This is a genomic window from Acidocella sp. MX-AZ03, from assembly GCF_027626035.1.
In the GTDB taxonomy this organism is placed as follows: Bacteria; Pseudomonadota; Alphaproteobacteria; order Acetobacterales; family Acetobacteraceae; genus Acidocella; species Acidocella facilis.
Map to the genome: position 1 here is coordinate 1,387,248 of NZ_CP110774.1, position 56,293 is coordinate 1,443,540.

Annotated in this window: 52 protein-coding genes and 11 pseudogenes (1 of these 63 running past the window's edge); 22 read left to right on the forward strand and 41 right to left on the reverse strand. The window is 65.9% G+C overall.

Going from position 1 to position 56,293, the window contains the following annotated elements; translation table 11 throughout:
- From GT370_RS20805 to GT370_RS07915, 6 genes and pseudogenes are all read right to left on the reverse strand, one after another.
- Positions 1-267 carry the 5' portion of a 2Fe-2S iron-sulfur cluster-binding protein gene (locus GT370_RS20805; protein WP_333490035.1) on the reverse strand. Its footprint begins 1,479 nt before the window's first position, so 267 of the gene's 1,746 nt are visible here — the first part of the coding sequence; it begins with the start codon at positions 265-267; its stop codon lies beyond the left edge, outside the window.
- On the reverse strand, positions 264-515 hold the full coding sequence (locus GT370_RS07895; protein WP_008492334.1) for a sarcosine oxidase subunit delta: 252 nt from the start codon (positions 513-515) through the stop codon (positions 264-266). The genes GT370_RS20805 and GT370_RS07895 overlap by 4 nt, the downstream gene beginning before the upstream one ends.
- Positions 515-1,768: a sarcosine oxidase subunit beta family protein gene (locus tag GT370_RS07900; protein WP_008492333.1), complete on the reverse strand. Its 1,254-nt coding sequence runs from the start codon at positions 1,766-1,768 to the stop codon at positions 515-517. Before GT370_RS07900 ends, GT370_RS07895 begins: the two co-directional genes overlap by 1 nt.
- Positions 1,769-1,846: 78 nt before the next feature.
- Positions 1,847-2,680, reverse strand: a complete 834-nt coding sequence (locus GT370_RS07905; protein WP_008492332.1) for a metallophosphoesterase — start codon at positions 2,678-2,680, stop codon at positions 1,847-1,849.
- Positions 2,677-4,368 carry a bifunctional protein-serine/threonine kinase/phosphatase gene (locus GT370_RS07910; protein ID WP_008492331.1) on the reverse strand — a complete coding sequence of 564 codons (1,692 nt, stop codon included), beginning with the start codon at positions 4,366-4,368 and terminating at the stop codon, positions 2,677-2,679. Before GT370_RS07910 ends, GT370_RS07905 begins: the two co-directional genes overlap by 4 nt.
- Positions 4,361-4,936, reverse strand: a pseudogene (locus tag GT370_RS07915) (cob(I)yrinic acid a,c-diamide adenosyltransferase). Before GT370_RS07915 ends, GT370_RS07910 begins: the two are co-directional and overlap by 8 nt.
- Positions 4,937-5,384: 448 nt before the next feature.
- Here GT370_RS07915 and GT370_RS07920 point away from each other — a divergent pair.
- Positions 5,385-7,760: a beta strand repeat-containing protein gene (locus GT370_RS07920; RefSeq protein WP_144052613.1), complete on the forward strand. Its 2,376-nt coding sequence runs from the start codon at positions 5,385-5,387 to the stop codon at positions 7,758-7,760.
- Between the two features lie 316 nt (positions 7,761-8,076).
- Here the strand turns inward: GT370_RS07920 and GT370_RS07925 are convergent, their stop codons facing one another.
- Together GT370_RS07925 and GT370_RS07930 are read right to left on the reverse strand one after the other, a co-directional pair.
- A complete protein-coding gene (locus tag GT370_RS07925) occupies positions 8,077-8,454 on the reverse strand; it encodes a hypothetical protein (protein ID WP_270184182.1) in 378 nt (125 codons plus the stop codon).
- The gene (locus GT370_RS07930) at positions 8,418-9,770 is read right to left on the reverse strand and encodes a hypothetical protein (protein WP_270184183.1); all 1,353 of its coding nucleotides are present in this window, start codon (positions 9,768-9,770) and stop codon (positions 8,418-8,420) included. The genes GT370_RS07925 and GT370_RS07930 overlap by 37 nt, the downstream gene beginning before the upstream one ends.
- Before the next feature lie 313 nt (positions 9,771-10,083).
- On the opposite strand from GT370_RS07930, the gene GT370_RS07935 reads away from it, so the two are divergent.
- Both GT370_RS07935 and GT370_RS07940 read left to right on the forward strand, forming a co-directional pair.
- Entirely contained in the window at positions 10,084-10,422 is a 339-nt protein-coding gene (locus tag GT370_RS07935; protein WP_008492327.1) for a P-II family nitrogen regulator, read from the forward strand.
- 120 nt (positions 10,423-10,542) lie between these two features.
- Positions 10,543-11,316, forward strand: a complete 774-nt coding sequence (locus GT370_RS07940; protein WP_008492326.1) for a ferredoxin--NADP reductase — start codon at positions 10,543-10,545, stop codon at positions 11,314-11,316.
- Positions 11,317-11,461: 145 nt separating this feature from the next.
- Here the strand turns inward: GT370_RS07940 and GT370_RS07945 are convergent, their stop codons facing one another.
- From GT370_RS07945 to GT370_RS07955, 3 genes and pseudogenes are all read right to left on the reverse strand, one after another.
- Positions 11,462-13,051, reverse strand: coding sequence for a glycosyltransferase family 39 protein (locus GT370_RS07945; protein WP_008492323.1), 1,590 nt, complete (start codon positions 13,049-13,051; stop codon positions 11,462-11,464).
- Positions 13,048-14,088, reverse strand: a complete 1,041-nt coding sequence (locus GT370_RS07950) for an alpha-E domain-containing protein (protein ID WP_008492322.1) — start codon at positions 14,086-14,088, stop codon at positions 13,048-13,050. Before GT370_RS07950 ends, GT370_RS07945 begins: the two co-directional genes overlap by 4 nt.
- Positions 14,085-15,574 (reverse strand): annotated as a pseudogene (locus tag GT370_RS07955) (circularly permuted type 2 ATP-grasp protein). Before GT370_RS07955 ends, GT370_RS07950 begins: the two are co-directional and overlap by 4 nt.
- Before the next feature lie 392 nt (positions 15,575-15,966).
- On the opposite strand from GT370_RS07955, the gene GT370_RS07960 reads away from it, so the two are divergent.
- The 3 genes from GT370_RS07960 to GT370_RS07970 are packed head-to-tail and all read left to right on the forward strand — an operon-like array spanning position 15,967 to position 19,040.
- Positions 15,967-17,820: a circularly permuted type 2 ATP-grasp protein gene (locus GT370_RS07960; RefSeq protein ID WP_270184184.1), complete on the forward strand. Its 1,854-nt coding sequence runs from the start codon at positions 15,967-15,969 to the stop codon at positions 17,818-17,820.
- Positions 17,814-18,155, forward strand: a complete 342-nt coding sequence (locus tag GT370_RS07965) for an alpha-E domain-containing protein (protein ID WP_270184185.1) — start codon at positions 17,814-17,816, stop codon at positions 18,153-18,155. Before GT370_RS07960 ends, GT370_RS07965 begins: the two co-directional genes overlap by 7 nt.
- 21 nt (positions 18,156-18,176) lie before the next feature.
- Positions 18,177-19,040 carry a transglutaminase family protein gene (locus GT370_RS07970; protein WP_008492319.1) on the forward strand — a complete coding sequence of 288 codons (864 nt, stop codon included), beginning with the start codon at positions 18,177-18,179 and terminating at the stop codon, positions 19,038-19,040.
- Between the two features lie 184 nt (positions 19,041-19,224).
- Here the strand turns inward: GT370_RS07970 and GT370_RS07975 are convergent, their stop codons facing one another.
- Positions 19,225-19,470: a hypothetical protein gene (locus GT370_RS07975; protein WP_270184186.1), complete on the reverse strand. Its 246-nt coding sequence runs from the start codon at positions 19,468-19,470 to the stop codon at positions 19,225-19,227.
- Between the two features lie 80 nt (positions 19,471-19,550).
- Here GT370_RS07975 and GT370_RS07980 point away from each other — a divergent pair, with 80 nt between their 5' ends.
- From GT370_RS07980 to GT370_RS08000, 5 genes and pseudogenes are all read left to right on the forward strand, one after another.
- Complete coding sequence (locus tag GT370_RS07980; protein WP_371137069.1) at positions 19,551-20,867, forward strand: replication-associated recombination protein A; 1,317 nt, start codon at positions 19,551-19,553, stop codon at positions 20,865-20,867.
- The gene (locus GT370_RS07985) at positions 20,864-21,847 is read left to right on the forward strand and encodes an RluA family pseudouridine synthase (RefSeq protein WP_008492315.1); all 984 of its coding nucleotides are present in this window, start codon (positions 20,864-20,866) and stop codon (positions 21,845-21,847) included. Before GT370_RS07980 ends, GT370_RS07985 begins: the two co-directional genes overlap by 4 nt.
- A gap of 390 nt (positions 21,848-22,237) precedes the next feature.
- Positions 22,238-23,772, forward strand: a pseudogene (locus GT370_RS07990) (autotransporter assembly complex protein TamA).
- A gap of 3 nt (positions 23,773-23,775) precedes the next feature.
- On the forward strand, positions 23,776-26,541 hold the full coding sequence (locus GT370_RS07995; protein WP_270184188.1) for a translocation/assembly module TamB domain-containing protein: 2,766 nt from the start codon (positions 23,776-23,778) through the stop codon (positions 26,539-26,541).
- Positions 26,538-27,610, forward strand: a pseudogene (locus GT370_RS08000) (translocation/assembly module TamB domain-containing protein). The gene GT370_RS07995 and the pseudogene GT370_RS08000 overlap by 4 nt, the downstream one beginning before the upstream one ends.
- A 27-nt stretch (positions 27,611-27,637) precedes the next feature.
- On the opposite strand, the gene GT370_RS08010 reads toward GT370_RS08000, so the two are convergent.
- The 6 genes and pseudogenes from GT370_RS08010 to GT370_RS08035 form a co-directional block, all read right to left on the reverse strand.
- A complete protein-coding gene (locus tag GT370_RS08010; RefSeq protein WP_270184190.1) occupies positions 27,638-27,931 on the reverse strand; it encodes a hypothetical protein in 294 nt (97 codons plus the stop codon).
- Positions 27,928-28,482 carry a hypothetical protein gene (locus tag GT370_RS08015; protein WP_270184191.1) on the reverse strand — a complete coding sequence of 185 codons (555 nt, stop codon included), beginning with the start codon at positions 28,480-28,482 and terminating at the stop codon, positions 27,928-27,930. Before GT370_RS08015 ends, GT370_RS08010 begins: the two co-directional genes overlap by 4 nt.
- Positions 28,483-28,517: 35 nt before the next feature.
- Entirely contained in the window at positions 28,518-28,811 is a 294-nt protein-coding gene (locus GT370_RS08020) for a hypothetical protein (protein ID WP_270184192.1), read from the reverse strand.
- Positions 28,812-28,940: 129 nt separating this feature from the next.
- The gene (locus GT370_RS08025) at positions 28,941-29,126 is read right to left on the reverse strand and encodes a hypothetical protein (protein WP_270184193.1); all 186 of its coding nucleotides are present in this window, start codon (positions 29,124-29,126) and stop codon (positions 28,941-28,943) included.
- A pseudogene (locus tag GT370_RS08030) lies at positions 29,113-30,680 on the reverse strand (peptide chain release factor 3). Before GT370_RS08030 ends, GT370_RS08025 begins: the two are co-directional and overlap by 14 nt.
- A gap of 47 nt (positions 30,681-30,727) precedes the next feature.
- On the reverse strand, positions 30,728-31,549 hold the full coding sequence (locus tag GT370_RS08035) for an SDR family oxidoreductase (protein ID WP_270184194.1): 822 nt from the start codon (positions 31,547-31,549) through the stop codon (positions 30,728-30,730).
- 175 nt (positions 31,550-31,724) lie between these two features.
- Here GT370_RS08035 and GT370_RS08040 point away from each other — a divergent pair, with 175 nt between their 5' ends.
- The 3 genes from GT370_RS08040 to GT370_RS08050 are packed head-to-tail and all read left to right on the forward strand — an operon-like array spanning position 31,725 to position 33,211.
- Positions 31,725-31,913, forward strand: a complete 189-nt coding sequence (locus GT370_RS08040) for a hypothetical protein (RefSeq protein WP_008492308.1) — start codon at positions 31,725-31,727, stop codon at positions 31,911-31,913.
- On the forward strand, positions 31,910-32,938 hold the full coding sequence (locus GT370_RS08045; protein WP_270184195.1) for a GNAT family N-acetyltransferase: 1,029 nt from the start codon (positions 31,910-31,912) through the stop codon (positions 32,936-32,938). The genes GT370_RS08040 and GT370_RS08045 overlap by 4 nt, the downstream gene beginning before the upstream one ends.
- 33 nt (positions 32,939-32,971) lie before the next feature.
- Complete coding sequence (locus tag GT370_RS08050; RefSeq protein ID WP_008492304.1) at positions 32,972-33,211, forward strand: DUF2188 domain-containing protein; 240 nt, start codon at positions 32,972-32,974, stop codon at positions 33,209-33,211.
- On the opposite strand, the gene GT370_RS08055 is transcribed toward GT370_RS08050, so the two are convergent.
- Positions 33,212-34,411, reverse strand: coding sequence for a Hint domain-containing protein (locus GT370_RS08055; RefSeq protein WP_270184196.1), 1,200 nt, complete (start codon positions 34,409-34,411; stop codon positions 33,212-33,214).
- Entirely contained in the window at positions 34,408-34,716 is a 309-nt protein-coding gene (locus GT370_RS08060; RefSeq protein ID WP_270184197.1) for a hypothetical protein, read from the reverse strand. Before GT370_RS08060 ends, GT370_RS08055 begins: the two co-directional genes overlap by 4 nt.
- A 51-nt stretch (positions 34,717-34,767) precedes the next feature.
- Between GT370_RS08060 and GT370_RS08065 the strand changes: the two genes are divergently transcribed.
- The 3 genes from GT370_RS08065 (at position 34,768) to GT370_RS08075 (ending at position 35,846) form a co-directional block, all read left to right on the forward strand.
- Positions 34,768-34,905, forward strand: coding sequence for a hypothetical protein (locus GT370_RS08065; RefSeq protein ID WP_270184198.1), 138 nt, complete (start codon positions 34,768-34,770; stop codon positions 34,903-34,905).
- A 36-nt stretch (positions 34,906-34,941) separates the two neighbouring features.
- Positions 34,942-35,181, forward strand: coding sequence for a hypothetical protein (locus tag GT370_RS08070; protein ID WP_270184199.1), 240 nt, complete (start codon positions 34,942-34,944; stop codon positions 35,179-35,181).
- A 179-nt stretch (positions 35,182-35,360) separates the two neighbouring features.
- Positions 35,361-35,846 carry a hypothetical protein gene (locus GT370_RS08075; RefSeq protein ID WP_270184200.1) on the forward strand — a complete coding sequence of 162 codons (486 nt, stop codon included), beginning with the start codon at positions 35,361-35,363 and terminating at the stop codon, positions 35,844-35,846.
- 211 nt (positions 35,847-36,057) lie between these two features.
- Here the strand turns inward: GT370_RS08075 and GT370_RS08080 are convergent.
- The 3 genes and pseudogenes from GT370_RS08080 to GT370_RS21350 all read right to left on the reverse strand — a co-directional run bounded on the left by GT370_RS08080 (position 36,058) and on the right by GT370_RS21350 (position 38,320).
- Positions 36,058-36,902: pseudogene (locus GT370_RS08080) on the reverse strand (CDP-alcohol phosphatidyltransferase family protein).
- The gene (locus GT370_RS08085) at positions 36,902-37,591 is read right to left on the reverse strand and encodes a phosphatidylserine decarboxylase (RefSeq protein WP_008492299.1); all 690 of its coding nucleotides are present in this window, start codon (positions 37,589-37,591) and stop codon (positions 36,902-36,904) included. Before GT370_RS08085 ends, GT370_RS08080 begins: the two are co-directional and overlap by 1 nt.
- Positions 37,592-37,960: 369 nt before the next feature.
- Entirely contained in the window at positions 37,961-38,320 is a 360-nt protein-coding gene (locus tag GT370_RS21350; RefSeq protein ID WP_442865537.1) for a hypothetical protein, read from the reverse strand.
- On the opposite strand from GT370_RS21350, the gene GT370_RS08095 reads away from it, so the two are divergent.
- Positions 38,205-38,468 (forward strand): hypothetical protein, encoded by a 264-nt coding sequence (locus tag GT370_RS08095; protein ID WP_270184202.1) that lies wholly within the window; start codon positions 38,205-38,207, stop codon positions 38,466-38,468. The genes GT370_RS21350 and GT370_RS08095 overlap by 116 nt on opposite strands.
- Here GT370_RS08095 and GT370_RS21355 read toward each other — a convergent pair.
- The gene (locus GT370_RS21355) at positions 38,428-38,586 is read right to left on the reverse strand and encodes a hypothetical protein (RefSeq protein ID WP_442865507.1); all 159 of its coding nucleotides are present in this window, start codon (positions 38,584-38,586) and stop codon (positions 38,428-38,430) included. The genes GT370_RS08095 and GT370_RS21355 overlap by 41 nt on opposite strands.
- A gap of 53 nt (positions 38,587-38,639) precedes the next feature.
- Between GT370_RS21355 and GT370_RS08100 the strand changes: the two are divergent.
- Positions 38,640-39,190, forward strand: a pseudogene (locus GT370_RS08100) (TIGR00730 family Rossman fold protein).
- Between the two features lie 136 nt (positions 39,191-39,326).
- Here GT370_RS08100 and GT370_RS08105 read toward each other — a convergent pair.
- From GT370_RS08105 to hslO, 9 genes and pseudogenes are all read right to left on the reverse strand, one after another.
- On the reverse strand, positions 39,327-39,719 hold the full coding sequence (locus tag GT370_RS08105) for a flagellar FlbT (RefSeq protein ID WP_008492296.1): 393 nt from the start codon (positions 39,717-39,719) through the stop codon (positions 39,327-39,329).
- Positions 39,720-39,794: 75 nt separating this feature from the next.
- Positions 39,795-40,609, reverse strand: a pseudogene (locus GT370_RS08110) (TIGR00282 family metallophosphoesterase).
- 40 nt (positions 40,610-40,649) lie between these two features.
- Positions 40,650-41,642 carry an SDR family oxidoreductase gene (locus GT370_RS08115; protein ID WP_008492292.1) on the reverse strand — a complete coding sequence of 331 codons (993 nt, stop codon included), beginning with the start codon at positions 41,640-41,642 and terminating at the stop codon, positions 40,650-40,652.
- A 159-nt stretch (positions 41,643-41,801) separates the two neighbouring features.
- Positions 41,802-42,916, reverse strand: a pseudogene (recF, locus tag GT370_RS08120) (DNA replication/repair protein RecF).
- A gap of 207 nt (positions 42,917-43,123) precedes the next feature.
- Positions 43,124-44,251, reverse strand: a complete 1,128-nt coding sequence (dnaN, locus tag GT370_RS08125) for a DNA polymerase III subunit beta (protein ID WP_008492289.1) — start codon at positions 44,249-44,251, stop codon at positions 43,124-43,126.
- Between the two features lie 149 nt (positions 44,252-44,400).
- Entirely contained in the window at positions 44,401-45,786 is a 1,386-nt protein-coding gene (gene dnaA / locus GT370_RS08130) for a chromosomal replication initiator protein DnaA (protein ID WP_051622366.1), read from the reverse strand.
- Positions 45,787-46,227: 441 nt separating this feature from the next.
- Positions 46,228-46,497 carry a 30S ribosomal protein S20 gene (rpsT, locus tag GT370_RS08135; protein ID WP_008492286.1) on the reverse strand — a complete coding sequence of 90 codons (270 nt, stop codon included), beginning with the start codon at positions 46,495-46,497 and terminating at the stop codon, positions 46,228-46,230.
- 86 nt (positions 46,498-46,583) lie between these two features.
- Positions 46,584-46,928 carry a cupin domain-containing protein gene (locus GT370_RS08140; protein WP_039884654.1) on the reverse strand — a complete coding sequence of 115 codons (345 nt, stop codon included), beginning with the start codon at positions 46,926-46,928 and terminating at the stop codon, positions 46,584-46,586.
- An 803-nt stretch (positions 46,929-47,731) separates the two neighbouring features.
- Positions 47,732-48,654: pseudogene (gene hslO / locus GT370_RS08145) on the reverse strand (Hsp33 family molecular chaperone HslO); the annotation flags it as partial.
- Between the two features lie 67 nt (positions 48,655-48,721).
- Here hslO and rfaE1 point away from each other — a divergent pair.
- Positions 48,722-50,196, forward strand: a pseudogene (rfaE1, locus tag GT370_RS08150) (D-glycero-beta-D-manno-heptose-7-phosphate kinase).
- 89 nt (positions 50,197-50,285) lie between these two features.
- Positions 50,286-50,876: a GNAT family N-acetyltransferase gene (locus tag GT370_RS08155; protein WP_270184368.1), complete on the forward strand. Its 591-nt coding sequence runs from the start codon at positions 50,286-50,288 to the stop codon at positions 50,874-50,876.
- A gap of 109 nt (positions 50,877-50,985) precedes the next feature.
- Here GT370_RS08155 and GT370_RS08160 read toward each other — a convergent pair whose 3' ends face one another.
- The 7 genes from GT370_RS08160 to GT370_RS21360 form a co-directional block, all read right to left on the reverse strand.
- Entirely contained in the window at positions 50,986-51,300 is a 315-nt protein-coding gene (locus GT370_RS08160) for a DUF4396 domain-containing protein (RefSeq protein ID WP_270184203.1), read from the reverse strand.
- Between the two features lie 456 nt (positions 51,301-51,756).
- Positions 51,757-52,242, reverse strand: coding sequence for a uracil-DNA glycosylase family protein (locus GT370_RS08165; RefSeq protein WP_333490038.1), 486 nt, complete (start codon positions 52,240-52,242; stop codon positions 51,757-51,759).
- Positions 52,243-52,309: 67 nt separating this feature from the next.
- Complete coding sequence (locus tag GT370_RS08170) at positions 52,310-53,002, reverse strand: cytochrome c1 (RefSeq protein WP_008492276.1); 693 nt, start codon at positions 53,000-53,002, stop codon at positions 52,310-52,312.
- Positions 53,002-53,541 (reverse strand): hypothetical protein, encoded by a 540-nt coding sequence (locus GT370_RS08175; protein WP_270184204.1) that lies wholly within the window; start codon positions 53,539-53,541, stop codon positions 53,002-53,004. Before GT370_RS08175 ends, GT370_RS08170 begins: the two co-directional genes overlap by 1 nt.
- Complete coding sequence (locus GT370_RS08180; protein WP_270184205.1) at positions 53,502-54,059, reverse strand: cytochrome b N-terminal domain-containing protein; 558 nt, start codon at positions 54,057-54,059, stop codon at positions 53,502-53,504. The genes GT370_RS08175 and GT370_RS08180 overlap by 40 nt, the downstream gene beginning before the upstream one ends.
- 9 nt (positions 54,060-54,068) lie before the next feature.
- Positions 54,069-54,530, reverse strand: a complete 462-nt coding sequence (petA, locus tag GT370_RS08185; RefSeq protein ID WP_270184206.1) for a ubiquinol-cytochrome c reductase iron-sulfur subunit — start codon at positions 54,528-54,530, stop codon at positions 54,069-54,071.
- Entirely contained in the window at positions 54,506-54,718 is a 213-nt protein-coding gene (locus GT370_RS21360) for a twin-arginine translocation signal domain-containing protein (protein WP_442865508.1), read from the reverse strand. The genes petA and GT370_RS21360 overlap by 25 nt, the downstream gene beginning before the upstream one ends.
- On the opposite strand from GT370_RS21360, the gene hemF reads away from it, so the two are divergent.
- Positions 54,707-55,585 carry an oxygen-dependent coproporphyrinogen oxidase gene (gene hemF / locus GT370_RS08190; protein ID WP_270184207.1) on the forward strand — a complete coding sequence of 293 codons (879 nt, stop codon included), beginning with the start codon at positions 54,707-54,709 and terminating at the stop codon, positions 55,583-55,585. The two genes, GT370_RS21360 and hemF, sit on opposite strands and share 12 nt — an antisense overlap.
- Before the next feature lie 49 nt (positions 55,586-55,634).
- Here the strand turns inward: hemF and GT370_RS08195 are convergent, their stop codons facing one another.
- Entirely contained in the window at positions 55,635-55,877 is a 243-nt protein-coding gene (locus GT370_RS08195) for a hypothetical protein (RefSeq protein ID WP_270184208.1), read from the reverse strand.
- Between the last annotated feature and the right edge of the window lie 416 nt (positions 55,878-56,293).

A 56,293-nucleotide genomic window follows, 5' to 3' on the forward strand; every position in this document is an offset into this window, starting at 1 on the left:
CTCCGCCATGGTGGCGCGGGTGTTGGGCTCGCGCCAGGCGCCGGCGCGCAGCTCCACCAGCGCGTTCGGCTCCTCGGAGCCCGAAGCGAACACGCCGCGCGGGCGGTGATATTTGAAGGACCGGCCAACGAGCTTCACGCCCGACGCCAGCAGCGCCGAGGCCAGCGTATCACCGGCAAACCCGGTATAGGCTTTGCCATCGAAGCGGAACTTCACGGGGCTGGCGCGATCCACCAGCCCGCCTTGCGCCAATCTAAAGCCGGTCATGGCAGGCGCATCGAGAGGATTTCATGGGTTGAGACATCGCGTTCCACGATTAGCCAGGCATGGCACCCGGCGCTGTGATACCAATATTCCTTGCGCGGGCCTTTGAGATTATCGCGCAGATAGATGTAGTCCGCCCATTCCGGCGTCGGCGTGGCGCCGCCATCGGTCGGTCGGGTGCGTTCGGCGTCCTGGGTGTAGGTGAATTCCTCCAGGCCACGATTGCCGCAATGCGGGCAGGTGATGCGCATTAATGCAGATTCGGCTGCGCGCCGACTCCCTTTTCGTCGATCAATTTGCCCTCGGCGAAGCGCGCCAGCCGGTAGGCGCCAGCGACCTCATGCGGCGCCCCGCGCGCGATCAGATGCGCGAAGCAGAAGCCCGAGGCCGGTGTCGCCTTGAAGCCGCCATAACACCAGCCGGCATTGATGAAGAGATTCTCCACCGGGGTTTTATCGATGATCGGTGAGCCATCCATGCTCATATCCATCAGCCCGCCCCAGCTGCGCAAAAGCCGCGCGCGGCCGATCATCGGCATCAGCGCCATGCCGCCCTCGCACACATCCTCGATCACCGGCAGATTGCCGCGCTGGGCGTAGGAATTATAGCCGTCAACATCCCCGCCAAACACCAAACCACCTTTGTCTGACTGGGAAATATAGAAATGCCCGGCGCCGAAGGTGATCACCGTATCGATCAACGGCTTCAGCCCCTCGCTCACGAACGCCTGCAAGGCGTGGCTCTCGATCGGCAGACGCAGCCCCGCCTTCGCCGCCAGCAGCGAGGAAGCACCCGCCACCGCCATGCCGATCTTGCCCGCCCGGATGCTGCCACGCGTCGTCTCGACTCCGACAGCCTTGCCATATTCCTGCAAAATGCCGAGAACTTCGCAATTCTCGATAATGTCCACGCCGCGCTGGTCAGCGCCACGCGCATAGCCCCAGGCCACCGCATCATGGCGCGCCGTGCCGGCCCGGCGCTGCACCAGCGCCCCTTGCACCGGAAACCGCGCATTGTCGTAATTCAGGTAGGGCAGCTCGCGGCGCAGCTGCGCCCGGTCCAGAAGCTGCGCATCCGCGCCATGCAGCAGCATGGAATTGCCGCGCCGCGCATAGGCATCGCGCTGCGCGTCGGAATGGTAGAGATTATAGATGCCGCGCTGGCTGACCATCGCGTTATAGTTGAAATCCTGCTCCAGCCCTTCCCAGAGCTTCATCGAGAATTCGTAGAAGGGCTCATTGCCCGGCAGCATGTAGTTGGAGCGGATGATGGTGGTGTTGCGGCCAATATTGCCGCCGCCCAGCCAGCCTTTCTCCAGCAGCGCGATCCGCCCGACCTCCGGGTGGTTCTTCGCCAGATAATAGGCCGTGGCCAGCCCGCCGCCGCCGCCGCCAATGACGATGACATCATAGGACGGCGCCGGCGCGGCCTTGCGCCAAGCTGGTTTCCAGCCGGTATGGCCACGCAGCGCCTGGGTGAGGACAGAGAAAGCGGAGTATCTCATCGGGGCAAATAAATTTCCTGCCAGTTAAACAGAGTGATGCACAAGAATTATTTTGCTGTCAAACCCTGATGACGCGGATCAGATCTCCAAAATTCCCGGCTCATAGGACGCCACCGCCTCCGGCTCCTCCTTGGCATAGCCGCGCGGCGCGGAGACCACCCAGAAACCGTGGCTGAAGGTCTCGTGCCGATGATGGGTATGGCCATGCACCCAGAAGCCCGGGCTGTAGGGGGCGAATTCCGCCAGCAGATCGGACCCATAGGCCGGGCCGATCGCCCCGCCCCGCCGGCCAAGGAACGCCGCCCCGGGCGCGTGGTGGGTGACGATCATCCGCACCGTCTGCGGATCATCCTTCTGCAGCCGCGCCAGCTGGGTATGCAGCCAGGCGCGGGCGGCGAAATGCAGCTCCATCGTCTGTTTCGGCCGCAGGCGTTTGCTGCCGGCATTGATCAGCCGGTAATCATTCATCCGCTCGCCGGCATGGGCGCTGGAGAGGGCGGGGTCGTGATTGAGATTGAAATCCGTCCAGAGCGTGCTGCCCAGCACATGCAGGCGCTGGTCCTGTTTCTCGAAGGTAAACAGCGCATTGTCCAGCAGCCGCACCCGCCCCTGCGTGGCCGCCGCGGCCTTGGCCATCTGCGCGCCCAGCGGCTCCAGATTATGGAAGTAATATTCGTGATTGCCGGCCACCAGCACCACCGGCACCTCAAACCGCTTGGCCAGGCTGTCGGCATAGGCGACGCTGAGCAGACCGTTATGAATGTCGCCCGCCAGTACGATCAGATCCGGCGCCGGCACGTCCTTCAGCGCCGGGCGGGCCTGCAGAGCCGGGCGGCGCAGCATCACGTCCAGCAGATGCCGGCGATGCTCCATCTCCAGATGCAGATCGCTCATATACAGCACCCGGATCATGTCAGCGTCCGCACCAGCAGGACGGCACTGAGCAGGGCGAAAAACAAAGTCAGCCCCTGCCAGAGATGCAAGGAGCTGAAGGCGAAGCGGCGCAAGCGCGGGGGCTCGTCGCGCCCTTCGGCCAGGCCCAGCTGCAGCAGCTGCGCCAGCGCCCCGGCATCGGCCAGCCGGTCCTCCGGGCGCACCGCCAGCCCTTGCGCCAGCGCCTCGCCCAGCCAGGAGGGCAGATCCGGGCGCAAACGCTGCAGCGGGCGCTTCTCATGCTGGCCATAGGGAAAGGCACCGCCGGCGAACATGCGGTAAAGGGTCACCGCCAGGGCGTAGAGTTCCGTGCGCGGATTGGCCTGGGTGCCTTTCAGCAGCTCCGGCGCCATGTAGCGGATGGTGCCGCCCGGCCGGGCGGCGTTGGCGGCGTCGATCCCCGGCAGATAAGCGAGGCCGAGATCCAGCAGCTTCACCTCCCCGGTTTCCAGCAGCATCACATTCTCGGGCTTGAGATCGCGATGCACCACGTCGATCGCCGCCAGATCCTGCACCGCCTCGCAGAGCCGGAAGGCAATGCCCATCCCCTCGGGCAGGCTCATCAAGGGGGCGCGATTCAGGCGCTTTTCCAGCGTTTCGCCGTGATAGAGTGGCATCACCAGATAGAGCGCGCTGCGCCGGCTGGCCGGTATGTCGATATATTGCACCACGCTCGGGCTGCGCACGGCGGTGCCGATCCAGGCCTCGCGCATGAAGCCGGCGGCGAAAACCTCGTCCTGCAACATCGAGGGCAGCGGCAGTTTCAGCGCCACATCCTGGCCGGAGAGCGTATCGCGCGCCGCCACCAGCATGGTGTAGCGGCCACGAAACAAAGTCTCGCCGATGGCAAAGCCGTCCCAGTTATCGCCTGGGCGCGGGGCGGGGCGGATGGGCAGTTGCGCCAGGGCGGCGCGGGCGGCCTCGTCCTGCCCGGCGGCCGGCACGGCATGAACCCGCAGCGCCATCACCGCCTTGTCGTGAGCCGGCAGATGCGCCAGCGCCGCCAGCGCCGCCTCGGCCAGAGCTTCGGGCTTGTGCTGGGCCAGCGGCGCCAGCGCGGCATAGACGCCCTCCAGCGCCGCCAGCCCGGCGATGAGCAGATAGGCATCGCCCGGCTGCGCCTCCTCCTCCGCCAGATCCAGCGCCAGCTCCGCTTCCAGCCCCAGCGCCCGGGTGGGCATGAAGGGCGCGGCCTCGGGCGGGCGGATATGGGGATGCAACAGCGGGCTCAGCACCTGGCCGCGCAGCCGGTAGATCTGGCAGGCGCCGAGCTGGGCGACGAAAATCCTTGCATCCTGCAGCAGCAAGGCCGAGAGCGAAACCGGGGTAAGCCCGCTCTCCCCCTGCAACTGCCCCGCCAGCCAGCGATTGACCGCGGCCAGCGCGCCGGAGGCCGCCTTGCGCGGGGAAAAGGTGCGCTTGGCGCCGAAATAGCCTTCCGCGAAGCTGGCCACGGCGGTCTGCACCGCATCGCGCCCGCCGCTGGGTTTGGCCCGCTTATCCGCATGGGCGCGGGCGATCACCGCCAGCGCCCCGCGCCCCGGCACGCCGAAAGCCGCGCCCTCATACAGCGCATAGAAATTCCGCGACGACGCCCCTGCCCCTTGCAGGCTGGCGGCAAATTCCGTGCCCAGCGACCAGCCAGAGGCTGGCGGCGGTTCAGCCATGCCGGCTGGCCGCCGGCACCCACAGCGTATCCGCCCCGCCAATGCCATTGGCGGCGCGCGCCAGCACGAACAGCAGGTCCGACAGCCGGTTGAGATAAGCCAGCACCAGCCGGTTCACCGGTTCATCCGGGATCTCCAGCAGCGCCACCACCGCGCGCTCCGCCCGGCGGGCGACGGTACGGGCGAAATGCAGCCGCGCCGCGCCGGCGCTGCCGGCGGGCAGAATGAAGGAGGTCAGCGGCGCCAGCTCCGCGGTGACGGCGTCGATCCGCGCCTCCAGCCAGGCGACCTGCGCGGGCACGATGCGCAGCGCCGCCCCGGCGCTTCATCCTCGCGGATCGGCGTGCACAGATCGGCGCCGAGATCGAACAGATCATTCTGGATGCGCGCCAGGATCGCATCGATCGGCCCCGCCCCTCCAGCCGGGCCAGGCCGATGGCGGCATTGGCCTCGTCCACCTCCCCAGTGCGGCGATCCGCGCCGAGGATTTCGCCACCCGGGCGCCATTGCCGAGCGAGGTCTCGCCCTGATCCCCGCCTCTTGTATAAATCTTGTCCAGCTTCACCATGGCCGGACTGCACCATGCCGCGCGCCTGACTTCAAGGGCCCGAATCGGCCGAAAAATCTGGGATAAAGCGTAGGCGCCGCAAAATAATGGATAAAATTTAATACATTACGCGTAGAGAATATTATGGTTTTGGAAATACTATAAAAATAGTCCCTTATCGATTTGTTCATAAATTTTTTGCCGAATCTATTTTTTGCGTCAAACCTCCCGACACTCCCCAGCGCATTTAAAGGGTTTGGGACATGCTCCTCCGGGCTGTCTCCAAATTTTAGGCATTTTTCAATAGCCTACCTCACATATTCGTGTGCGGGAAATGTCCGCGAAATCGCTGCTGACGGATTTTCCTCAGCACGCTAACCTTCAAGAGATGATAGGGCCACTGCTCATCGCGACGAAATCTTTCGTCATGGAAGCAATCCTCTTTCTGCAGCGTGTGAGGGATTCTACCTTGTCTAACACCGTTACGGTCTCCGGTAACTCGACCAGCACCTTCAATGGGCAGAGCCTTAACGTGGTCTCGGGCAATCCCACCATTTATGGCAGCTCGAACTCGGTCGTCAGTTCGGCAAATGGTGTCGGCATCTATCTCGCCGACAATCAAAATGCCGTGACCCTGTTCGGCGCGCATGACACGCTCTCCGCCGGGCTGTATCAGTCAGGCGGCTCCAACGGCGACAGCCTGCTGCTGGTTGGCAACAACAACACCATCATGGATGGTGGCTTCGGCAATGGCGGCGTCACCATCAATGGCAGCTACAATAATTTCGTCTCGCAGCAACGCATCGAAACGACCAACGTTCTCGTGAACGGCTCGAACGATACCGTTTCGGCGATGTATGTGTCCGGCAATTTCGTCATCAATGGCGATAATGCCCTTATCATCGCGAATAATGGCAATTTCACCATCAACGGCGCCAACGATACCGTGCGGGTCGCCAATGCCACCAGCATCATCGTTGCCGGCAGCAACGATACCGTGATCGACCAGGCGCAGGTAGGCTCGTCCCTCCCGATCAATCTCATCTCCGGCGCCGCTGCCGCCGCGTCCGATACCACCGCCGGCTCCGCCATCACCGTCACCGGCGCGAATGACAGCGTGACGGCGCTGAACAACAACAACAGCATTACCGCCACCGGCGACAGCGTCAGCGTCTCGCTGCAGAGCTACGGCAACAGCGCCACCGTTTCGGGAAACAGCAGCAACGTCACCGCGCAGACCTCTTCGGAGAGCATCAGCATCTCCGGCGCCAACAGCACCGTCAGCACCGCCGTGCCGATCACCGCGAGCAGCGGCTCCACCAGTATTGCCGCCACCACCGTATCGATCGCCAGCAGCGTCGCCGCCTCCACGACCTATAATAACGGCTCGTCGAGTATCGTTGACACCACGCCGGGCTCCGGCGCCAGCACCGTCAATGTCACCAGCGGCAGCGGCAGCGTCGTCGCGACCGCCGGCGGCACCTATAATGACAGCGTTGGCGGCAATGCCTATACAATCGGTGGAGGAACACTGGTTAACCTCACCGCCGGCGGCGACACGATCCGGGTCACGGATGGCGAGCAGATCACCCGGGACACGCTGGCGGGCACGGCCTCGGTGGCCAACACCGTGATTCTCGGCTCGGCCGTGAATATCGACCTGACCGCCAACGGCACCATCGGGCGCTATGATGTCGTCAGCGTCACCGGCAGTGGCAGCTCCGGCATGCTCTATGGCAATATGAACGACACGCTCTATGCCGGCGGCAGCAACAATCTTTTCGCGGTCACCGCCGATGCCAGCGTCACCGGCAATGGCGGTAGCCTGCTGGTGGCGACGGGCAACAATACATTGTCAGTCTGGACCGGCAGCAACACCATCGAAGCCTCGGGTGGCGCGAGCCTCTATGTCACCTCCAGCGACAACACGATCAGCGGCAGCGCGATGAATCTTGCCCTGCAGGGCGGCGGCAATAGCGTCAACCTCACCGGCAACGCCACCGTCTCGGATGCCAACCCCTGGGCTTATGGCATCGCCAGCGGCGCCGAAACCGTGCAAAACCAGTTCACCGTGCAGAGCGGGCAGTTCAATCTGGGCGGCCAGGACCAGCTGCTGCAGACCGGCGGCAGCGCCGCCGTCACCCTCGCCGGCGGCGGCAATGCCACGCTGAGCGGCAGCCAGGACAGCATCACCGCCACGGACCAGGCCTATGGCGGCAACAATATCGTGCTGACCGGCGCCAATGACAGCGTCAGCCTGATCAATGTCGCGGGCAGCGCCGCCACCGTCTCCGCCGCCCTCGGCGCCTTCGTGAAGGCCAGCGACGATACCGGCAGCAAGATCGGCGCGGTTAATGATAACAGCAATGAATCGCTGGTCTTCATCGGTGGCAGCGGCTCGTCCAGCACCGTGCTGGCGGCCGGCAGCAACACCGCCGTCACCCTGTTCGGCGGCCAGAGCAACCACAACATCGTCTCCGGTGGCAATGCGGGGAATAACAGCCTGAATGGCGGCGGCGGCACGGGCGATCTGTTCAGCGCCGGCGGCAATAACGACGTGCTGATCGGCGGCGGCGGCGGCTATAACACGCTGGTCTCGGCGGCGGGCAATGAAACCCTGACCGGGGCGGGGCTCGGCAATGATCTGTTCTCCATCACCGGCGGCGGCGGCACCGATCTCATCGGCAATTTCAGCGGCCAGATGGTGCTGGGTGCGGGCCTCTCGGTCAGCAGCGAGACGGTCTCCGGCGGTTCGATGAACCTGGTCCTGAATGACGGCACGCATCTGATCCTCTCCGGGATCGGCGCGATCCATCAGAGCGGCAGCGTCATCACCGCCGCTTAAGGATCAAAAGTTTTTTGGTGCCGCTTTTTTTCAAAAAAGCGGCGAAAACGTCTGGGGTGGTGGCAGAGACGTTGCCACCACCCCAAACGTTTGTGGGAACTTTTTGGAAAAAGTTCCCACACCCTCAAAAACTTTTGCTCATTTTTAGGCTTTTACGCGTCAGCCGCCGCGATAGCTGGGGTGGGATTGGCGGCGCAGAGGCGCTGCCAGTTTTCCAGGATCAGCCGGATCTTGGCGAAGACGATGCCGACATCCGCAAATTCCCGCCGCAGCCGCGCCCCCGGCGCCAGGCTGCGATGCGAGGGCTCGCCCGAGATCAGCCGCGCCCCGGCGGAGACGCGCAGCGCCCCATCTGCCCCGCCCCTTCAGGCTGCGCCAGCGGCACTGGCTGGCCGATATGGCAGATCCTTGCCGCGACTTCTCCCGCCTGCGGCAACACGCCGGAGAGATCCGTGTTCAGCCAGACATAGACCTGCCGGGCCTCGGCCGGGGTCAAACAGCGCCCGGGGGCGTGCGGGGCGGGCAGCGAGAAGGTGAAGATGCTGGGCAGGCGCTCCCAGGGCTCGTCCGCCGCGGTGCGGGCAATCGGCGGGGCGGGCAGCAGCGCCAGGCCGGGTGTGGCGTCGATGCCCTGGCGCACCGCCGCGCCGAACGCCTCTATAATGTCAGCGCGACGCTTCGGAGCAACACGCAACAGCGCCCGCATCTCCGCCAATGCCGCGTGCCAGCGCAGCGCCAGCCCGTAATTGCCGCCCGCCGGCAAGCCCTGCGCGGCAAAGGCGCCGGGCGGGAATTCACCCTGGTTGAAATAGGCGGCCAGCCCGGCTGGCAGCCGCGCCGTGCCCAGCCGTGCCGCCACCGAAGCCGGCAGCAACGCCGCCCCGGCGAAAGGCGGGCCGGTGAAGAATTTCGAGCCGGTGACCAGCACCACCGCCTCCAGCGCCAGATAGGCGCGCACCGAAGACGGGGAGAGCCGCGCCTGGCAGGCATCGACGACAATATCGAACCCCGCCCGTACCGCGCCCGCAGATCCGCCAGGAAAGCCGGCGATGGCGCCAGCAGGCCGGTCTTGGACAGGTCCAGCCCGTGCAGGATCACGCGCCGCCCTTGCGCCAGCGCGGCGTCCAGCACGGCCTCGATTTCAGCTTCGACCTCGCTCTGCGGGCGCACCGCGCCGGAGGCGCTGCGCAGCGCGATATTGGCCAGGGCGGTATCGGGGCGAAAACCTTCGATCGGCGCCTCGAAGGTGACATCATGGCCCAAGGCGGTGTCCACGGCGAAATGCTGGCCCCGCGCCGCCATCGGCACGCCGCGCCCGGTTTCCTCCGGGGCGATCAGGATGTTGAGGATCGGCTGGCCGGTGCCGGCGAGATGGGTCAAGGCGAGGGCCAGCAGCTCGGTATCGGTGCCCGAGGCGGCGAGCACGATCTCCTCGCCAGGGCGCAGCCCATAAGCCCGCCCCAGCCCGCGCCGGACCGCGCCGATGCAGCTGGCCAGGGCCCGCTGCGGCGCCATGCCGCGCAGCAGCGCCGCGCTCACCTGCAGCCGCGCCTTGTCCGCCGCGATATAGCCGCGCTCGGAGGAAGAGGAGGCGGTGGAGGACGCAAAGGTGATCGCCCAGGGGCGCGGCCGGTGGCTGCAGCCATAGCCGTTGAGGGCGGTTTTCGGGTCGCGCGCCAGGCGGATATCGCCGCCGGTCTCCATCAGCGCATCGGCGGTGCCGAGCCAGGACCAGAGCCCGTGCAGCCGCCCGGCCTCTTCGGCGGAGAGATCGAAAAGCTCGGCCAGGCGCGTCGGGCCGGGGGAAATGTCGCTGGCCATCGGCGCCAGCCAGCCGGGCAGCAGCGCCTGCGCCTGCGGCGGCAGCGCGGCGCGCTCGGCCTCGCCGAACAAGGCGGCGGCGCGGGCGGCGGCGGCGCGGGCCAGGCGCGGCGGCACCTGATGGGTGGACAGCCACAGCGTCTCCGCCTCATGCCGGTGGGCCAGCGGCAGCAGCGCCGGATGGGCCACGGAAAAGGCCGGAAGCGAGGTGGGCAAAGCGGCGAATTCGGCTGTGCTGAACGCTCCGGGGCGGCGCGCGGGGCCGGCAAGGTCGCGAGGGTCATATCGTCTCCGCCAGTAAACGCCACTGGCCATAGCGCACCTGCACCCGCGCCGCCAAGTTTCGAGCAAAAATCGGCGCCAGCCGGACCATTTCGGCCCCAAGACCATTGTGCCACGGAATGGCGCATGACAGGATGAGGTGGCTTGTTTCCCAGGCCGCCGGGCAGTCCGGCCCCGCAACCGGTTCAGGAGCGCCCGCCAAAAAAGGCGGCGAGACGCGATGAAGAAGATCGAAGCCATCATCAAACCCTTCAAGCTCGATGAGGTGAAGGATTCGCTGGGCGAAGTGGGGCTGCAAGGCATCACCGTCACCGAGGCGAAGGGCTATGGGCGCCAGAAGGGCCATTCCGAGACCTATCGCGGCGCCGAGTATGTCGTTGATTTTCTTCCGAAAGTGAAAATCGAGATCGTCTGCGACGACGATCTGGTCGAGCGCGCGGTGGAGGCGATCATGAACGCGGCGCGCACCGGGAGGATCGGCGACGGCAAGATCTTCGTCTCCGAGATCGAGGAGGCGATCCGCATCCGCACCAACGACAAGGGCAGCGCGGCGCTGTAAGGAAGGGCTGGCCGGAGGAGTTTTTTGCTTTTCCGGCCCCTGCTTTGTCAAAATAGAGGTTAACATTTTCCGCCGGAGCGTCTAAGGACGGGTCCGATTTTTTGTGCGGAGCAAGAGACCTTGGCGACGATGTATACCGAGACGGTGAAAACCGTCCGGCACTGGACGGACCGGCTGTTCAGCTTCACGACGACGCGCAATCCGGGCCTGCGCTTTCTCAATGGACAATTCGTGATGATCGGCCTGCCCATCAATGGGCGGCCGCTGCTGCGCGCTTATTCGCTGTGCAGCGCCAATCATGAGGACCAGCTGGAGTTTTTCTCCATCAAGGTGCCGAACGGCCCGCTGACCCAGCATCTGCAGAAGCTGCAGCCGGGCGATGAGATCATCGTCGGCGGCAAGCCCACCGGCACGCTGGTGCAGGACAGCCTGACCCCGGGCAAGTATCTCACCATGCTCGCCACCGGCACCGGGCTGGCGCCGTTCGTCTCGGTGATCAAGGATCCCGAGGCCTATGACCGTTATGAGAAGCTGGTGCTGGTGCATGGCTGCCGCGAGGTGGCGGAGCTGGCCTATGGCGAGAAGGTCGTCGCGGATCTGCTGGAGGACGAGTTCTTCGGCGAGCTGGCGCGCGAAAAGCTGCTTTATTACCCGACCGTGACCCGCGAGCCCTTCCGCAACCAGGGCCGCATCACCGACCTGCTGGAGCAGGGCAAGCTGGAGGCGGATCTCGGCCTGCCGGCGTTCAACAAGGAAGATTACCGGGTGATGCTGTGCGGCAGCCCGGAGATGCTGGCGCAGCTGCAGGCGATGATGGAGGCCCGCGGCTTTGCGGAGGGCAGCCATTCGGTGCCGGGCCAGTATGTGATCGAGAAGGCGTTCGTGGAGAAATAACCTCCGCGCTGCTGAAACACCCCGCCCGGGTACAGCCCAGGCGGGGTTTTTGTTGGAAAAATTGCAAAAGTTTTTTGGTGCCGCTTTTTTCAAAAAAGCGGCGAAAGACGCCCGGGCCTATGCACCGCCGGCGCCCCCAGAATGCTCAGCTACAAATCCCGTCCTTCATCCCGAGCTGGGTGCAGAAAGCCAGATGCGACGCCGGATCATAGAGCACGATGGCGATCCGCCGCCCCGCCCCTTCCACCACGCTCGGCTCGCCCAGCGTCTTGGTCTTGGCAAAGAATTCTTTCGCGGTGCCAGTATTCTGCCCGGCATGACCATAGACCACCCAGACCCGCTTGCCCGAAGCCACCGCCTGCTGGGCCTGGGCAAGGTCGCCGCCGGCATGGGCCAGCACCGTCGCCCTCGCGTCGGCCGGCAGATAATGCTGCAGGATCGGCAACGCCCCGTCATCGGAGAGATAGAGCATATCTCCTGGGGCTACGTCATTGGCCAGAATCTGCGCGGCCACGTCCCAGCGCGGCTTGGTCTCTGCGGCGTAGTAAGGCAGCGCGTTGACGAGTAGCAGCGCGCCCGCCCCCACCACCGCGGCCCAGGCCACGCCCGGCGCGCGCCGGTCCAGCAGCGCCGCGCCACCAATCCCGGCCAGGATCGCGAAAGGCGCCGCGCTCCAGAGCAGATAGCGCGGCAGGAAAATCGGGTGCTTCAGGGAAATCAGCACGAACAGCACCGGCAGGAACAGCAACGCCACCGCCAGCATCGCCATCACCGCCGGGCGGCGGCGCAGCTTCCAAGCGGCGACGCAGAGTGTGGCGAGCAGCGCCGCATCGATCAGCCAGATCACGCCCGGCGTCGCATCGCGGGAGATGAAGCGGAAGGAAACCCAATCCGCCACATGCATGAAATAGACGCTGCCCAGGCTGTACCAGAGGCGCGCCGCGTCCAGCGGCGGAATCCAGCCCAGCGCGTTGGTCACGCTCTCGGTCTGGAAATGCAGCATGACCAGATAGAATGGCGCGGTGAGGGCCAGGATGGCGGCATCCGCCAGGGCGAGATTGCGCAACAGCCCCCGCCGATGATCGCTGAACCCCAGCAGGCAAAGGAAGATCAGATTGGCGGCCAGCCACCAGGGCAGCGCATCACCCAGCACATCCAGCGCCGCGACGGTCCCCAGTACGAAGCAGAGCCAGCCCGCCTTGGCCTGGCGCCAGTTGCGGCTGGCCGCCGGCAGATCCAGCGTCAGCCGGGTGACGCCGTAGAGCGCCACCAGGATCAGCGTCATTTCCATGGTGTAGGAGCGCGCTTCCTGGGCGAAGGCCAGCGCCATCGGCGAGAAGCCCAGCACCAGGGCCGCCAGCACCCCAGCCAGCCGCCCGGCGATGCGCGCCGCGATCAGATAAACCAGCATCACCGCCGCCGCGCCGAAGAGGGCCGAGGGCAGGCGCAGCCAGAATTGCGGATCGCCGAAATGGGTCAGCGGCGCCAGCATCAGGAAGAAGCTCGGCATGTGATGATTCTGGAAGGAATTCACCATCAAGGCGCCCGGCTGCAGCGAGGCGCGTTGCAGGGTGAACATCTCATCCAGCCAGAAGGGCCGGCGCCCGAGATCGATCACCCGCGGCAGCAGCGCCAGCAGGAAGATCCCGGCCGGCCAGGCGAAGCGCGCGAGCGATGCCGCGCGGTTCGCCTGGCTGGAGCCGGTCTTGATCTCGGGTTTGACAGTAATGCTCACGCGCTGACCTGTGTTTGAGACTGTGACGGGGACGACGGCCCCTGCAATTGCGACTCAGGCGTCGGCTCGGGCCGCCAATCGCGGAAAAAGGCGCGACCAATGGCCCCTGCGAGCTCCTGCAGGTATATTTGTACGAGGTCCAAATAATCGTGCAGACCCGTGGCTAAAATATGGCTGAGCTTGACCTCCAACAAGAGCTCGCGCAGCATCTCCACCCGCTCCAGCGCCTCCGCCCCGCGTGACAGGCCGAAATGCCGGCGCAGATCATCGAGATGCGATTCAATCCGCCGCACGCAGAGCAGCGGCGAGCGCGGGTTGGAGGGATCACGCAGCAGGAACTGCACCACATCCTCCGGCGCGAATTGCGCCCGGGCCTGGCGCTTGAAGGCGTGATAGCCGGCGGCGGCGCGCAAAATCGCGTTCCATTGCGTCAGCTCCGCCACCCGCTTCTCCTCCCCGCCGCGCGGCAGCAGGGCGGTGAATTTGATGTCCAGCATGCGGGTGGTCTGGTCGGCCCGCTCGATATAGCGGCCCAGCTCGTAGAAATACCAACCCTGGTCCCGGTAGATGGTGCCCTGGGTGATGCCGGTATGGGCCTGCACCCCCTCCTTGATCCGGGTGCAGAGGCGCGAGAGCGCGTCCCCCTCCAGATCCTCCGGCGTGATCCGGCTGACAAAGCGGTGAAACACGTTGAGCTGCTTCCACATCTCCGTGCTCATCAGCGGCCGCAAGGTGCGGGCATTGGTGCGCGCATCCTCCAGGCTGGCGGGGATGGAGGTGCTGTTGCCTTTATCCAGCAGATAGAAGCGCTTCACATGCGTCGCATCCGCCGAGAAGCCGCGCTCCAGGAAATTCTTCTCATCGGCATTGATGCGGATGAGCCCGAACCAGGCCTCGGTCTCGAAGCCAGGGCTCTCGAAGCTCTGCGTCACATCGATCAGCCGCGCCATGTTCTCGACGCGCTCCAGATAGCGCGCCATCCAGAACAGCCCCTCGGCGTCGCGGGCGAGCAGCCCGGGGTCGCGCATATGGGTCATGGCGTGTCTCCCTTCGTGGGGTCGTCCTTGCTGAAATCCTCGGCCAGCACCCAGGTATCCTTGGAGCCGCCGCCCTGGCTCGAATTCACGATAAGCGACCCCCTTTTCATTGCGACTCGTGATAACCCGCCGGGCAGCACCCAGCTTTCCTTGCCGGTGACGATGAAGGGCCGCAGATCCAGATGGCGCGGGCCGATGCCCTCTTCCGCCAAAGTCGGGCCAACGGAGAGGCCGATCATCGGCTGGCTGATCCAGTTATCCGGGTCGGCCGAGATGGTCTCGCGCACTTTCTCCAGCTCCTCCTTTGAGGCGCGCGGGCCGATGGTGATGCCGTAGCCGCCGGATTCACCCACCGGCTTGGTCACCAGCTTGTCGAGATTCTCCAGCGTATATTTCAGCCCTTCCGGCTCACGGCAGATATGGGTCTCGACATTCTGGATCAGCGGCTCCTCATCCAGATAATATTTGATGATGCGCGGCATATAGGCATAGACCGCCTTGTCATCCGCCACCCCGGTGCCGACAGCATTGGCGATGGCGACATTGCCGGCCTTCCAGGCGCGGATCAGCCCGGGCACGCCCAGCATGGAATCCGGCCGGAACACTTCCGGGTCCAGGAAGTCGTCATTCAGCCGGCGATAGATCGTGTGCACCGGCTTCAGCCCGGAGATGGTGCGCATGAAGACGCGGTCATTCTCGACCGTCAGATCCGCCCCCACCACCAGCGGCACGCCCATCTCGCGGGCCAGGAACACATGCTCGAAATAGGCGGAGTTATAGATGCCCGGCGAGAGCAGCACCACCTGCGGGTCCGCATTGTCGCCCGGCGCCACCTCGGCCATCGCCGCGCGCAGGCGCCGCCCGTAATCATCCACCGGCTTCAGTTTGATGCCGGACATCAGGTCCGGGAAGGTGCGCAGCATCAGATGCCGGTTCTCGATGACATAGGAGACGCCCGACGGGGTGCGGGCATTATCCTCCAGCACCCGGAAATCCCCGCCTCGTCGCGGATGATGTCGATGCCGCAGACATGCACATAGGTGCCGTGGGGGACCGGGAAATCCTTCATCTCCGGGCGGTAATTGGCGTTGCCATAGACCAGCTCGCCGGGGATGATGCCATCCTTCACCACATGGCCCTTGCCGTAGATATCGCCCAGGAACAGGTTCAGCGCCTTCACACGCTGGGCGCAGGCGCGCTCCAGCAGATCCCATTCAGGCGCGGTTAATACACGCGGGATACAATCAAAGGGCAGGATTCGGTCGATCGCCGTGGCGTCGGAATAGACCGTGAAGGTGACGCCGAGATCGATCAGATCGGTTTCGGCGGCGGAGGCGCGGGCGCGCAGCGCTTCCAGCCCGATGCCCTGCAGCCGCTCGGCCAGCCATCGCGGCACCGGGCCGGCATCGGCGCGCGGCGTCGTCAGTTCGCAAAAGAAACGGCCTGGATCATATTCGGGCCATAAATGCTGAAAAATGTCGCTCAAACCAAAGCCTCCGGCGCGCCTAGGCGGAAAAAATGATGATGGAAAAAGCGATGGGTCGTCAGAGTATCAGGTTCGGAGTGACAGGCCGGAAACAGCCCGTGCTTACGCGCGAAGAGCACCAACCGGGCAGAAGCCGCCCAGCAATTCAGCACGCATCACCTGAGATTTGGCGCCGATCCGTCATGGTACATTGTAAATCTGCCTTCAAAACATCCATGTCCGCAAGGTGCCTCCCTGGCTGCGGGATTTAGACTTCATGACAGTTATGCAAGCATCGGACCAAGCACGCCCCGCCGCCGCGCCGCGCCGTTTCCCACGGTGCGACCAGACTGACCGGGCTTGCAATCAGGGACAGGTAGGCACCCGTCCTACACTCTGTTAATCCTGTCGAAATGCAAATTTTGTCACCCTACGACGAAACACTGGACCGACAGGGACGGCTGAAAAGCCCCTGGTCGCCGGTTTTGTCGGCCGTGCGCGAAATGGGCATGATCGAGCTGGAGCGGCGCTGCGCGGCGCTGGGCCGGCAGGTGGGGCTGGCCGCGCCGGCGCTGCTGCCTGCCGCCCGGCCTTACGACCCGTTGCCGGCGCTGCTCACCGCCTCGGAATTCGCCTGGCTGGAAGAGGCGGTCAGCCAGCGCGCCGAGCTGCTCTCACAGGTGATGGAAGATCTCTACGGCCCGCAGAGCCTGATGCGTCTGGGCCGGCTGCCGCCGGCGCTGGTGCTGGCGGACCCGTTCTTTCTGCGCGCGCTGCATACTGGCGGGCCACTACCGGCACCGCGCCTGGGGCTGTATGCGGCGGATGTGATTCGCGGCACCGATGGGCGCTTCAAGCTGCTGCGCGACCATACCGGGACCATTCCCGGGCTTGGCCACGCGCTCACGCTGCGCCGCCTGGCGAATGGGGTGCTGCCTGAATTATTCCGGGCCGGGGCGCTGCGCTCGCTGCGGCCGGCGCGGGAGATTCTGGTGGATCAGCTGCAGCGCCGGGCCGAAGGCGGGCTGGTGGCGGTGCTCTCCGGCGGGGCGGCCGCCCCGGGGCTGCCGAATGGCGACGATGCGCTGCTGGCGCGCGCGCTGGGCGTGCTGATGATCGAGCCGGCCGATCTCGCCACCCGCAACGGCGCCTTGCATATGAAGACGCTGAGCGGGCTGCTGCATGTCGCCACGCTGATCCGCGGCGTGTCGGGGATCGATCTCGACCCGCTGGAGCAAGGCGGCCGGCCAGGGGCGGGCATTGCCGGCGCCTTCGGGGCGGTGCGGGCCGGGGTGCTGAACATGCTCAACGCCCCCGGCAGCAAGCTGCTGGAGTCGCAGGTGCTGCACCCTTATCTGCAGGAGCTGTTCGAGCCGCTGCTGGGGGCGCCGCACAAGATGCAGCAGGCCGAGCCGGAAGATGTGGCGCTGGCCTCGCAAGCGCCCTTTCTCGCCCCTGATGGCGTGCTGACCAAGGCGCCACTCTGTTTTCGCATCTTCTCCTGGCATGACGGGCTGCAGTGGCAGGTGCTGCCGGGCGGGCTGGGCCTGGCGATGGATGCGCAAGCCGGGCTGGGGCTGAAGGATCTCTGGGTGTTCGACGGCGAGGAATCGCGAATGATCTCCGGCGCGCCCCCGGCCGAGCCGCCGGAGAAGGTGAAATTCCTCGCCGCCGCGCATCTGCCCTCGCGGCTGGCGGATAATCTGTTCTGGCTCGGCCGCTCGGTGGAGCGGCTGGAGGCGGCGGCGCGGCTGCTGATGCTGGCCCTGCCCCGGCTGGAATCCGGCACCTCGCTGCCGCGTGACATGGCCGAGCGCGGGTTGATCTCGCGCTGTCTCGGCCAGGCCGGGCTGCTGCCGGCGGATGTGGCGGGCTCCGCCCTCTCCGGCCGGCTGCTGCGCCAGACGCTGGCGCGCCGCCGCCCGCTGGCCGGGCTGGTGAAGGAGGTGGCGCGGCTGGTGGATGCCTCCTCCGAGCGGCTTTCGCCCTCGATGCTCGCCACCGTGCGGCTGGCGCTGCAGCAGGCCAATGAGGCGCTGCCGAACGAGGAAGCGGCCTTGCCGGTGATGCTGAATTTCGCCGCCAGCTTCGCCGGCATCGCGGCGGAGAACATGTCCCGCGATGGTGGCTGGCTGTTCCTGGAAATGGGCCGCCGGCTGGAGCGCGCCGAGACGATGGCGGAGACGCTGGCGATTTTGCTGGACGGGCCGATCCCCGGCTGGAGCCGGGGCTGGCGCTGGGCATCGAGCTCGCCGATTCGGTGCTGAGCTATGAGCTGCGCCATGCCGGCATCATCGCCCCCGGCCCGGTGCTGGCGATGCTGCTGGCCGATGGCTCCAACCCGCGCGCCCTGGCCTTCCAGTGCAACGCGCTGCGTGCCTGCCTGGAGCGGCTGGGGGCGGATGACGATGCCGAAACCTCAAGGCTGCTGCAGCATGAGCTGGCCGATCTGGCCGGCGGCGGCGCGGCGCTGAGCGCCACTTTGAGCGCCATGGCGGCGAAGCTGCGCACCCTGTCCGACCGCGTGCAGCGGCGCTTCTTCACGCTGCTGCCCGCGGCGCATACGCTTGAGGATGAAGAGATCTTGGAAGCGGCACAATAACTTGCCACACTCCGCCGCGATATGACCCTGTACCGCCTGAACCACGCCACCGCCTATGATTATGCCGAACCGGTGGTGATCGGCACGCATTTCATGCATTTGCTGCCGCGTTCGCGCCCCGGCCAGATCATCCGCGAGGCGCGGCTGGAGATCTCGCCGCTGCCGGACAACCGGCGCGATGAGATCGACCATTTCGGCAATTTTACCACCAGCGTCTCGCTGACCGGGGCGCATAAGCAGTTCAACGTGACGCTGAGTGCAACGATCGAGGTGGAGCAGCCCTTGCCGCCAGCGCACACGCCGCGCTGGGAGGCGATCGCCGCCTGGGCGCTGCATGAGGTGGAGGTGGCGGAGTTCTGCCTGCCGAGCGACCTCGCCAGACCGGTCGGGGAGATCGCGGATTATGCCGCGGTGAGCTTCCGGCCGGGGCGGGACATGCTCGAAGCCGTACTGGAGCTGAACCAGCGCATCTTCAATGAGATGACCTACAAGCCTGGGGTGACCAATAATTTCACCACGGCGCTGCAGATTTTACGCACCCGCACCGGGGTCTGCCAGGATTATGCGCATTTCATGCTGGCCTGCCTGCGCGCGCTGGGGCTGCCGGGGCGCTACGTGTCGGGCTATCTGCGCACGCTGCCGCCGCCGGGGCAGGAAAAGCGGCGCGGCGCGGATCAGAGCCATGCCTGGATCGGCGTCTGGCTCGGCCCGGAAATCGGCTGGGTGGATTTCGACCCGACCAACAATCTTCTGGTCAGCAATGAGCATGTGACTCTGGCCTGGGGCCGGGATTTCAACGATGTCTCGCCGCTGCGCGGGGTGATTCTGGGCGGTGGCCGGCATTCGCTGAGTGTCGGCGTGGATCTGGAGCCGGTACTGACCTAGCAGTTTGTTTATAAACAACTTTTTTGAAATTATAAAAATTTTTTGGTGCCGCTTTTTTTCAAAAAAGCGGCGAAAAACGTTTGGGGTGGTGGCAACGGCGTTGCCACCACCCCAACGTTTATGGGGACTTTTTGAAAAAAGTCCCCATACCCCCAAAAACTTTTTCTAATTTTACCAGCGGGCGTCAGGAATACTGCTCAAAAACCCGCCAGCCCCGCCGCTGGCCGCGCATCAGCAGATAGCCGGCAAACCCCAGCACCAGCAGCACCGGGATCATCAGGAAGGCGGTCCAGACCACCACCGCGCCGACGCCAAGCGCCACCGCGAACGTCAGCAACCGCAGCGCGATCTGCGCCAGAGAGGGTTTAGACGGCTCGACGAAGTGCCCATCGGGCGTCATGTCGAGCACCGGGCCATTTTCTTTTGCCATATGACAGATCTAGGGCAGAGATGCGCCCTGTTCAACTGCGCGCCATGGCAAGGGGCCCTGCTTGCGGCTAAATGTCAGCCATGCAGGAAGATGATCTGTTCGGCCCGCCAGAGGCTGCCATGCCGGCCAATCCGGGCAGCCATCCCTTGGCGGAACGGCTGCGCCCGAAGGCGCTGGGCGATGTCGCGGGCCAGGCGCATTTGCTGGGGCCGGAGGGCAGCCTCACCGGCATGCTGGCGCGCGGCTCGCTGGCCTCGATCATCCTCTGGGGCCCGCCCGGCGTGGGCAAAACCACCATCGCCCGGCTGCTGGCGGATGCGGCGGGGCTGCAATTCCGGCAGATCTCGGCGGTGTTCTCCGGCGTCGCGGACCTCAAGAAAGTGTTCGAGGACGCCACCCGGCTGCACCGCGCCGGCCGCGCCACGCTGCTGTTCGTGGACGAGATCCACCGCTTCAACCGCGCCCAGCAGGATGCGTTTCTGCCGGTGGTGGAGGCCGGGACGATCACGCTGATCGGCGCCACCACGGAGAACCCCAGCTTCGCGCTGAATGGCGCGCTGCTCTCCCGCGCCCAAGTCTTCGTGCTGCGCCGGCTGGACGATGCGGCGATGGAGGAGCTGCTCAGCCGCGCCGAGGCGGAGATGAGCCAGCCTCTGCCCCTCACGCCAGGGGCGCGCGCCAGCCTGCGCGCCATGGCCGACGGCGATGGCCGCGCTTTGCTCAACATGGCCGAACAGCTTTTCGCTTTGCCCCCCGGCACAGCTCTGGATGAAACCGCCCTGGGCCAGCTGCTCTCCCGCCGCGCCGCCCTTTATGACCGCGACCGCGAGGAGCATTACAACCTCATCTCCGCCCTGCATAAATCCATGCGCGGCTCGGATGCGGATGCGGCCTTGTACTGGCTGGCGCGGATGTTCGCGGGCGGGGAAGACCCGCGCTATATCGCCCGGCGCGTCACCCGCTTCGCCGCCGAGGATATCGGCCTGGCCGACCCGCAGGCGCTGGTGCAGGCCCTCTCCGCCTGGGAGGCCTATGAGCGGCTGGGCTCGCCGGAGGGGGAGGTCTGCATCGCCCAGGCGGTGGTGTATCTGGCCACCGCGCCGAAATCCAACGCCGTTTATAAGGCCATCGGTGCCGCCAACCGCGCCGCCAAGGAAACCGGCAGTTTGATGCCGCCGATGAACATCCTCAACGCCCCCACCAAGCTGATGAAGAACCTGGGCTATGGCGAAGGCTACCAGTACGACCACGATACCGAGGAGGGTTTCTCCGGCGATAATTACTTCCCCGAAGGCATGGGGCGGCCGGATTTCTACCGGCCAGTGGAGCGCGGCTTTGAGCGCGAAATCGTCAAGCGCCTCGCTTATTGGCAGAAATTGCGCGAAGAGAGGCAATGACCACCGAGATACAAGTTCCCGAGGCCGGCGCCGAGATGCGGCTGGACCGTTTCCTGCGCCGCGAAGTGCCGGGCCTCACCCAGGGCGTGCTGCAAAAATTGCTGCGCACCGGCAAGATTCGCCGCAATGGCAGCCGCGCCGAGGCGAATGACCGCCTGGCCCTGGGCGATGTGCTGAGCCTGCCCGAGATCGCCCCGCCGACCGACGCGCCCAAGCCCCGCCAGATCGTCAAGATGGATGAAAACCGCACCAAGGAGCTGGAGCGGATGGTGATCTATCAGGATGATTCGGTGATTGTCCTGAACAAGCCGGCCGGGCTGCCGGTGCAGGGCGGCTCGGGCATCGCCGTGCATGTGGACGGGATGCTGGATGCGCTGCAGGGCGAGCATCCGGAGCGGCCCAAACTGGTGCACCGGCTGGACCGCGACACTTCCGGCGTGCTGGTCATCGCCCGCTCTGCCAAGGTGGCGGCGAAGCTCTCGGCGGCGTTTCGCGGCCGCGATGTCGAGAAAACCTACTGGGCGCTGCTGGTCGGGCTGCCGGATGCGCTGGAAGGGCGGATCGATCTGCCGCTGAAGCGCATCGATCTCGGCCAAACCTCCCGCGCCGAGCCAGCCTCGCGCAAGGATAAGGAGGCGCAGAAGGCGATCACCGATTATCGCATTCTGGACAAGGCCGGGCGCAAATTCTGCCTGGCGGAGCTGAGCCCGCATACCGGGCGGATGCACCAGCTGCGCGCCCATTGTTTGGCCCTGGGCACGCCGATTCTGGGCGATGAGGTTTATGGCAGCGCCTATCATGAGCATTTCGCCAACCAGCTGCATCTGCATGCGCGCCGGCTCAGCTTTCCGCACCCGGAAGGCGGCCTGCTGAGCATCGAGGCGGAGTTGCCCAAGCATATGGTGAACGGGCTGAATTATCTTGGCTTCCCGGCCCCGGACGCGGCCAAACCCCGGCGCAGCGGACGCGGCGCCGTCTAAACCCAGGCGCGGCGGGCGCGGCGCGGCCTAAGCCTTTCCTATAAATTACAGTCGGTTAACGGCCGAGGGGGTGGAAAACCCGGGCTTTGCTGTCACATATCAAAGCATGCGCCGGTGGACACGCCCCTTCTGTGCCTCTGCCTCGTCCTCGGCGGCAATGCCGCCGAGGGGGCCGATCCGGTGAATTACAATGTCAGCTTTGCCCCGTCCGGCGATGGCGGGCTGGACGGGCTGATGAAGCAGACCTCCTCGCTGGTCTCGTTGCAGAAGAAGCTCCCCCCTGCCCCGTTCGCGCTGATCGGCCGGGCGCGCACGGATGAGACGCATTTCATCACCGTGCTGCATGCGCTGGGCTATGATGCCGGCACGGCAAAGATCACCATCGACGGCATGTCCCTCAATGATCCGGCGTTGCTCGATCATCTCACCCGCCTGCCCCAGGGCAGCCAGGCCAAGGTCGCCATCTCCACCCAGAAAGGCGCGCTGTTCAGCCTCGGCCAGGTGAACATCACCGGGCTGCCAGCGGGCTTCAAGCCGCACCCCGGCATCCGCACCGGCCAGCCCGCCACCGCCGCGCCGATTCTCGCCGTGCCGGCCAAGCTCACCACCGATCTGCAAAATGCCGGCTATGCCTTCGCCATAGTGGCGCCCCCTTACGCGGTGGCGAATGAGGCAACGCATACGCTGAATGTGAGCTATAGCGTCACCCCTGGCCCGCGCGTGGATATCGGCGCGGTCAGCTTCTCCGGCCTCACCCGCACCGATCCGGCCTTCCTCGCCCGCCATATCAGGCTGCGCCAGGGCCAGCCATATTCCGACAAGGCGGTGCAGCAGGCCCGCGATTCGCTGCTGGGGCTGGGGGTATTCTCCTCCGTGACCGCGGTGCCGGCGACACAGGCGGTCTCCGGCCAGGTGCCGATCAGCTTTCATGTCACCGAGCAGAAGCTGCACGCGGTCACGCTCTCCGGCGCCTATGCGACGGATCTGGGTGTCTCCATCGGCACCAGCTGGGAGAATCGCAATCTCTTCGGCCATGCCGAGACACTGACCCTCTCGGTCGCCGCTAACGGGCTGGGGGGCACGGGCACGACCGCACCTGGCTATGACATCAAAGGCGTGTTCACCAAGCCGGATTATTATGTGCGCGGCCAGACGCTGACTCTCTCCGCCGAGGGGCTGCAGCAATCCCTCACCGCCTATCGGCGCACCGGCATCATCATCGGCGGCTCGCTCTCCCGCCCCATCACCGCCCATACCGCCATCACCTACGGCCCCAGCTTCACCACCGAGCGGGTGGACCAGGAAGGGGTGGCGCGCAGCTATGTGCTGGCGCAATTCCCGATCAATTTCACCTGGGACACCAGCAACTCGCTGCTGGAGCCCACGCGCGGCCATAAGCTCTCCCTCACCATCACCCCGACCATGCCGGTGGTCGGCACCCCGCATGATCCGTTCGTGATCCTGCAAGGCACCGGCTCGGTTTATTTCCCGGTCGAGCGCAAAGCCTGGGGCGTGGTGGCGCTGCATGGGGTGCTGGGCAGCATCCAGGGGGCGAGCCAGTTTGGCGTGCCGGCGGATCAGCGCTTCTACGCGGGCGGTTCGGGCACGGTGCGCGGCTATACCTACCAGACCATCGGCCCGCTTTTCGCGGACGACACGCCCAGGGCGGGCTGGCGCTGGATGCGATCAATCTGGAATTCCGCCAGCATATCACCAAGAGCATCGGCATCGTGCCGTTCATCGATGCCGGGCAGGTCAGTGCGGGCTCTGCCCCGTTCAAGGGCACGCTGCGCGTCGGCGCCGGGCTGGGGGCGCGCTATTACACCTCGATCGGGCCGATCCGGGTGGATTTCGCGCTGCCGCTGAAGCGCACCCCGGGCAGCAGCGCCTTCGGGCTCTATATCGGGCTCGGGGAGGCGTTCTGAACCATGCGCTGGGTGAAACGCATCCTGATCGGACTGCTGGGGCTGGTGGTCATCGTCATTCTGGCGATGGTGGGCGTGGTGGTGGCGCTGAATTCCGCCGGCGGGCGGGCCTTCGCGGTGCGCGAGATCAATAAATACGGCGCCGCTTATATCCAGATCGGCCAGCTGCGCGGGCATTTCCCGGCGGACATCAATATCACCAGCTTCGCGGTGAAGGACCCGAAGGGCATCTGGCTCTCCGGCCGGGATGTGACACTGAAATGGTCGCCCTTGCAGCTTTTGCGGCGCAATCTCGCCGTGCGGCTTTTGAGCGCGCAAAGCCTGGATGTTGCCCGCGCCCCCGCCTATCCAGCCAGCAAGCGCAAAAATTCCGGCAGCAGCCAGTTGCCCAGCTTGCGGCTCAACCTCGACCGGCTGGAGATTGCCGCGCTGCATGTGGCGCCATCGCTGGCCGGTGAGGATGTGACGCTGCATGTCACCGGGCAGACGCATCTGCGCGATCTCCAGCATGGCGACATTGCGCTGAACGCCACCACCGAAAGCGGCGATGCGGATTACGCCCTCACCGGCACGCTCGACCCGCGGAATGTGGCGATGAAGCTGCATGTGCAGGAGCCGCCGAACGGGCTGATCGGGCATTTTGCCGGTCCGCAAGTGCGGCTGCCGTTGAAATTCGACGTCATGCTGAACGGCCCGCGCGCCCATGCCGCGCTGCAGGCGGCGTTGGCGCTGGGCGATGCCCGGCTGAACGTCACCGGCACGCTGGGGTTGGACCAGACATCCCCGTTCGCGGATGTGGTGCTGAGCGTGCCCGCTTTGGCCCCGTTCGGCACGCTGGCCAGGCAGCCGATCAGCGGCCAGACCCAGCTGCATCTGGTGGTGGAGCCGACCGCGAAACAGGATGGCGCGACGCTGGCGCTGCAAGGCGATGTCGCGCTGAACCAATCCCCCGCCGGGCTGGATAAATTCCTTAATGGCGAGACGCATCTTTCGCTGCTCGCCAGCCTGCAGGGCCACAAGGTCACCATCGGCCAGCTCTTGCTGGATGCCCCGCACGCGCAGATCAACGGCCATGGGGTACTGGACAAGCAGCAGCTCGACCTGACCACAGATGCCAAGCTCAACGACCTCGCAACCCTGCTGCCACGGCTGCAGGGCGCGCTGCAGCTGCATAGCCATGTCACCGGCACCATGCAGGATTTCGCCACCAGGACCGCCATCGACGGCCAGATCAGCGTGCCGAACGTACCGAGCGGCCCGTTCCAGCTCACCCTCGCCGCCCAGCATCTGCCGAAAGCGCCGCAAGGGACTCTCACCGGCAGCGGCACGCTGGCCGGATCGCCCTTGAATATCGATGCCCGCTTCACCCGCCAGCAGGATGGCGCCGCCAGCCTGAACATCGCCAGGCTGGACTGGAAATCACTGGCCGCGCAGGGGGATCTGGCGCTGGCGGCCGGCGCCAAGCTGCCCACCGGCAGCGCGCATCTGGCACTGGGCCATCTCGCGGATTTCGATGCCTTCACCGGCATGAAACTGCATGGCGCGCTGCAGGCGGATTTCGCCGACCAGGGTCAGCAAACTGTCTCGTTGCAGGCCAGTGCCAAAAATATCTCCGGCGTGCCCTCGATCGGTGCCGCCAATGCCACGCTGGAGGCGCAAGGCACGCTGGATGCGCTGGCGGTGAAGCTGGATGCCAGCGTCGCCCGGCTGATGGGCTCAGCCGCCAAGCTCGCCCTCACCGGCACGCTGAACATTCCCGCGCAGAGCGCGCACCTGGCCAGCCTGACCGGCAATTGGCACGGGCTGAACGCGAAGCTCAACGGCCCCGCCGACATCGAAGCCAAGCCAGAGATGGCGGTGCGGCATCTGGACCTGTCCGTCGGCAAGGCCGCCATCGCGCTGGACGGCACCCTCTCCCCAACGCTGAACGCCAAGGCCAGCGTGAAAAATCTCGATCTGGCGCTGGCGAAATTGTTCGTACCCAGCGTGAATGCCGCCGGCATCGTCAATCTCACCGCCAATGTCACCGGCACGCCGAAGGCGCCCGCCGGGCAGGTGGCGCTGACTGCCACCGGCCTGCGCTATATCGACAAATCCACCGCTGGCCTGCCCGCCGCGAGCATTTCCGGCACCGCGACGCTGAAGGGCGACAGCGCCGATGTGAACATCAAGGCCCAGGCCGGGGCGGATGCGGCCATCACCGCGCGCGGCACCGCCCCGCTCTCAATGACCGGGCCGATGAAGCTGGCGCTGGAGGCGAAGCTCGATCTGGCGATGCTCAATCCGGCGCTGGCGAAGATGCACACCAAGCTCAGCGGCACGCTGAGCACCAGCGCCCAGCTCTCCGGCACGCCAAGGGCGCCCGCCGGGCAGATCAGCCTCACCGGCCGCAATCTGCGCGACGAGGCCGGCCCCACCGCCGCCCTGCCCGCCGCCAGCCTGGATGCCAAGGCCAATCTGCAAGGCCAGCGTGCCGCGCTTGATGTGGCGGTGAAGGCCGGACCGGATGTGAACCTCACCGCCCGCGGCACCGCCCCCTTCACCAGCACTGGCGCCATCAATCTGGCGGTGGCCGGACGGCTGGATTTGAAGCTGCTCGACCCGATCCTCGCCGCGAACGGCAATCTGGTGCGCGGACGGATCGACACCAATCTGCGGATCGCCGGCACCGCCAAGGCCCGCGCGCCAACGGCACGCTGCAACTGGCCGATGGCAGTGTGCAGAACATCGCCTCCGGGCTCAACCTCACCGCCATCACTGCCAACGTGAACGCCGCCGACAAGCTGATCACCCTGCAAAGCCTGTCCGCCACCGCCGGCCAGGGCAAGATCACCGGCCATGGCAGCATCAATCTCGGCGCGCCGAACCTGCCGGTGGATATTTCGCTGAATGCGGACCACGCCACGCCGATTTCCTCCGATCTGGTCAACGAGACGCTGAATGCCGCGCTGCGCCTGCAGGGCGATCTGAAGGGCAACGCCACGCTCGGCGGCACGGTCGATATTCTCAAGGCCAATATCAACCTGCCGAAATCGCTGCCGCCTTCGGTCGCCAATCTGCCGATCCATAATGGCAGCGCGCCGCCGCCCAAACCCAGCAGCGCCGCGCCCCCCGCCCCGCCGATCCGCCTTGCCCTGGATGTCCGTGCCAGGAACCAGATCTTCATTCGTGGCGACGGGCTGTTCGCGGAGCTGGGCGGCAATATCCATATCGGCGACACGGCGGATAATCCGCAGCCTTCCGGCGGCTTCAACCTGATCCGCGGCACCTTCTCGCTGACCGGCACGACGCTGCAATTCACCTCCGGCAAGATCGATTTCAACGGCGCCGGCTTCATCCCGGTGCTGGATCTTGAGGCGACGACGCCGACCAGCACCAACGGCACCGCGACCTTGGTGATCGGCGGTACGGCGGCGAAGCCGAAGATCACTTTGACCAGCTCGCCGCCAATGCCGTCTGACGAAATCCTCTCTCAAATCCTGTTCAAGCAGAGCGCCTCCAGCCTGTCGCCGTTCCAGGCAGCCTCGCTGGCGGTGGCGCTGGCCCAGCTCACCGGTGTCGGCGGGGGTTCAGCCCGATGGATTCGGTGCGCAACGCGCTGGGGCTGGACCAGCTTTCGGTGGGCTCCGACAGCGCCGGCAACCCCGCCGTGCAGGCCGGGCGCTACGTGGCGCCGGGGGTTTATGTGGGCGCCAGCCAGGCCACGTCCGGCGGCGGCACCTCGGCGAAAGTGCAGATCAATCTCTATAAGGGGCTGAAGCTGCAAACGACGACGGGGCAGGACAGCACGGGTAATAATGGCAGCTCGGTGGGGCTGACCTACCAGTTCAATTATTAGCCTCACCGCGCCGGGCCAGCACACCCTTCAGGGAGATGCCCCAGGAGGTGCCCAGGGGACGAGAGACAAAGCGGGCAAGCGCAATGCCGCGTGGGAGGCAATGCGAAGCCGCGTGCCCGGGATCTGCGAAAACACTCTCAACCCGGACCTGGACGCCAGCGCCAGCGCCGGCGCGGTGCCCTGCCCGTGGGCGAAGAAAATCACCGTATCGGGCGCTTGCGGCTGGGGATACCAAAGGATTTGCGAGCGCTGAAACCGCCCCGGCGCCAGGGCGACCACCGCGCCATCCGCCGCCACCCGCCCGAGCGTCGCCTGGCTCAACAGCTCAATCGCCCGGTTGGTCCGGGCCTGCATCGCCAGGCTGGGTGGTGAGAGGAAATCCCCCGGGAAGCGCAAATTTTGCGGATTTTGCATCCCCAAAGCCCGACAAAGGAGCAAAGCAGGATCGTCACAAAGGCACGTTTGGCCTGAACCGGCGTGGTGACGTGGCGCGCCTGCAAGCGGAGCGCGAACCCATGCCCGGCCACGGGCCATACCATCCCGAATACCAACGGAAACGGATAATAATTACAGAGCGTCCCAGCAAAGGGGCTGCTGGCCATCAGATTCAGGGCCAGCCAGGGCAGGCAGGATATGAAGCCGGCCACGATGGACGGGGCGCGCCAGCGTTCCGCCAGGATGACCGCCGCGATGATCGGCAGCACGAGATAGAGCCGGTAGATCAGCCAGAATGTGAGGCGCGTGGCGATTGTTACCAGACTCACAGGCGGAAAGACGCCATGGCCGAGATAAACATCATCCAGCGCCGCCGCGTTTGGGAAGATGGCGTGCTGAATGGCGAGAATAGAGGCGCTCCAGCCCAGTGCGGCCACCGCGTAACCGGCGAGCGGGCGCAGCCTTCCCCACGCTACCCCTGCATACGCAGCGCCCAGATGCCGCAGGCCAGCAGCAACCCAAGATGAATGCCGGCATCCTCGCGGGTGCTCAGGCAGAGCGCAAAAAAGCAGAGCGCCGACCCATGGCGCTCGCGCAGCAGGCAGGCAAGAAACGCGATACCGCTGGCCACGATGAGCAGTTCGAAATGCGGATTGCAGCTTGCGGCCAGTACCATCCCGTTGAACGCGAACAGGATCGCCAATCCGGCAGCAGACCAGCGCCGCATAGGCACACTGCGCAGCAGCGCGTATACCGCCAGGGCCATTCCCCGTGCACGCAACCGAGAAACAAGGAAAAGAACTGTTCGCGTGTGACCGGCAGCAGCCAGGAGATGCCCGAGGTGAGCCAGAACACCTGCGCCATATGGGTGGCGAGAAAACTCCCCCTCCCCACACTAAGGGCAATGCGAGGCCCAGCCATTATGCCACATGACCGAGGCGAGGATGCCGGCATCCCCCCACCAGGCGCCGTTAATATAAAAGCTGCGCAGACCCAGCGTGAAAAACGCATAAGTGGGGATAAGGACAACCGCGATCGGCAGCCCCCATCGCCGCAATGTCTCCGCCTTAGGTGCGCTCACGCGTCGCCGAGAAGGTCAGCTCCGGAAAATTCTCCTTCATCCGGTTCAGCTCCCAGGCATTGCGCACCATGTAGACCGGCGCGCCGTCGCGGTCCTCGCTCATCGCGCTCTTATTCACCTCGATGAAGAATTTCAGCCGGGCGCTGTCCTGCGAAAAAATCCATCGGGCGGTGTCGAAGGGCGCCGGGTCGAAGCCGATCGGCACGTTATATTCCTGTTCAATACGCGAGGAGAGCACGTCGAGCTGCAACATGCCGACGACGCCGACGATCCAGTCCGCCCCGGTCATCGGCCGGAACACCTGGGTGACGCCTTCTTCGGCCAGATCCTCCAGCGCCTTGCGCATCTGCTTGGCCTTCATCGGGTCGGCCAGGCGCACGCGGCGCAGGATTTCGGGGCGAAATCCGGGATGCCGGTGAAGCGCAGCTTCTCGCCCTCGGTCAGCGTATCGCCCACCCGCAGCGTGCCATGGTTAGGAATGCCGATAATGTCGCCCGGAAACGCCTCTTCCGCCAGCGAGCGGTCCTGGGCGAAGAAGAAGATCGGCGCCTGGATCGCCATCGGCTTGGCCGTCCGCGAATGGGTCAGCTTCATGCCGCGGGTGAATTTGCCGGAACAGATGCGCGTGAAGGCGATGCGGTCGCGGTGCTGCGGGTCCATGTTCGCCTGCACCTTGAACACGAAGCCGGTCACCGGCTTTTCCTCCGGCGCCACCTCGCGCACATCCGTAGCCCGGGGCTGCGGCGGCGGGGCGTTGGCGACCAGCCCTTCCAGCAGCTCACGCACCGCATAATCCTTCAAGGCCGAACCAAAATAAACCGGGGTCAGATGCCCTTCCTCGTAGGATTGCGCATCGAAGGCCGGATAGGCGGCGCGGATCAGCTCCACATCCTCATCCAGCTGCGCCTGCTGGTCGGCGGGGATGGTGAAGCTCTGCGCCGGCCCGTCCTCGCCCGGCTTCTTCGCGGAGACCAGCTGGTCATTGCCCAGATTATAGCAACCCCGGAACAGCCCGCCCGAGCCGATCGGCCAGACCATCGGGCAGATATCCAGTTGCAGCGTATCGGCGATCTCATCGAGCAGCGCGAACGGGTTCTGGCTCTCGCGGTCGATCTTGTTGATGAAGGTGGTGATCGGGATGTTGCGCAGCCGGCAGACCTCGAACAATTTCTTGGTCTGCAGCTCGATGCCCTTGGCGGCGTCGATCACCATCACCGCGCTGTCCACCGCCGTCAGCGTCCGGTAGGTATCCTCGGAGAAATCCTCATGGCCTGGCGTGTCCAGCAGGTTGAACACCGCCCCGCCGAACTCGAAGGTCATCACCGAGGAGGTCACGGAAATACCGCGCTGGCGCTCGATCTTCATCCAGTCCGAGCGGGTCTGGCGGCGGTCCTGGCGCGCCTTCACCATCCCCGCCTCGCGGATCGCGCCGCCGAACAGCAGCAGCTTCTCGGTCAGCGTTGTCTTGCCCGCATCCGGGTGGGAGATGATCGCGAAGGTGCGGCGCGGCGGGATGCCGGAGATGCTCTCGCTCTGGGGAAGGGGCTGGTCCATCGCGGCGATCTAGCAAGGTTTCGCGCCGAAACCAACCGCGCCCGGCGCTACCAGGGTACGATCTTGCCGCGATAATCCAGGAATTCGTGCCCGCCGCTGCCGGCGCGTGATTCCAGCACATCCGCCATGCCCTTGGCCGAGGTCTCGACATCCAGCGGCGCGGTCTCGCCGCCCATATCCGTGCGCACCCAGCCCGGATGCAGATTGACGATGGTGAGATATTCATGCGCGGCGGCGAAGGCGCGGCTGAGCCGGTTCAGCATCGCCTTGCTGGCGGCATAAAGCGGGCTGGCATCGTTGGCGTTGAGCTCCAAACTGCCCAGCGCCGAGGACATGAAAGCCAGCACCCCGGTCTCGGGCTTCAGCAGCAGCGCCAGACGCTCCGCCAGGCGCAGCGGCGCGATGGCATTGGTCATCATCAGATGCGTGATTTCCTCGGCGGTGACCTCGTCCAGCCCCTTGTCGCGCGGGCCGTAAATGCCGGCATTCAACACCACGAGGTCGAACACATGGCCCTTCATCCGCGCCAGAAACGCATCGGCCATATTCGGGTTATTGATGTCCAGCGTATCCAGCGTGAGTTGCTGGTAATATTCCTCCAGCCCGGCGCCGTGAATCGCGGTGCGCACCGTGGCGGTGACATGATAGCCCCGGCGCAGAAACTCCTTGGTCAATCCAAGCCCCAACCCCGCGAGGCGCCGACGATGAGCACCTGCTTTCTTTCCGGCTTCGCGGCCATCGCCACTCCTTGCGTTTTGCGTCCGCCATAGAAAAGGCCCCGAACGCCGGGCGGCACAAGAGGCGCATGCGAATAGGAGCTTGGCAAAACATGATTTCCTCGTTAGCGTCAGCGCCCATGACGAAACCACTCACCCGCGCGATGACCATCGTAGCCGCCAATATTATTGGCGGCGTGCGTATGCGCGCGCGGGCGCGGCAAGGTTAGCGGGCTTCCCAACCCCGACCGTCCCCAACCCCGCCCACACGCAAGGCGGGGTTTTTTCTGGAAAACGCCCTGCCTCCCAACCCAAGAGGAGCTTTTCCATGTCGCCCCTGGCCTGGCTGCCGTTTCTGTCCCTCTGTGCCGCTGCGCTCGGCTTTGCCGCGGCCAATGCGCGGGCGCGCATGCTGGCGCGCCGGCCGGCCGAGCCGCCGCCGCGCGGCTTTCGCCCGGTGGTGATTGAAGGCGGCAAGGCGCAGATTCCGGCCTGTGCCGAGGAGGCCATGCCATGATCAGCATCCGCCCCGCCCGCGCGGATGATGCCGTCGCGCTCAACCGCATCTATAACCAGCCCAGCGTGCGCCGCTTTACCTGCGCCCTGCCCTTCACCAGCCTGGCGCGGACGCAAGCCGTGCTGGCGGATGAAACGGCGACGCATGCCCGGCTCGTCGCCTGCGGGGCGGATGGGCAGGTGCTGGGCGAAGCCAGCCTGCGCCGCGAAGCCAACCCAAGGCGGGCTTATGCGGCGACGCTGGGGATCATGGTGGACGAGACCGCGCAGCGCCAGGGCATCGGTAGCGCCTTGCTGGCGGCGCTGCTGGATCTCGCGGATCACTGGCTAAATCTGCACAAGATCGAGCTGACGGTATTCGCCAACAACGAGGCCGCGATCGCGCTTTATAAGCGCTTCGGCTTCGTCACCGAGGCGGTTCTGCGCCATGAGGCGATGCAGGAGGGCGTGCTGCGCGACGCGCTGGCGATGGGGCGGTTGCGCCAGGGCCTGCCGCGCGATGCCAGCTTGGCCCCGCCGCGGCCGCCCCAGGCGCCGCGCGTCCCCTTCAGCCTGCGCGCGCCGCACGCGGATGACCTGCCGGGCCTGGCCGCCTTGTGCAGCCTGCCGGGCATCTGCTTTGGCACCACCGGCCGGCCCTTCATGACGCCGCAGGATGTGGCGCATCTCGCCGCGCCGGAGAGCAGGGCGCATGCCATCCTCGCTCTGTCCGGCGAGGTGGTGGCGGGGCTGGCGGTACTGACACCGGGACGCGGGCGCCATCTGCATGCCGGCACGGTGGAGTCGCTGCTGGTGCATGATGCCTATCAGGGCCAGGGCATCGGGCGCGCCTTGCTCTCGGCGGTGCTGGAGCTGGCGGATTGCTGGCTGGGCCTCAGCCGGGTGGCGCTGGCGGTGCTGGCGGACCAGGACCATGCGATCCGGCTTTACGAATCCTTCGGCTTCGAGGTGGAAGGGCGTTTCGCCGCGGATATTTTCCGGGGCGGCGCCTATGCCGACTCGCTGGCCATGGCGCGGCTTCGATGACGCCTTATATTGAGGGCTGAAAGGAGTGCCCGCATGAGCACCGCGCATTACAAAATCGTCCCGCACGATGGCGGCTTCGCCTACACGCTGGATGGCAGCTTTTCCGAAAGCTTCAAGACCCATGAGGCGGCGTTGAAAGCCGCCCGCCGCGCCGCGCAGGAGCAGCGTGTGCCCGGCGAGACCCGGCTGATCCAGTATCAGAGCGAGGATGGCGCCTGGCACACCGAGGAAGCCCTGGGCATCGACCGCCCGCAGACGGATGTGAAGGGCTGATCAGGCGGCGCGGCGCACCGGAACGGGGAGCGAAGCGCCGTCCCCCACACGGGAAATGCGCAACCGCGCCGGGTTGTAACGGCGCGGCGCCCTGAAGCTGAAACCGGCGCGGCCGATGCCGATGCCGGCTTGTTCGAGGTCCGGCCGATGGTCGCAGGCCAGCACCGTGCCCAGCCTGGTTCGCCCGGCATAGATCTCCAGCGTCTGCGGCCAGAGCGGTGAGGCGATATCCTGCGCCCAGCCGGAGACCATGCGCCCATCGGCAATGTCGATACAGCCACGCAGCGCCCCGAAGCCCGGCGGCGGCGGCAGAAACGGGCGCAGCGCGGCGGCCAGGCGGGGGCCGGCGAGGAAGCGCGGGGCGCACAGGCTGAGCGCGGACGGCGCCTGCCAGCCCGGATGGGCCGCCAGAAACGCCGCGCCATTGTCGAACTGCGCGCGCAGGTCCGGCCCGTCGGCAAAGCTCTCGGCCCAGACGCTTTCCGCCAGCAGGCAATCATGAGTCTCGAATTCCGGCAGGACATACTCAACCGCCTCTGCCGGCTCCGGCTGGGTGATGGTGACGCCGTTGACCAGCGCCTCCGCCAGCACCAGCACCCCGCCCAACAGCAGGGAATGGCCCGGGGAGACGAACAGATCGCGCCGCGGCAGGCCCATGCCGAGCGCGCCCTTCTGGATACAAACCGGCCAGCGCCCGCGCTGGCCGCGCAGCGCCTCCGGCCCGAAACGCTGGTGGCCGATCCAGCGAATCGGCTGGCATCCGCCAAAGCGCGTCGGCAGCACATCGCCAATGCGCAGCGACGCGACATCGCGCTCGCCCTCCACGGTCTGGATCATGGTCCCGCGCCGGTAGCAGATGACGATCTCGGCACCGCCTGCGGTCTGGCTGAGCGTCACCGGCCCGGCCTGATCGAAACCGGCCAGGGCGATGGTTTCCGTCCCGCTGGCCCCGCTCAGCACCAGCCCGGTCCCGGCGACGAGGCTGGCGGTGCTGGCACTCACCCCGTCCAGGCGCAGGATATCCCCCGCGCCGAACCCGGCGAGGGTCTGGCCGCCGGCAAGCTCGGCCACCGCCCCGGCCAGCATCCAGCCCGTGCCGGCGAAGGAGATCTCGGAAAAGCCGGAAAAGCTTGCCCCCATATCCAATGTGCCATGGCTGCCGGAGAGCAGCAGCGTGCCGCCGCCGCTCACGGCCGTCACCCTCCCCTCGAACACGCCGCCGAGGGCGACGGTGAGGCTGGGGCTGGCTTCGCTGATATAGGCGGCGAAGCTGCCGGCGAGCGTGCCGGCATTGGTGAATGCCCCCCGGCCAGGTCCAGCGCCACCGGCGCGCCCTCGACCAGCCCGCCATTGGTGAAGCTGCCCCCCTGCATCGCCAGCGCCGCATGGCCGAGGATGGTGCCGATATTCTGCACGCTGCCCCCGCCCATCCAGAGCCCGATAAAGGCGCCGCCGCCGCCCGAGAGCAGCCCCTGATTGAGTACCGTGCCGGTATAGAGCGCCACCCCCGCCCCAGCCCTTCGCCCCAGCCATAGCGCGTCCCGGCCCCGCCCTGGATGTTGCCCGCATTCACCAGCAGGGCATCGTTCAACAGCACCACACCGTTGCCGCCGGTCTGCGTCCCGCTGCCGCCGGAGATCGAACCGCGATTGACCAAGGTGGCGCCGGCCAGCATCGCCGCGGCCCCACCATAGAAGCCGCCGCCGCCACCGCCCAGCAGCGTGCCATCATTGCTGACAACCAGCCCCGCCCCGCCGGACAGGCCAACGCCGCCGAACCCGGCAGAGGCGCCCGCCCCGCCGGCAATCACGCCGCCATTCACCAATGTGCCGGCGCCGAGCACCATGCCGGCTCCCGCCGTACCTTGCCGCAAGGCCGAACCGGACGGCGCGCTGGCGCCCTCAATCAGCCCGGTATTCTGGACCTGCCCCGCCGCCAGCGCCACCGCGGCACCGGCGGTGAAGCCATAGCCGCTCGCCGGGAAGGCCAGCGCGATGCTCCCGCCGCCCAGCATGGTGCCGCTATTATTCAGCCGCACCAGACCCGCCCCGGCATAGGCCGCATCGAACCCCGCAATGACCCCCGCATTGCCGAGATAGGCGCCGGCGCTCAAAATCACCCCGTCATGCCCGGCGTCGATGCTCGTGGCTTGGACCTCGCCCTGATTGACCAGGCTGGCGCCGCTGCCCAGCACCAGCCCGGCCAGCCCGCCTTGCACCACCCCGCCTGCCTGATTTTCCAACAGCCCGCTCGCACCCAGCACCATCCCCGCCAACCCGCCGGAAATGCTGCCCGCATTGCTGACCACACCGGCCCCGCCGAGGCTGACACCATAGGCGCCACCGATGATCGTCCCGGTCGCGTCGTTCTCCAGCGCGCCGCTGGCCATGCGCACGCCGATCCGCTGCAAGCCAACCCCGCCCGCAACGCCCCCTTCGATAAGCCCCTGGCTGACCAGGATCCCGCCCGCAGCCAGCACCACCCCTTCCAGATTGCCGGACAGCGTCCCACCCAGAGCATTATCAATGGTGCCGGCCCCGGCCAGTTCGAGCCCCACCCGACAGCCGCGCCGCTGGCCAGCGTCAGCTCCGCGACCAGCGTGGCGCTGGTCGCGATGGTCCAGTTCGAGGATTGATCGCCATAAAGCGCGCTGACCAGCGCCGGGCTGTCTGTTGCCGCCTGGCCGGCCAAGGTGAGGGAAAGTCCGCTCGCCAGGCTCAACGAGGCGGGGGTTGCCGTTCCCAGCAAGATCGGGCCGCCTTGCGTCAAGCCGGACATCAAACGCTTCTCCGCGCGATTATTCCGGATTCAGACTTAAAACGACAAGTTAATCAAATCAACGAAAATCAAACCTCAGGTTGCGCCACGACCTGTTCCTCATCGATCACCACAGACGCTTCGCGCCGCGCCTTCGCCTCGCGGGCCAGCTTGCGATAGCTGCGCAGCGAAAACGGCAGCATGATGATATAGGCCAGCCCAGCCAGCGCCCCGGCAATGAAGGGGTCGGCGAAGATCAAAGCCGCGAAGACCACCACCCCCAACAGCAGCGGCAGGATGCCGGCGGTGGGGATCTTGAAATTCTTGAAACTCCAGACCGGCAAAGTGGAGACGCATAGCACCGCCACCATGGCCAGCACCGCGCCGGTGAAAAGCGGGTAGCTCACCACATCCTGCAGCCAGAACTGGTCATGCTCATTCGCCGCCAGACCGATGAAGAGCGGAAACAGAGCGAGCCCCGCGCCAGCCGGAGCCGGCACGCCGGTGAAGAAATTATAGGCGAAGGCGGCCTTGGGCGCGGAATCCAGCGCCGCGTTGAAGCGCGCCAGACGCAGCGCCATGGCGGCGGCAAACATCAAAGGCGGCAGAAAGCCGATCGCCCCCAGGGCTGCAGCGACCACATATAAAGCAGCAGCGCCGGGGCGATGCCAAAGCAGAGAAAATCCGCCAGGCTGTCGAACTCGGCGCCGAAGCGCGAGGTCGCCTTCAGCATCCGCGCCAGCCGCCCATCCAGCCCGTCGATCACGCCCGAGACCGCGATGGCCAGCACGGCGGCGCCGAAGCGCCCCTCCAGCCCCAGCCGGATCGAGGACAGCCCGACGCAGAGCCCCAGCAGCGTCATCAGATTGGGCAGCATCCGGTTGAAACTCTGCCCGGAAAAACGCTGCCGGCGCGGCAGCCGACGCGGCCGCATCACGGGAAGGTGCTGAGCACGGGCGGCAGTTCGGCGATCACCGTCTCACCGCCGAGCATGCGCTGGCCGACCGCGACCAGCGGCAGGCAGCCTTCCGGCAGATAGAGATCGGTGCGCGAGCCGAAGCGGATGATGCCGAAACGCTGGCCGGCGAGCAGCGCCTGGCCCTCGGTCACTTCGCAGAGAATCCGCCGCGCGATCAGCCCGGCGATCTGCACCACCACCACCTCGCGCCCATCGACGGTGCGCAGCAGCATCGAGTTACGCTCATTATCGTCGCTCGCCTTGTCCTCGGCGGCGGAGAGGAACAGGCCGGGATGATAGGCGATTTTCTGCACCGTGCCGGCGATCGGGGCGCGGTTCACATGCACATCCAGCACCGAGAGGAAGATGGCGACGCGGGTGCGCGGCACCGGCGGCAAGCCGAGCTCCGCCGGCGGGATCGCCTGTTCGATGCTCACCACCAGGCCGTCGGCGGGGGCGACGAACACGTTGGGGCGCGGCGGCAGCACGCGCTCCGGGTCGCGGAAGAAATACAGACAGAACAGGGTGAAAAGCAGCCCGATCCAGGCCAGCGGGTGCCAGACCACCAGCCCGATCAGGGCGACCACGATGCCGCCGATGATGAACGGATAGCCGGCCTTGTGCGGCGGGCTCATCACCGATTTGATCGTCTCAGCAATATTCATGCAACTCTGCCTTTATTCAGTGCGCCTGAGTCTGCGGCAGGGCGAAGGCCTGGCCGGGGAAAATCAGGTTGGGGTCGTGGATCTGCCCCGCATTGGCGGAATAGATCAACGTATACAAGGTGCCTTTCCCATAAACCCGGCGCGCGATCATCCAGAGATTATCGCCGGGGGCGATCAGCACATGGCCGTCCTGCAGCGCCTTGGTCAAAGCTTCCGGCGCGAAAGGCGCGGTCACCGGTGGGAGCGCCTGGCCATCCGGGCCGGTCGCGTTCAGCGTGACCATGCCAGGCGCCGTCGGCACCGATGCCTGCAGGTGCCAATGGCCGGAGGCATCCGCCTTGGCGGTGCCGAGATCCTTGCCGCCGACATTCACCGTGACCTGCGCCCCGGCCGGAGCGGTGCCGCTGAATATGGCATGGCCCTGCGCGTCGTAATCCACCGCCCCCATGCCGAGCTGGCCGGGCTGCGGCCCCTGGCCGGTGACAACCTTGCTGCCATCCGGCCCGGAGACCACGGCCAGCGCCGGCTGGCCATTGCCGGGCAGATTGATCGAGGCGCTTTGCTGGCCCTGCACCACCTGCCCGCCGGGCAGCGCCTCGGACAATGTGATCTCATGCGAACCGGGGGCAGCGGGCTGGCCGGGATCAGCACGAAGGCGCCTTGCGCATCCGCGGTGGCGGTGCCCAGCACCTTGTCGCCATCCTTGACGGTAACGGTGGCCCCCGGCACGGCGCGCCCGGCCATCACCGCATTGCCCTGCGGGTCGACGCGGACGATGTCGAAGCTCGGCACGGCGAGGCCGGCGGCCGCCTGCGGCGTCGCCGGAGCGCTGGGTGCTACCGGCACGGCCGGGGCCGGCGCGCCGTGGCGGCCGTGATGCAGATAGAAGAGCAGCGCCGCATCCCCAGCGCCAGGATGACCAGCACGAGAAGGATGATCAGACGCAGAGGGGTGCGCTTGCGCACCGGGGTCTCAAGAGTGTCGTTGCTTGCCATGGCCGCTTCAGCCTGCCACGAACGGGGCAGAACTGGAAGCGAGGCAGAGTGAGATGGCTAGTTTTTCCGTCACCGTATTTTGCGGCTCCAACCCGGGGTGGATCCGGCCTATGCGGCGGCGGCCACATCCTTGGGTGAAGGGCTGGGCAAGCGCGGCATGCGCCTGGTGTTCGGCGGCGGCAATGTCGGGCTGATGGGCATCACCGCCGGCGCGACCTTGGGCGCTGGCGGCGAGGTGACCGGCATCATCCCGGATTTCCTGCGCCAGCGCGAGGTCGAGTTCCAGGGCCTGACCGAGCTGATCGTCACCGATTCGATGCATACCCGCAAGCGCCGTTTGTTTGCGCTGGGCGATGTGTTCGTAGTGATGCCCGGCGGGCTGGGCACCTATGACGAGACCTTCGAGATCCTGACCTGGAAGCAGCTCAGCCAGCACGCCAAGCCGATCATTCTGGTGAATATTCTCGGCTGGGCCGACCCGTTCATCGCGATGATCGACGAGACGATCAAGCGCGGCTTCGCCAGGCCGGAGGTGCGCGATCTGTTTGAGGTACAGCCGGACGTGCCGGCCCTGCTGGCACGGCTGGAAGAGCTGCGCGGCTAGAGCATCAAGCTTTTGTTTTAGCGAGCAATTTCGTGTGTTTACCTTGACGCTGGCGCGTCAACCTCAACACATATTGCTCTAAACCAAATCCCATCACGTTGAGCCGGACATAACCACGCCCGGCTCAACGCAAACATCAATTCCCTTGCGGTGCCGACTCCGCCGCGCGGATCATCTGCCGGGCGCGCTTGAGCGCATCCAGCACGGTCTCCTCGCTGGTCAGGCGCAGCAGCGCGGACCAGTCCTCGCGCTGCGCCTCCGGCGCCTCGCCCATCAGCCGGCGAATATTGTCGCGGGCGCGCTGCAGCGCCTCCGGCCGCTCCTCCTCATCACTGATATAAGCCTGCTGCAAGGCGAAATAGGCTTGGCGCAGCGGGCTGGTGGCTTCCTCCGCCGGCATGATCTGCTTGCCGAAGAGAAAGCGCGCATGGCTGTTCAGCTCCAGCCGCGTGCGGGTTTTGAACCGGATGACCGCCCCATTGAGGATCATCGATTCACCCTGCTTCAATTCCAGGACCAGAGACGACATCACACCCCGCTTTTGCAAGATTGGAAGATGAACATGAGTCTGCCACGCCTCATGTTAACGGGGATGAAGCGCCGCTTACGCCGAGGGCATGGCCAGCGCCAAACGTCCGCCCAGCCGCACCGGCTCGATGCGTTTGGCCAGCCCGGTGGCGTCATCCGTCTCCACGAAAGCGCCGCACAGGGTCGCCGGGCCCTCCGCCGGGCTCAGCTTCTCACCCGGCATTTTGCGGATGAACCGGTTCAGCGCCGGGGCCTTCTGCATGCCGATGATCGAATCATAATCCCCGCACATGCCCAGATCCGTCGCGAAGCCGGTGCCGCCGGGTAAAATCTGGTGGTCGGCGGTGGGGATATGGGTGTGGGTGCCGGTGACGGCGGTGACGCGGCCATCGAAGGCATGGCCGAACGCCATTTTCTCCGACGTCGCCTCGGCATGGATGTCGATCAGGATGGCGTGGGCGGTGATGCCGAGCTTATGGCGGGTGAGCAGCTCATCGATGCCGCGAAACGGGCAATCCATCGCCTCCATGTAGAGCCGCCCCATCGCCTGCGCCACCAGCACCTTGCGCCCATCCGGCAACGTTGCCAGGCAGGCCCCCGCACCCGGCGTGCCGGGCGGGAAATTGATCGGCCGGATCAGGCGTTTTTCGCTGGCGATGTAGGGATGATCTCCCGGCGGTCCCAGGCATGGTTGCCCAGCGTGATCACATCCGCCCCGGCGGCGAAGAGCGCCTGCGCCATGTCCGGCCCCAGCCCGAAACCATGGCTGGCATTCTCGGCGTTCACCGCGACGAAATCCAGCTTCAGCGCCGCGCGCAGCTCAGGAATATGTTTGAGAGCCGCCTCGCGGCCGGAGCGGCCGAGCAGGTCGCCGAGCAGAAGAATACGCATGGGAGCGGTATAAGGGCTCCCTTGCCTGAAACAAAGCCGCTCAGCCCTGCTTTAAGCGCCGCAGCCCCAACGCGGCGCCGAGCCCCAGCGCCAGCAGCCCGGCATAGGCGGCGGTTTTATGCCGGCCGGAGAACATCTCCCAGCTAACCTCGCGCTCGACATCGTCAAACCGCCCATGCGCCGCCTCATCGCCAGGCACCGGCTTGAACAGATTGGCCGGGCGGTCCTCCGGCTCAGGCTCGCTGGTCAGCTGGCCGGAATAGCCCTGCCTGGCCAGCACCCAATCGGCAAAGCCCGGCGCGATGCGGTTGGCGAGAATGGCCTTCACCGTTGGGAACCCGACCCAGAGCTCCCGGCGCGGATGCTCGGCCGCGAACAGGATCGCCCGTGCCGGCACCTCCGGCGCATAAACCGGCGGCACCGGCATCGGCCGGCGGCCCATCTTGTTCAGCGCCCAGTTGAATTGCGGCGTGTTCACCGCCGGCAGATGCACCATGCAGAGCTTGATCTGGCTGCGGTCATGGATCAGCTCGCTGCGCAGACTGTCCGTGAAGCCGCGAATGGCGGATTTCGCCCCGCAATAGGCCGATTGCAGCGGCACCGAGCGATAGGCCAAAGCCGAGCCGACATTGATGATGGTGCCGACACCGCGTTTCTGCATCGCCGCCAGCGCCGCCAGGCAGCCATACACGGTGCCGAGATAGGTCACTTCCGTGGCGCGGCGGAATTCCTCCGGTGTCACCTTGGTCACTGGCGCGAACACTGTGGCCATGGCGTTATTGACCCAGACGCTGATCGGCCCGAATTCCTGCTCGATCGCCTGGGCAGCCTGGGAGACGGCATCGGCATCGGCCACATCCACCGAATGCCAGACGGCGCGCGCCCCCAGCCCCTGAATTTCGGCGGCGGCGGCCTGCAGCCGGCCCTCATCGCGCCCCAGCAACGCCACATCATAGCCCGCCTTGGCGAACATGGTTGCGGTGGCCCGGCCCACCCCGGCGCCAGCGCCGGTGACAACAACGATCTTGCTCATGGCTTCTCCCGTTCTGCGGTTGCTCCCCGCGATTTAGGCGCGGGCACGGGCGAATGCCGGCAGGTGGAGAAAGCTTCAGCCGGAGGTTAGAGCAATATGTGTTTAGGTTGACGCGCCAGCGTCAAGAAAAACACATGAAATTGCTCGCTAAAACAAAACTTAGAGCATCAAGCGAAAAGCTTGATGCTCTAAGAGGCTCTCGCGCACGGCCAGACGCGCGGCGTCCAGCCCCGCGAACAGCTCCTGATCCGTGCCGGTCAGCCAGGCCGGCGCGTCCATCCGGGCCAGGGCAGCGAACAAGGCGCCGCGCCGCTGCGCATCCAGATGCACCAGCGGCTCATCCAGCAGCAGCAGCGGCGGGGCGCCGCGCAGCGCGGTAATCAAAGCGACATGGCCGAGCACGATGCCGATCAGCATCGCCTTCTGCTGGCCGGTGGAGGAGAGCGCGGCGGGGCGGCCGGCCTGGGCATCGGCAATCAGCAGATCGGCCTTCTGCGGGCCGTAGCCTGAGGATTTCACCGCCGCATCGGTGGCGCGCGAGGCCGCCAGCGCGCCGCGCAGCCAGTCTTCCACATCCAGCGCCGGAGCCGCGTCCAGAAGCTGCGCGATCGGGCAGGCCAACCCCAGAGTCACCCGCGGAAACGGGTCCGCCGCGCCCGCCTCCAGGCTCGCATTCAGCCGCGCGATCAGCCCCAGCCGGGCCGCCGTGGCGGCGACGGCGTGGCGCGCCATCGCATCCTCCAGCCCCGCCACCCAGGCAGGGTCGTAACGCGGCTCGGCCAGCAGCCGGTTGCGCTGGGCGGAAGCACTCTCGAAGGCCGCGATCTCGCGCGCATGGAACGGCTCCAGCGCGATCACCAGACGATCCAGGAATTTACGCCGGCCCGACGCGGTATCCGTGAACAGCCGGTCCATCTGTGGCGTCAGCCAGACAGCGGCGAGCTGCTCCGCGACATCCGATTGCGCCCGGGGCTTCACCCCGTTGAGGCGGAATTCCCGCCGCTCCGGCGCCCCTTCCACCGCCCCGGTGCCGATCTCCAGCCCGTTGGAAAACTGTGCGGCCACCGCCCAGCCCCGGCGCAGCCCTGGCGCGCCAGCTCGGCGAATTTTGCCCCGCGCAGGCCGCGCCCAGGGACCAGCAGCGAGGCCGCTTCCAGCAGATTGGTCTTGCCCGCGCCGTTCGGGCCGGTGAATACCAGGCGCCGCGCCGGCGCCTCAAAGCGCAGCGTGGCGTAGGAGCGGAAATCGGTGAGGGTCAGGCGGGATAGCAATATGACGGCGGTCCTTTGCCGCTTTTTGAAAAAAGCGGCACCAAAAACTTTTGCTCACTGGCGGTGAAGCCCTGGCAACGGCGTGGAAAACACCCAGCACCCAGGCGCAAAAGGTTTTGGGCGCAGGCGGCCAAGGTTCCAGCACCGCGAAGCGGTGCTGGAAAGCCGCCGGAGGGCATGGCCCTTTTTTCAAAAAGGGCCACAAAACCTTCACACCCGCATCGGCATCAAAACATAAACCGCCGAGCTGTCATTCTCTTCACGCACCAGCGTCGGCGCGGCGCCGTCAGCGAAGGCGAATTCCACCTTGCCGGATTTGATCTGGTCGGTGACATCCGAAAGATAGCGCGCCTGGAAGCCGATTTCCAACGGCCCGGACTGGTAATCCACCAGATCCCCGCCCAGCTCCTCGGAGGCCGAGCCCTGCTCGGCGGAGGCCGCTGAGATCACCAGCAGCTCCTTCGCCAGCGAGAGCTTCACCGGCCGGTGCTTCTCCGCCGAAATCGCCGAGACGCGGCCGACCGCATCGTTGAAATCCTTCTTGTCCACCCGCAGGATCTTGTCATTCCCGCGCGGGATCACGCGGTCATAATCCGGGAAGGTGCCATCGATCAGCTTGCTGGTCAGGCGCATCGTGCCAATGGTGAACTGGATGCGCGTCTCGGAAAGCGCCACCTCCACCTCGCCGCTCGCCTCATCCAGCAGCTTGCGCAGCTCGGTCACGGTCTTGCGCGGCACGATGATGCCGGGCATGCCAGCCGCCCCGCTCGGGAGCGGCTCCTCAACGCGCGCCAGACGATGCCCGTCCGTCGCCACCGCGCGGATCACCGGGCCGTCCTGGCCCTCGGCGGCGTGCAGATAGATGCCGTTGAGATAATAGCGCGTCTCCTCGGTGGAGATGGCAAAGCGCGTGCGGTCGATCAGCCCGCGCAGCTCGATCGCCGAGAGCACGAAGCTGTGCGAGAGCTTGCCGGCATCGAGCTTCGGGAATTCCTCGACCGAGAGCGCCACCAGGCTGGTGGAATAGCGCCCGGCGCGCAGCGCCAGCGGCGCGTCCCCGCCCGGATGATCGAGCTCGATCACCGCATTCTCCGGCTGGCGGCGGACAATCTCATACAAGGTCGCCGCCGGCACGGTGATGGCGCCGTCGCGCAGCGTCTCCGCCGCCACCTCTTCCACCAGCGCGATCTCCAGATCGGTCGCGGCGATGGAAAGCCGGCCATTCTGCACCGAGAGCAGCACGTTGGCGAGAATGGGAATGGTATTGCGCTTCTCCACCACGTTCTGAACGTGAGCGAGCGACTTCATCAGCGTGGCGCGATCGGCCTTGAACTTCATGATACCCTTCCAGACTGCGATCGAATCACTTGGTTTGCGGCGCGATTCGGGCCTTAGAGTAGCAAGCTGACCAGGGGCTTGCAAAGCCAGGGATTCGGCCAAAGAAAAGGGCCCCGCGGGCCCCTTTCGCGCCACCGGCAAAGGCGGGCTCAGTTCTCCAGCATGCGCTTGAGCAGCTCGACATCCTCGGCGAAGGCGGCATCCTGGCCGATCAGCTCGGTCACCCGCGAGACCGCATGCATGACGGTGGTATGGTCGCGGTCGCCGAAATGCCGGCCGATATCGGGCAGGCTCTTCGAGGTGAGCTGCTTGGCCAGATACATTGCCACCTGGCGCGGCCGGGCGATGTTGCGCGCCCGCCGGGCGGAGCTCATCTCGGCGATGCGGATATTATAATGCTCGCAGACGCGTTTCTGGATCTCCTGGATGGAGATCTTGCGGTCATGCGCCTTCAGCACATCGTGCAGCACCTCATGCGCGGTATCCAGCGTCACCTGCCGGTTGAACAGGTTGGCGTGGGCGACGAGGCGGTTCAGCGCGCCTTCCAACTCACGGTTATTGCTGGTGATCTTGCGGGCGAGGAATTCCACCACCTTCGGCGGCACCTCCACCCCGGCGCGCTGCGCCTTGGCTTCCAGAATGGAATAGCGCAGCTCGAAGGTGGTGGCGTGCAGATCCGCGACGATGCCGCAGCCCAGCCGGGTGCGCAGACGATCCTCCAGCCCCGACAGATCGGACGGAGATTTGTCGGCGGAGATGACGATCTGCTTGCCCGCATCCACCAGCGCGTTGAAGGTGTGGAAGAATTCTTCCTGGGTGTTGTCCTTGCCGATCAGGAACTGCAGATCGTCGATCATCAGCACGTCGACGGAGCGCAGCTCGTTCTTGAATTCCAGCGTGGATTGCGAGCGCAGCGCGTTGATGAAGCGGTACATGAAGCGCTCGGCGGACATATAGGCCACCGAGACCGGCCGCCCGCCGCGCGCATTGGTGGACAGCTCCCAGGCGATGGCGTGCATCAGATGGGTCTTGCCCAGCCCGACACCGCCATAAAGGAACAGCGGGTTGAAGCCCGGCGTCGCCGGGCTCTCGGCCACCCGCCGCGCGCAGGCATAGGCGAATTCATTCGGCTTGCCGACGACGAAGGTCTCGAAGGTAAAACGCTGGTCCAGCCCGGCCATGTTCTCCTGGCGCGGCGCCGGCATCGCCGCCTGCCCGGCCACCGGCCGCGCGGCCGGCTCGGCCAGATCCGGGGCGGCCGGACGCGCGGAGGGCGCGCCAGTGCGGAACTCAACCCGCTTCACGCCCGGATTCTCAGCCTGCCAGAAGGAGGCGATCAGCTCGCCATATTCCTTGTTCACCCAGTCGCGCAGGAAGCGGGTCGGCAGCAGCACCACCGCCTCGTCGCCGGCAACACCGCCAAAGCTCACCTGCTTCAGCCAGGTGCGATATTCGACCTCACCCACTTCCGCCTGCAGCCGGGCGCGCACGCGGCCCCATTGCTCAGCCAGCCGTGCCTCTTCATTCCATATCATGGAGGTTTGCAGCGCAGCGCCGCCCTGACCAGAGGAATTGATCTCTAGGTTGATACCCATTCTGCTTTGCCTAACCCCGAACACAGCGCCGCAAAGGACCGATTCCGCAAAGCAAACCCTTGGGAAAAGGGCGCCTTCTCAGAAATGAGACAGTCCTGAACAGTCAATTGAGGCTTGGACATTAGGTCTAAACGCCTCGCCGAAGCAAGCCGACAAATGCGACAGCTTTGCGAACAAGCTGCTGACACTTCGTAAAAAACGTTTAAATTCAAAAGACTACAAATAAAAAACTTTCTTTGCGCCTACCTACTTGCCATAGCAAAAGCCTGGACTTGCAACCAAGAATAGAAAACCGCCGTATCTTGCCATTACAACAAGATGACGGCGGTTCAAAAACGTATATTTTTTGGGACAACCCGGAGGATTATCCCAACCGGCGCATTAAGCGGCGGCGACGGCCTTCACGCTGGCCGACAGGCGGGAGATCTTGCGGGCAACCGCATTCGCCTTCAGCACGCCCTTACCAGCCGCGCGCTGTAGCTCCGGCTGGGCAGCGATCAACGCGGCCTGCGCGGCTGCCTTGTCGCCAGCCGCCACGGCCTCTTCAACCTTGCGGATGAAGGTGTGGACGCGGGACTTGCGCGCCTTGTTGCGCGCCGTGCGCTTCAGCGTCTGGCGGATGCGTTTCTGGGCAGATGCGATATTGGCCATGTTATCCGAACAAAAAAGGTGTGTGTAATGGAGCGCGCCGTCTAGACCGCCCAAGGCGCCGCGTCAAGCACTTCCGCTAATTTCAGCTATTCCTGGATCACCCAGCTCTTGCGCAGCGCCGAGAGCACCTCCCAGGTACCGGTGAAGCCGGGCTCGATCACGAATTTATCCCCAGGCCCCGCCTCGATCCGCCGGCCATCATCGCCCTCCACCACGCAGGCGCCGGAGATGATCTCCATATATTCCCACTCGGTATAGGCGATCCGCCATTTGCCGGGGCTGGCTTCCCATTCCCCGGCGGCGAGTCCGCGTGCTGGGTTCTCATACAGCACGATCGTTCGCGCCACCGGTTCGCCGGAAATCACTTTTTCCGGCGCGATCGGACTCCATTCCGCCACCCCGGCGGGCGGCAGCTGCACCAGCCGGCTCATGGCTGCGCCCCCAAGGCCGCCGGGCCCGCCCCAGGCAGATAGCCCGGCACGGCGCCATTGGTGTTGAGCTGGCCGGGCACCGGCGCCGCCGGCGCCACGGGGGCGGTGGTCGTCGTGGTCGTGCTGGTGGCCATGCCATAGGCCGTGCCCACGCCCGGCGGGGCCGCCAGCGGCGCGGCCTGGATCACCCCGCCCCCGGCATCGGGGGAGGCCGCCGCCGGGGCGGCGGCGGCGGCGCTGGTCCAGGAAATCCAGTTCGGCAGGTTTTTCTGAATCTGGTATTGCAGCTGCACATTCATCTGCGTCATCAGCTGCTTGGTCAGGTCGTAATAGGCCACGCGCAGATCCTCCGGATTGCCGGACTCCGGCGCGCTATGGGTGGCGCCGACACTGGCCTCGGTGAAGCCGGTGGAGCGGCCATCGGCGCTGGCCAGATTCACATCGACCGTCATCGCGCCGACCAGATTGCCGCTGACATTATCAACCGAGGCGTTGGTGACCGTCACCGTCGCGGTGCCGGGCTGGCCGGCGGGCTGCAGGCGCTGGCGCAGCATCGTCTCCAGCGTCTCGGCCGGGGGGCGGGATCCTGGCTCGCGGCCAGCTGCTGGGAGGGGCTGGGCACGAAATTCGTCACCACATTCACCTGCGCCACCTTCAGCAGGATCGGCGGCAGATAGGAATAATCCAGCGGTTTCAGCACCGGGGCCGGTGGCGTCGAGCCGCAGGAGGCAAGCGCCAGCAGCGGCAAAGCGAGAAGCAGCTTCTTCATTCGGGGCTCCAAGGTCAGTTTGGGGCGGGCGCCCGGCGACATCCGCGCGGGCGAAACAAAAATCGAAATTGCAGAATTCGCAGGTCATCACGATCTGGCCCTCGACGGCCATATGGTCGAGATCCTCCTGGTTGAACCCTTCCAGAATGCCGCCCAGGCGCTGGCGCGAGCAGCGGCAGCCGAAGGAGAGCGCGCGCGGCTTGGAAACCGCCACGCCTTCGCCATGGAACAAGCGGTAGAGCAGCCGCTCGGGCGAGAGCGCATCATCCAGCAACTCCTCCTGCGTCACCGTCTCGGCCAGGATGCAAGCGGTGCGCCAGGCTTCCTCCTGCTCGCCCGCGGATATCTCCGGGCCGACACCGCCGGCCCCGGCGACACGCTCCATCACCAGAGCCGAGGCGCGCCACCCCCCCTCGCCTTCCGCCGCCGCCAGGAAAATCCGCGCCGGCAGCTGCTCGGAGGTGGAAAAATAATACTCCGCCATCTCGGTCAGGCTCTCGCCTTCGATGGCGACGATGCCCTGGCTCGGGTCCTTGTCCAGCCCCTGATCGACGGTGAAGGCGATATAGCCATTGCCGAAGAGCTGGCGCGCGGTAGCCTCCGGCGGGATCTCAGCCCCCGCCTCCACCCGCACATAGCCGCGCAGCGCCCCGGCCTCGGTGCAATCCACCACCAGCATCGGCACCGGGCCGTCGCCGCGAATCTGGATGGAGAAGGAGCCTTTGAATTTCAACGCGGTGGAGAGCCCGCCGCCAGCGCCAGCGCCTGGCCCAGCAAGGCGCGCACCGGGGCGGGATGCTGGTGCCGGGAGAGCAGCGTCGCCCCCAGCGGCCCCAGCCGCACCAGCCGGCCGCGCACCGGGCGCTCGGGCAGATAAAACGGAGTGACGCCGCGCGGCACGGAAAGATCCGGCACTTGCGGGCGGGTGGAATCAAGAAACGCGGGCAGCTCTGTCATGATGTGTCCCAAATAAGCATGTTTTCGCCCCGTTGCCACAAGCCCGGGAGAGGGTTAGCGGTTTCCCATGGCCAACGACTCCTCTGCCGACCACCCCTCCGCCGACCTCGGCGCCTATGTGAAGAAACTCGCCCGCGCCAGCGTGCTCGTGGTGGGCGACGCGATGCTCGACCGTTACACCTATGGCGAAGTGACCCGGGTGAGCCCGGAAGCGCCGGTGCCCATTCTCACCGTCACCCGCGAGGTGGCGATGCCGGGCGGGGCCGGGAATGTGGTGCGCAATTTGATCGCGCTCGATGCCTCGGCGGCCTTCGTCTCGGTCGTCGGCGATGACCAGGCGGGCTCGGACCTGACCGGGCTGATCGGCGGGCAGGAGCGTGTGGAGCCCTGGCTGCTGGTGCAGAACGGCCGCACCACGACAATGAAGACCCGCTATATCGCGCAAGGCCAGCATCTGATCCGCGCCGACCGCGAGGAGCGCATCGCCCTGCCGGAGAAGCTCTGCGAGCGGCTGCTGAAGATCGCCCTGGATGCGATGGCGGCCACGACTGTCACCGTGCTCTCGGACTATAATAAAGGTGTGCTCAGCGCCCCGGTCTGCGCCGCTCTGATCGAAGGCGCGCAGAAACTCGGGCGCAAGATCATCGTCGATCCCAAGGGCCGCGACTATGCCCGCTATAAGGGCGCGGATATCCTCACTCCCAACCGCAAGGAACTGGCCGAGGCCACCAACATGCCGGTGGAGAGCGAGGCGCAGATCGTCACCGCCGCCAAGGCGCTGATCGCCTGGTATGGCTTCGGCGCGGTGCTGGTGACGCGCTCCGAGGACGGGATGAGCCTGATCACCGCCGAGGAGGTGCTTCATTTCCCCGGCGAGGCGCGCGAGGTCTATGACGTCTCCGGCGCCGGGATACGGTGGTGGCGGCCCTGGCCGCCTGCATCGCCGCCGAGGTGCCGCTGGTGGAGGCTGCAAGGCTGGCCAATATCGCCGGCGGCATCGTCGTCGCCAAGGTCGGCACCGCTGTCGCCCGCCCGGCGGATCTTCTCGCCCATATCGCCCCCGCCACCGGGGCGCTGCAGAAAATCGTCACCCCGTCCGCCGCCGCCGAGATGGCCGAGCGCTGGCGCCTGCGCGGCTATAAGGTCGGCTTTACCAATGGCTGTTTTGATCTGCTGCATCCGGGCCATGTGCATCTGCTGGAGCAATGCCGGGCGATGTGCGACCGGCTGATCGTCGGCATCAATGCCGATGCCTCGGTGCAGCGTCTGAAAGGCCCGACCCGCCCGGCCCAGGGCGAGGCGGCGCGGGCCGCGGTGCTGGCCTCGCTCGCCTCGGTCGATCTGGTCTGTCTGTTCGAGGAAGATACCCCGATCGAGCTGATCAAGCTGATCAAGCCGGACGTGCTGATCAAGGGCGCGGATTATACCCGCGAAACCGTCGTCGGCGCGGATCTGGTGGAGAGCTGGGGCGGCAGTGTAGCGCTGGCCCAGCTGCTTCCCGGCCATTCCACCACCGCCACCCTCGCCCGGCTGAGGGGCTGAGCCATGACCAAACTTCCCCTCGGCCCGAGGTCGATACCTGGCCGCGCCCGCTGCCCGCCCGGCAGAAATTTCTGGGCGCGCGCGTCAGCCTGGAGCCGCTCACCCGCCGCCATGCGCTGGAACTGTTCGAGGCCTCGCAATTCGCCGAGGACAGTTTCACCTATATGTCCTTCGGCCCGTGGAAGAGTGTGGCCGAGGTGGAAGCGCTGATTGCCGGCTTTTACGCCGACCCGCTGGCCGCCTTCTGGGCGGTGCGGCCGACCACCATCGGCCGTGTCTCCGGCTTTCTCTCGCTGATGAATATCGAGCCAAAGAATGCCGCCATCGAGCTTGGCAATATCTGGTTCGGCCCGGAGCTGCGCCGCACCCGTGCCGCGACCGAGGCGATGTTCCTGATGCTGCGCCACGCGGCGGAGGATCTCGGCTATCGCCGGCTGGTCTGGAAATGCAACGCGCTCAACGAGCCTTCCAAACGCGCCGCGCTGCGCCTGGGCTTTTCCTATGAGGGCACGCTGCGCGCGCATATGGTGGTGAAGGGGCGCGAACGCGACACCGCGATGTATGCGATGCTCGGGCATGAATGGCCGCAACAGCGCGATGCGATTCTCGCCTGGCTGGATGAGGCGAATTTCGATGCGCAGGGCAATGCGATCAAATCACTGAAAGAGCTGCGCGGCTAGAGCAATATGGGTTTATCTTGACGCGACAGTGTCGACCTAAACACATGAAATGGCTCGCCAAAACAAAACTTAGAGCATCAAGCTAAAAGCTTGATGCTCTAACACGCGCCTACATACAGGGCTCCTTCACCCCGGATTTGATCAGCAGCCAGTTCATCGGAAACGCCGTGGCGAAGCCGATGATCATGCCGATCTGCATCATGAACCAGTAGGTGGCGCTGTCCGGCTGCAGGCTGGGGCCGAAAAACACGAAGCGGGTGAGCGCCATCCAGGCGAACAGCCCGACCTCGAAGGCGGTGAGCGACCAGAAATCCGCGTTCACCGCCGCCTTGATGCCCTCTGCCGGCTGCAGCCCGCGCATCGGCACGATGGAATAATATTGAAAGACGATGCCGAGCAGGAAGGCGAAGGCATAATCCAGCACCAACTGCCCGCGAACACCGAGCCGGCGATCGCCAGCCCTGAGAAAAACACCAAAAACTCGGCGACAATATCGCCCAGCGTGCAGCCCGCCCGCAATGGGTGGTGCCGGCGAAGACCTGCACCCAGAACGGTTTGTCATCGCCGTGATGATGATGGTGATGATGCGCGTGATGCGATGCCGGCGCCGCGCGCCCCAGCCGCCAATAGGCCCAGAGCCCGAGCGGCCCGAAATATAAGGCGGTGACCGGCCAGACCGGGTTCATCACCGCCATCGCCTGCGGGCGGGCACGCAGATCCCACAAAATAATCAGCGCACTGATGAACGCGGCGGCCAGGGACAGCATCGCCACATCATTGAGCCAGGCCGGAACCATCCGCGCCTCCTTCGCTGTAACATCTATGTTGCAACATAGCTTGGGCAGCCCGGCGAAAATTCAACCCGGCGCGTTGATGACGATCACGTCAGCCGCGCCACCTCCGCCCGCAATTTCGGCAAAATCTCCTCACCAAACCAAGGGTTTTTCTTCTCCCACCCGGTGGTCCGCCAGGAGGGGTGCGGCAGCGGCAGAAACCGCCCCGGCGCCTGCGCGCGCACCCTCTGCGTCATGCTGCCCTTGCCCAGATAGCGCCTTTGCGCATAGCCGCCGACCAGCAGGATCAGCTCAAGCTGCGGCAGATGGCGCAACAGCGCCTCATGCCAGAGCGGCGCGCATTCCGGGCGCGGCGGGGCATCGCCGCCATTGCGCAGCCGGCCGGGATAGCAGAAGCCCATTGGCATGAAATTCAGCCGGGTTTCATCGTAGAAAACCTCCCGGCCAATCCCCATCCAATGCCGCAGCCGATCGCCGGAGGCATCGTCGAACGGCAGGCCGCTGGCATGCACCTTGGTGCCCGGCGCCTGCGAGATCACCAGCAGCTTCGCGGTGGGCGAGACCCGGAACACCGGCCGCGCCCCAGCGGCAAAATGTCATGGCAGACGCGGCAGGCCCGCGCCGAAGCCGCGACGCCGCTCAGCCCTCCTGCTTCCAGATCCGCCTTTTGGTCGCCAGCGCCACCAGCGTCAGGAAGGCGAAGAAGATCCCCGCCCTGATCCCCAGAACATGCCGGGCGGTGAGGTTTGGATCGGACGCCCATGTCAGAAACTCCGCGATGTCCGCGGCTTCCTGCGCCTGTGTGGCCTTGGTCCCGTCCGCGTAAGTCACCGCATTGTCCCGCAGCACCGGCGGCATGGCAACCTGCCCGCCCGGATAAGCCCGGTTGTAGTAATGCCCTGGCAGCATCGTCACCCCGGCCGGGGCCGGGGCAAAGCCGGTGAGGAAGCGATAAATATAGCGCGTGCCATCGCGGCGCTGGGCGACGATGCTGGAGAGATCCGGCGGCACCGCCCCGCCCATGCTCATCGCCGCGGGGGCCTTGAACACATCATCCGGGGTGGCGGGCTGGCCGGTGGCCAGCTTCACCGCATTGGCAAGCCCGGCGATCTGCGCCGTATCCAGCCCGATTCCCGCGAGATCCCGGTAATGTAGCTGGTTGAGGCTGTGGCAGCTGGCGCACACGCCCTGATACACCGCCAGCCCGCGCTGGGCGGCTTCATCATCGATATGTCCGAAGGCGCCGGAGGAGGGGAAAGACGGGGGCTGCGCCTGCGCCGCCCCACCCGCCAGCAGCCCGAGTGCTAAGCCCGACATCAGCAAAACGCGCATTATTTGGCCTCCGCGGCGGTGACGAGGGGGGTGAGCACGAGGAAATGGATGAAAAACCAGATGCCGAAAATGATCTGCGGCACCGGCGCGCTGGCGCAGCCCAGAGCCAGCACATCCAGCCCCAGCAGCAGCGTCAGCCCGCGATAGAGCCGGCCGGGCGGGGCGCCGTTGGAGCGGTCCAGCCAGGGGAGTGCATAGAGGGCGGCGGCGGCGAGGATCACCACCAAAATCGCCCCGCCATCACCCGGGATCAGCCCGGCAAGATGCGCCACCGGCCGCAAATACCAGGGATAGGAGATTACCATCGGCAGCACATCGCCCGGCAGCATGGCCTGGGCGCTCTGCCCCCAATGCGGGGCGAAGGCCAGCAGCAGCGTGAACAACAGCGCCAGCGCCGCCAAGGCCGCGAAATATTGCGACGCATAGACCGGCCAGAACGCCACCGCCCGGCCCTCCGGCGCCGGCCGCGCCCGCCGTGCCGCGCAGCGCGCCCAGCAGATCACCCAAACCGCGCAAGCCGCCAGCAGCACATGGAACACCAGCAGCCGAGCCAACGTGCCGGGCCGGACGGGCCACCGAAAATCCACAGCGCCACCGCGCCGGGAAAGCCCGGCAGGGTCAGCGCGGCATCGCTGGCACGGGTGAGCGAGAGCGCGCCCCCTGCCCCGCCCTGCAGCACGAAGCCCAGCCAGCCGGTGAGCAGCAGCACCGCCAGCAGCTTCACCCAGAGCATCCAGGCAAACCGCGCCGGGCCACGATAGCCGCGGGTCAGCAGCAGCCGGAACAGCTGCGCATATAGCGCCAGAAACGCCAAAGACGCGCCGGTATTATGGTAGCCCAGCACCAGCCAGCCGCCATTCACCTCGCGATTGATCATCTGCACCGCGCCATAGGCGTCGCGCGGATTATAATACACCGCCAGCACCGCGCCCGAGGCCAGCAGCAGCGCCAGCAGCGCCCCCAGCAGCGTTGGCAAGGTCGCATGCCAGGCTCCGCCAGGCGCGCGATCCTTCATCAGATACGGGCAGGCAACGCCCTGATTCGCCTCCGATTGCATTGGCGCGTCCTAACCCAGCTGGAGTTGGTGTTTATCGATGAAGCGAAAGCGCGGGATGGCTAGGTTTCGCGGCGCCGGCCCGGCCCGCACCCGCCCCAGCGCGTCATATTCGCTGCCATCGCAGGGGCTGACCCAGCCGCCATAATCGCCACGCGGATCGCCCGGCGCGCTCCCCTGCAAGGCGCAGGGCGCGCCGGTATTCATGCCGATCACCACGACGATATGCCCATCATCCGGCGCCACCCGTTCGGAGACCTCCTGCGGGTCAGGCAAGGCGCTCATCGGCACAATCTGGGCGGCGGCGAGCTGCTGGTCGGTCAGCCGGCGGATCAGGATGGTCTGCCCGCCCCATTGCACCGTCTTGGTGGCATTTTCGGCAATATCGGAGACCAGCACCACCGGCCGGGCCGCATCCAGCCCCGCCGCGTCCGGGTTCAGCGCGTCGATCAGCGGCCAGGCGATCGCCCCCACCCGATGGCGCCGCCCGCCACGGCCAGAAGCCTCAGGAAGTCGCGCCGGGTTTCGGTCCCATGCGCCGCAAGCGCATCCGCTGTTGGTTCAGCCATGTGTTCGCTCCCTGGAGGAGTTAAGTCTCCTCCCTTGGTTGCAGCGTGGCAAGGCAATGAAAAAATTTCAAGTGTGGATCGATGGCCGGGCATGGCTTAAGCAGGCGCCATGACCAGCCCGCCCCCCATGCCGCCCTGAAACAGGACGCCGCCACCTGGTTCGCCGCCCTGCGCGACCGGATCTGCGCCGAATTCGAGACGATCGAGCAGGAAGCCGGCGGCGCTGCCCGGTTCCAGCGCACCAGCTGGGAGCGCCCGGGCGGCGGCGGCGGCACGATGAGCGTGCTGCGCGGCCAGGTATTCGAGAAGGCCGGGGTGAATATCTCGGTGGTGGATGGCACGCTGAGCCCGGATTTCGCCGCGAAAATTCCCGGCACCGAGGCAGGTGCGGTGTTCTGGGCGGCGGGGATCTCGCTGGTCGTGCATCCGCGCAGCCCGAAAATCCCGGCGGTGCATATGAATACCCGCATGATCGTCACCGCCAAGGGCTGGTTCGGCGGCGGCGGGGATCTCACCCCGCTGCAGCCCGGCACGCCGGAAGCCACCGAGGATGCCGCCTTCTTCCACGCCGCCTATCAGGCCGCCTGCGATGCGCACGATCCCGGCTATTATGAAAAATTCAAAGCCTGGTGCGATGAATATTTCTATCTCCCGCATCGCAATGAACCGCGCGGCGCCGGCGGGATTTTCTATGATTATCTCGATAGTGGCGATGTCGCGGCGGATTTCGCCTTCACCCGCGATGTCGGCCAGGCCTTCCTGGCGGCCTACCCGCCGATCGTGCGCCGCCGGCGCGAAGCCCCCTATACGCCGCAGGAGCGCGAGGCGCAGCTGATCCGCCGCGGCCGCTATGTGGAGTTCAACCTGCTCTATGACCGCGGCACCACATTCGGGCTGAAAACCGGCGGCAATACCGAGGCGATCCTGATGTCGATGCCGCCCGAAGTGAAATGGCCCTGAGCCCGACGCGAGCATGCAAAAAGGCCGGAGCAATGCTCCGGCCTTTTCATTACTGGGTGATGCCCACACCGCGCGGGGTGATGATCACCGAGGGCATCGGCGCCACGTAAACCGGCGGCGGCGGGGGTGGCGCGTAATAGACCGGCGGGGGCGGGGGCGGCGGCGCGTAATAATAGCCTGGCGGCGGACCGGCATAGACCGGCACGCCCGGCCCCCAGACCGGGGCCGGGCCGATATAGCCATAGTCCGGGCCCCAACCGGCATACCAGTGCCAGATATGACCCGCCCCCACCAGCCATGATCATGCCAATCATGGTAGGGGCGGCCATCCCAATGCCCGCCGGGGCCACCGTGCCAGTCGCCACCGTCATGCCAACCGCCACCGCCGTGCCAGTCGCCGCCGCCATGGCCGTGATCGCCCCAGTCCGCGAAGGCCGGGGCGACGCCAGCGCCGGCCAGGCCCATCGCCACGGCACCCGCCAGCAAAATCTGTCTCATCGTCATGGGTTGTCCCCTTCGCACATTCTGGCCTGAATAGGCGCCCCGCCTGTGGCAACAGCACGCCCCAAGAAGGGCGGAAACAAGGCGGCGGAATGAAATTGAATTAATTTATTTAATGTCATGATTATTCAAGAAATTCACTTGCGAATTACGCGCGGATAAGGGAAGATTCAAGCGGTTTCAACAACCCGGCTTCACGTTTAGGGA

Excerpts from the sequence above, each read along its gene's own strand:
- GT370_RS07895 (WP_008492334.1), bottom strand. The coding sequence starts at position 515 with ATGCGCATCACCTGCCCGCATTGCGGCAATCGTGGCCTGGAGGAATTC.
- GT370_RS07900 (WP_008492333.1), bottom strand. The coding sequence starts at position 1,768 with ATGAGATACTCCGCTTTCTCTGTCCTCACCCAGGCGCTGCGTGGCCAT.
- GT370_RS07905 (WP_008492332.1), bottom strand. The coding sequence starts at position 2,680 with ATGATCCGGGTGCTGTATATGAGCGATCTGCATCTGGAGATGGAGCAT.
- GT370_RS07910 (WP_008492331.1), bottom strand. The coding sequence starts at position 4,368 with ATGGCTGAACCGCCGCCAGCCTCTGGCTGGTCGCTGGGCACGGAATTT.
- GT370_RS07935 (WP_008492327.1), top strand. The coding sequence starts at position 10,084 with ATGAAGAAGATCGAAGCCATCATCAAACCCTTCAAGCTCGATGAGGTG.
- GT370_RS07950 (WP_008492322.1), bottom strand. The coding sequence starts at position 14,088 with ATGACCCATATGCGCGACCCCGGGCTGCTCGCCCGCGACGCCGAGGGG.
- GT370_RS07960 (WP_270184184.1), top strand. The coding sequence starts at position 15,967 with ATGCAAATTTTGTCACCCTACGACGAAACACTGGACCGACAGGGACGG.
- GT370_RS07970 (WP_008492319.1), top strand. The coding sequence starts at position 18,177 with ATGACCCTGTACCGCCTGAACCACGCCACCGCCTATGATTATGCCGAA.
- GT370_RS07975 (WP_270184186.1), bottom strand. The coding sequence starts at position 19,470 with ATGGCAAAAGAAAATGGCCCGGTGCTCGACATGACGCCCGATGGGCAC.
- GT370_RS07980 (WP_371137069.1), top strand. The coding sequence starts at position 19,551 with ATGCAGGAAGATGATCTGTTCGGCCCGCCAGAGGCTGCCATGCCGGCC.
- GT370_RS07985 (WP_008492315.1), top strand. The coding sequence starts at position 20,864 with ATGACCACCGAGATACAAGTTCCCGAGGCCGGCGCCGAGATGCGGCTG.
- GT370_RS07995 (WP_270184188.1), top strand. The coding sequence starts at position 23,776 with ATGCGCTGGGTGAAACGCATCCTGATCGGACTGCTGGGGCTGGTGGTC.
- GT370_RS08020 (WP_270184192.1), bottom strand. The coding sequence starts at position 28,811 with ATGGCCCTGGCGGTATACGCGCTGCTGCGCAGTGTGCCTATGCGGCGC.
- GT370_RS08040 (WP_008492308.1), top strand. The coding sequence starts at position 31,725 with ATGTCGCCCCTGGCCTGGCTGCCGTTTCTGTCCCTCTGTGCCGCTGCG.
- GT370_RS08045 (WP_270184195.1), top strand. The coding sequence starts at position 31,910 with ATGATCAGCATCCGCCCCGCCCGCGCGGATGATGCCGTCGCGCTCAAC.
- GT370_RS08050 (WP_008492304.1), top strand. The coding sequence starts at position 32,972 with ATGAGCACCGCGCATTACAAAATCGTCCCGCACGATGGCGGCTTCGCC.
- GT370_RS08065 (WP_270184198.1), top strand. The coding sequence starts at position 34,768 with ATGTTGCCCGCATTCACCAGCAGGGCATCGTTCAACAGCACCACACCG.
- GT370_RS08085 (WP_008492299.1), bottom strand. The coding sequence starts at position 37,591 with ATGAATATTGCTGAGACGATCAAATCGGTGATGAGCCCGCCGCACAAG.
- GT370_RS08095 (WP_270184202.1), top strand. The coding sequence starts at position 38,205 with ATGCGAACCGGGGGCAGCGGGCTGGCCGGGATCAGCACGAAGGCGCCT.
- GT370_RS21355 (WP_442865507.1), bottom strand. The coding sequence starts at position 38,586 with ATGGCAAGCAACGACACTCTTGAGACCCCGGTGCGCAAGCGCACCCCT.
- GT370_RS08105 (WP_008492296.1), bottom strand. The coding sequence starts at position 39,719 with ATGTCGTCTCTGGTCCTGGAATTGAAGCAGGGTGAATCGATGATCCTC.
- GT370_RS08115 (WP_008492292.1), bottom strand. The coding sequence starts at position 41,642 with ATGAGCAAGATCGTTGTTGTCACCGGCGCTGGCGCCGGGGTGGGCCGG.
- dnaN (WP_008492289.1), bottom strand. The coding sequence starts at position 44,251 with ATGAAGTTCAAGGCCGATCGCGCCACGCTGATGAAGTCGCTCGCTCAC.
- dnaA (WP_051622366.1), bottom strand. The coding sequence starts at position 45,786 with ATGATATGGAATGAAGAGGCACGGCTGGCTGAGCAATGGGGCCGCGTG.
- rpsT (WP_008492286.1), bottom strand. The coding sequence starts at position 46,497 with ATGGCCAATATCGCATCTGCCCAGAAACGCATCCGCCAGACGCTGAAG.
- GT370_RS08140 (WP_039884654.1), bottom strand. The coding sequence starts at position 46,928 with ATGAGCCGGCTGGTGCAGCTGCCGCCCGCCGGGGTGGCGGAATGGAGT.
- GT370_RS08170 (WP_008492276.1), bottom strand. The coding sequence starts at position 53,002 with ATGCGCGTTTTGCTGATGTCGGGCTTAGCACTCGGGCTGCTGGCGGGT.
- GT370_RS08180 (WP_270184205.1), bottom strand. The coding sequence starts at position 54,059 with ATGCAATCGGAGGCGAATCAGGGCGTTGCCTGCCCGTATCTGATGAAG.
- hemF (WP_270184207.1), top strand. The coding sequence starts at position 54,707 with ATGGCCGGGCATGGCTTAAGCAGGCGCCATGACCAGCCCGCCCCCCAT.
- GT370_RS21360 (WP_442865508.1), bottom strand. The coding sequence starts at position 54,718 with ATGCCCGGCCATCGATCCACACTTGAAATTTTTTCATTGCCTTGCCAC.